Genomic DNA, 52,216 nt, shown 5'->3' on the forward strand with positions numbered 1-52,216 from the left:
TCACCGTTTCCAGTGGCTATTCCGCAGATCTGGGCACGTTCCCACGCGTTACTAACCCGTCCGCCGCTCACCCGAAGGTGCGCTCGACTTGCATGTGTTAGGCCTGCCGCCAGCGTTCGTTCTGAGCCAGGATCAAACTCTCAAGTTGAAATGCTCTTACAAGCATATCCTTGACGTTCGAACCTCTGCACATTTTTGAATGTCCTACCGCTTTCGCCACTTGAGGACGGGCCTCGCATAGCACGGCTTCGAACCCGGCTAGGAACTCGAAACGAACATTCATATTTCTCTGTCTGTTTGTGCTTGGTTTCAAAAGAAACCGAAGCCGAACAAGACAGTGAAGCTGACACTCTATCATCGAAACCCTAAGGCCTCTAAGAGCGCGATATGTACAGACGTTGATCCATCGAAATGAACCAAACCGCCCACATATCTCTTCAGTCATCCAACAATGTCAAAGAGCAACACCTTCAACGCCGACCTCCAGAGGTCAAAAACAGGACCGTAACGCCAATCTCTCAGCGCACCGCCTGCCATACATCAAAGATGCCCCAGTCTCTCCTGAGCGTCTGCAGTCTTTCCTGCCGTCACGATCGTCTTTCCGACCCGTCATCACCGTCTCTCCGATGTGTCCGCCTTGCGGCCAGTGCAGCGTCGCCGCCGCGCCCCGTAGCGCCTCAGCGCCGCCGGTGAAGGGGGTTCTAAGGTTATACCCCAATAGCCGCAAGCGGTTTTTGCACAAAAACGCAAACTTTCTTCCAAAAACCTAGAAAAACAAAGATCTACAGCCCAACCCCGTTCGTCAAACGCGCTAAAAAACTACCATCCCTCCCATCGCAAACAGCGCCAATGCAGACAGACCCCCACTTACCCACAGGGAGACCCAACTTACCCACAGGCGGACAGTGGAATCATTGAAAAGAATCCCGGCAAAACCTCCATGTGCCGCCTTATCAAATAGGGCAGCGCGTCCTGCGCTGCCCTAAAGACCAAGACAACCGGCCCAGCCCGGAAGGAGGCAAGGCCAAGTTTGAAACACTATCCCTTGCTAATCGGGGGCAAAGGATGCTTTTCCGCAGTAACGTTCACATCAAAAGGATCGATCGATACAGATTTGATGACCGCATAGCAGGCTGTTCCCTGTACCAGGGCAAGTGCTTGTGCAGACCGCTTTGTGACCCGTGCCAAAAGATCCCCGGCCGGCGTCTTCAGCTTCAGAAGGACAGCAGGCCCATCGCCTGCCCGGACGGACTGGATCTGGGCGGGCACAATATTCAGAGTCGATAGACCCTCCGGTCGCGACAGTGCAATCACCACATCATGGGCCGCCACACGCAGCCTCAGCTGTGCGCCAATGCGCCCGCTCACCTTTGGAACAAAAAGCGTTTGGCCACCTGCCACCAATTCGGTCAAACCATCCTCGTGATGAGACACCACCGCAGCACGGATCAACGCGCCCGCACCGCGGATGCCCACTGGCGTCACATCTGCATCCGCCAGCACATCGTCTGCAGGACCCGTTCGCAGAATTTTGCCGCGTTCGAGCACAACAATGGTTGTTGCCAGCCTGGCCACTTCGTCCGGCGAGTGACTGACATAGAGTATCGGAATTTGCAGCTCATCACGCATTCGTTCGAAATAGGGCAGGATCTCCGCTTTGCGCGGGTCATCCAGCGCCGACAGCGGCTCGTCCGCCAGAAGAACCTCGGGTCCGGAGAGCAACGCCCGGCCAATCGCAACGCGTTGCTTTTCACCGCCCGACAATTGGCCCGGAAAGCGGTCCAACAACGCATCAAGGCCGAGCATGTGTACGATCTTGTCGAAACCTTCAAATCGCGTGTGCCGTGGCGCAAACCGCTGACCGTATTTCAAGTTCTGACGCACATTCAAATGCGGAAACAAAAGCCCGTCCTGAAACACATAGCCCACGCGCCGCTTGTGTGGCGGTATGTTGACGCCCCGCTGACGATCAAAGACCACGCGCCCACCCAGAGCAATTCGACCCTGATCCGGCGGAAGCAGCCCTGCAACACTTTTGATAACGGTCGACTTGCCGGACCCCGATCGGCCAAACAACACCGTCACCCCAGCTGGCGCCGCAAAGGAAGCATCCAGATCAAAGGCCCCTTGGCGATGACGAAGCTCGACCTCAAACACCACGGTTAAATCCCTCGCCCCCGATCTTGCGCGCGACCCGGCGCGCCAGAAACTCCGAACAGAAGAGCGCGAACAATGCAACGCTGGTGGACATCACAACAAGACGCATCGCGGGCGCTTCGCCTCCGGGGACCTGCAAAGCCGCATAAATCGCTGAAGGCAAGGTTTGGGTTTCGCCCGGAATATTGGCCACAAACGTGATGGTCGCACCGAATTCCCCCATGGCTTTTGCAAAACACAGGAGCACTCCCGTGATTATGCCCGGCAGAATGAGAGGCAGCGTGACAGTCAGGAAAACCCACATCCGCGATGCGCCCAGTGTCGCTGCAGCCTGTTCCAACCGCTGATCTACCGACTCGATCGACAGACGAAGGGCCCGCACAAGCAGCGGAAAGCCCATGATCCCGGCCGCAAGAGCAGCCCCCTGCCATCTAAAGGCCACCCCCAATCCAACCGCCTCAAGCAGGCGACCGGCAAAACCCAAGGGGCCAAACACAACCAGCAAAATATACCCTGTGACAACGGGCGGCAAAATGAGTGGAAGATGGACCAGACCATTGAGGAGCTGTTTGCCCGGAAAACTGCGGCGCGCCAGAACGAATGCAACAAGCAAACCAATTGGAAACGCACAAAGCGTGGCCCAGAAAGCCACCTTCAGCGACAGGCTCACCGCCAGCATCTCTGTCTCACTGAGCCAGCTCACTGGACATCCTCGAGGACAGTAAAACCGTGGGCAACAAAGACACTGGCTGCGATGGGGCCCTTCAAAAAGGCCAGGAAGTCTTCGGCCTGAGCATTGTTGCGACCTGAAATCATCGCCGCAGGGTATCGTATAGGCGAATGGGATCCCTCCGGAAAGCGACCAACCACATGCACCCGTTGTTCTGCTAGTGCATCGGTTTCGTAGACGACCGCATATTTCACCGCGCCCGTCGCAGCAAACGACAAGGCACTGCGCACATTGTCCGATTGCACGATGTTTTGCGCAACGGCGTCCCACACACCAACGGCCTGCAGGGCTTCTTTGGCGTAGATACCAGCCGGAACAGCGTTGACCTGCGCCAGCACCAATTTGTTTCCAAGGAGTCGGTCTGGCAAGCTGGCCCATTCTTCAATTGGCACCTGATCGCGTCCAGAGACCAACACAAGGCCATTGCCCAGAAGCGGCGTCTGACTGTCTGAAACAAGTTTGCCCTTGCGGTCCAGATCGTCCATCCAAAGCTGATTTGCAGAAATGAACAAATCTGCAGGTGCACCCAGACCGATCTGGCGCGCCATTGTGGCCGAGCTTCCGTAAGAAATACGAATGTCGGTCGCTGTAGCGTAGACATCCACGACCTCTTCAAGGACACCCTTCAAACTCGCGGCCGCAAAAACCTTTACCTCCGCCATCAATCGGGTCGGCACAAAGGCGCAAACACTTAGGGCCATCAATAGTGTTTTCAGGTAGGGCGGCACGCGATCATCCAATCTTCGTCAAGACTAGAACTATTTAAGCGCCGAACGGGCTTTGTACCAGCAAGCGGTGTACGGTCCGTGAGAAAAATGGAAAAGCGCCGACCAATTGGCCGACGCTTTGTGTGCTACATTTCGAACATTTCGCCACGTTCCCGCAGGCGATCACGTAGTTTTTGCAATGTGACCGAAGACGTTGCTCGGTCGATATCCGTGATATCTGTCGTCGTCACTTGCTCTCGCAGATTATCGAAAAAGATCGACAACCCGCCAAGCGTTTGCCAGATCAGATCGAAATCCTGTAATTTCTTGATCTCTTCACTGGTCGGCCGGGACTGGCGCTCGATGATATCAAGCACAGAGTCCTCAAGGACACGCACTTGCGCCTGCAACTGGCGCATTTCGCGGGCCGAATTGGCATATACAGTATCAAGCGGTTTTGTGTGTCCCTCTGCCATGTTTTACAGACGCCCCACCACTTGCTCGATGGCTTGCTGCATGGACGCTACTGTAAACGGCTTGCGAATGATGTTGTTCAGACCAAGTTTGCGACCAGTATCGATCATTTCCTGTGTCGGTTTTCCGGTCACAAGAATAAAGCCCACGCGCTGTGTCGATTGGTTCGAACGCAGCGCCTGCAACAGGCCCAGGCCATCCATGCCCGGCATGTTATAGTCCGACAGCACCAGGTGAACTGGCGTCTGCATCAGTTTTTGGTATGCGCCCTGGCCACTGCTGTCGACCATGTAGTTTTTGATGCCAAGCTCATCAAGACATTGCGTCAGGATGCCTCGGCTAGTCGACATGTCGTCAACAACCATCACACGCAGAGAATCTTTCAAGCCCATTTTTTAGTTCCTTGTTTGGCTACCCACATCTGCAGGACTGCTTCAGTTGGGAGAATTGACATAAGTGGTGATACCGGCCGGTGTCAGGAATTGAGAAGCAGGTCCTGACATTCGCTCTGAATGGCCGATGAAGAGGTAACCACCTGGGTTAAGCACACGCTGGAAGGCCTGCCACACTTTCTGCTGGGTCGGATTATCGAAATAGATCGCGACATTTCGGCAAAAGATGGCATCAAATTTCCCATTGAAAGGAAACGGCTGGATCAGGTTCAAAACACCGAAAGTACACTTCGCACGCAGATGCTGTGGAACACGGGCCATATCAGGACGCGACCCGGGCTCCAGATTGAAGCGACTTTGTTTCGGAACCCCGTCGAAATCTTCGCGCGGGTATTCAGCGGCTTGCGCCTTTTGAACCACCACCGGATCGATATCAGTCCCAAGAATTTTGATATCCATCTTTTCCGCATCAGGGCACAGATCGTGCAGCACCGATGCAATGGTGTAAGGCTCCTGCCCAATGGAACATCCTGCAGACCAGATCCGCACCCGCCCCCCGCGTTTTGCCTGAGCAATCAGCGGCGGCAAAACATCATTGCGCAGGGTTTCAAAGTGATGCGGTTCCCGGAAGAACTGCGTCACATTGGTGGTCAGAAGAGACAGCAGTTCGCTGCGCTCAGCTTCCGCGTTGGGTCCGTCCAAGCTCTTGAGGTAGTCCTTGAACACCGTGATGTTCTGCTTGCGCAATTTTCTGGACAGGCGGGACGACACCAGAGGCTTCTTACTGGAGGACATCGCCAAACCAAAGTGCTTGTAGGCGAAAGACGCAATGGCCTCAAAATCCTGATCAGACAGGGTAAAGCCATCGCCCCTTGGGTCTATGTTAGGCGATATTGTCACTTAGATAACCTGTTCCGGTGCGGAAATAACTGCATCAAGGTTGATGATACGAACCATGGTGTCATCGTGACTGATGATCCCTTGGATGTACTCCATGGTGCTGCGACTATCGACCTGCGGTGTTTCCTGGATCTCTTCCGGGTTAATGGAAATGATCTCGGATACGGATTCGGCCAGAAGGCCAACCGGCTTGCCATGCACGGCTACGACGATCACGACATTCCGTTCACTTGCTTCGGTCTGCTGCAGGCCGAAACGCGCGGACAGGTCATAAATCGGGATAACTGCGCCCCGCAGGTTCATCACACCCAGCACATCGGCAGGCGCATGCGGCAGGATCGTGACCGGCGACCATCGACGGATTTCCCGGATTTGCGTGATCTTCAGACAGAACGCTTGACCTGCGACCGTGAAGCTCACGAATTCGCTCTGCAGCGCGTGTTTGACCTCCTGGTCAGGCATGTTGACTTCAGCTTGCGATTGCATTGCTCATTCTCCGCTCTGTGTCAAAGCCGGCAGTTCCGCCAGCCGAGATAATGCTTTCAGGATCAAGGATCATGGCGATCTTACCGTCCCCCAAGATTGTCGCAGCTGCGACACCGGGGATGTTTCCGCAAACGCCATCAAGGCTCTTGATCACCACTTGGCGTTGGTCGTGGATATCATCCACTGCCAGCGCGCTGCGCTGACCTGTCTCGGTTTCCACGAGAAGATAGACACCCGGCGGTTGGTCATCCGGCTTCATCAGCCCCAAAGCCCCTGCGACATCGCAGATTGGGACAAAATTGCCGCGAATGGACAACAGGGTTCCATCGGCACCCAAGCTGTTAATCATGTCATCGCTGCCCCGCATTGTCTCCACAATGGAGGTAATGGGCACAACCATGGTCTGACCGCCAACCGACACAACCATTCCATCCATGACAGCCAGTGTCAGAGGCAGAATAATTGTAAACGTGGAGCCTTTGCCCGGTGTGGAGGTAATGCTGATACGACCACCCAGTCCGGTCACCGCATTCTTCACCACATCCATACCCACGCCACGACCAGAGAGGTTGGAAACCTCCTTCGCAGTGGAGAAACCAGGCAAGAACAGAAGGTTGTCGATTTCGCTGTCTGTGAGCTCAGCGTTTTCAGGAATAAGCCCCTTCTCGATCGCGATCTGTTTGACTTTGGGTCGGTTGATACCGGCGCCATCATCCTTGATCTCGATACAAACGCTGCCAGAGCGATGCGATGCAGACAGTCGGATTTCGCCCACGCGCGATTTCCCGGCTGCCTCGCGATCTTCTGGCTTTTCAAGACCATGGTCGACCGCATTTCGCAGAATGTGGGTCAACGGATCCGACAGCCGTTCGATCACTGTTTTATCAACTTCGGTGTTTTCACCTTCGTTGATCAGCTTTGCTTGCTTTTCGGTCGCCGAAGAGGCTTCGCGAACAATCCGAGCCATGCGCTGGAACAGCGGCTTTACCGGCTGCGCACGAATGGCCATAACACCTTCTTGGATGTCACGCGCGAGGTTTTTGAACCCTTCGAGTTCCGTTTCCACGTCCCGCATATCACCCGCATTCAGGTTCGCGATTTGCTGCGCCAACATCGAATGGTTGATGATCAGCTCGCCGACCGCGTTGATCAACCGGTCCACCCGCTCAAGCTCAACACGCAGGGTCGGCTTTGGTCCGCGTTGCTCCTTTTTGGCGGCTTCGGGACTTGCTGCTTCGGCCTGTTCAACCGGTTCTGCTTCTGCCACCTTCACCTCCTCTGCGGGGGCCGGCGCCTCAAAAGGGCCGGATGTATCCGTTTCTGGTGCCTCCGCCGGAGCCGCCGCAGGAGGGGTGACCTCCGGAAGACCGGAACCAAGCGGACCTGCGTCTGCTCCGAAAGCGGCATTAAGCGCTTCCAGGGCCGCAGCCTCTTCCTCATCATCTTTGTCCGACGCGATGGACAGCTCGCACAGCCCTTCGACGAATTCGAACACAGCCTCGACACGCGACTGGGGCTCACTGGACGTCAGCTCCAGATCCCAGGCCAAATAGCTTTCGGCCATGTCCATCGAGTCAAAACCAGGCAGCTCGCTTTCATCGAGCACAACTTTCAAATCACCCAGTTCACTCAGTGCCTGGAAAAGAAAGAAAGGTTCGTTGCCGGTGCCAAACATCTCTTTCAGCGGCTGAAACCGGATCGTGTAGTTCTTCTCCGATTCAATCGCCAAAGGAGGCGGAGCAGCAGGACCACCAAGGCCCATCGGCTCGAATGTGAGTTCTTCTTCTTCCTCGTCGAGGTATTCCTCCAGACCCGCGATCAGCGTGTCGTGGTGTTCCTCGTCCGTGCTGCCACCGTCGCGGGCGACAGCAACCAGATCGGCAAGGTGGTCAGAGCAGCGCAGCAGCAGCTGGATCAGTTTTGTATCCAGCTGAACTTTGTTGGAACGCACTTCATCAAAGACTGTTTCAAACTTGTGGGCAAAGCCCACCAGTTCGTCCAATCCAAATGCTCCCGCGCCACCCTTAATGGAGTGAACTGCGCGGAAAACCGCGTTCACAATTTCAGGATCGTGATCGCCTCCTTCGACAGCGGTCAGACCCTCGTCCATTGCTTCAAGGAGCTCTTCGCACTCCTCAAAGAATGTATCTTGGATAGACCCAGACATCTTAGGCGACGGCCCCCGTTACACGTTTCAGAGCAAAGATCAGAGACTGATCGTCAAACGGCTTGGTGATCCAGCCGGTCGCACCTGCATCACGGGCACGTGCTTTCATCTCGGGTGCGCTTTCGGTGGTCAGAACCAGGATCGGAACCTTGGAATTGATGTCCGTGCCACGCAGCTCTTCAATGACGCCAAACCCATCGAGGTTCGGCATATTGATGTCGGTGATTACGACATCCGGGGCAACGCCCGCATACATATCAACACCTTCGCGGCCATCAACGGCGCAGTGGTATTCAAATCCGGCTTCTTCAAGAGTAGCCGCCAGCAGATTCCGGATGGTGCGGGAATCGTCGATTGCCAGAACTTTGGTTTTCATGCTGTTTCCTCGTCTTCAAATCGGGAGGGTTCCAAGCCCAGGAGAGTGAGGGACTTGCGGCAGCCCTCATTGATATTGGTGACCGAGAAACCCAAACCCTCGGAACGCCATTGTTGTTCAGCGCCCAGCAGGAGCTGCAGGCAGCGGGACGGCAAGACCGTCACATTGCCGCAATCAATTTCGACCGCCTTCTCACGGGAAGAGGTCAAGAAAGCGATCAGTGGGTCTAGATCCGCGAAGGCATTGGGTAGGTCGAGATTATGCTTCAGCGTTTCAGTGGACATTTTCGCGATTCGCACCCCCGTATTCGGCGATTGGATTGGACTTCGATGGGAAAAGTCTTAGGCGCCGGGACTTAACATTTGATTTCCGCACGCAACTCGAATGGAAAAGTCGTGCCGATAAACGCGCTCACAGGGAAGCTTTTCAAAAGGAGGCTGCGGGGTGGCATTCGCATATATGCCTGTCGGGCGTTCTCAACTGACGGTCGCCACCCGTGATGGCCCTGTGCACTCCTGCTGATTCAGGTCCCATTTTGCAGAAGGCAGCTGCCCCAAAGCGTCGCCGCAAGCGCCCCGAAAAATCTGTTATATCATTGAACTATTTATGTGTTTTTCGAAAACATCGAACCGACGAGACAAAGCCCTGCGACAGGGCTCCACGCCCAGTCCGAAAATTCAGTTTCCAAGCAACCAACTGTTTGTCGCAGCGAAAGGTGTAACGCGCCCAAGGTCACGACTGAGGTCGGCTCAGGGTCCACAAAGACAGCGCTCGCGATTGTCACCCTAACGGCCACAAACATTGGCTGGAATTTTTTTTCGCCGCTCAAGCTGCCGCGAGGGAGGACAGCAATAGCCGAATCCGTCCATTGCGGCGCCAACCGATTCCGAAAATCTTGGACTCGCGCAGCACGTCACACCTATTGCCGCTTTGGCCAGCATTTGCGGCTCGAATCCTCCGCCTAGAACTCTGGACCGCAAGGGGGCCAGAGTCTTGGCGGCCGGTTTGGTCCCGCGCGCCCAAGCCACGTTAGGAAAGGGACGCTGAGGTTTCTGCTTGGAGGCCCAGTTTTTCAAACAGAATGGCATCACTGTCTTCTTCCGGATTTTCAGCCGTAAGAAGCGTGTCGCCAACAAACACAGAGTTTGCGCCGGCAAAAAAGCACATGGCCTGTAGTTCAGTGCTCATCTCGCTTCGGCCCGCAGACAGACGCACATATGACTTTGGCATCAAGATGCGCGCTGTGGCGATTGCGCGGACAAACTCGATGGGATCAATGGGGCGCGCGTCTGCCAATGGCGTGCCCTCTTGCGGCATCAGCATATTAATTGGCACCGACTCTGGCGCAGGGCGCATATTGGCCAGCGTGACCAGCATGTCGACTCGATCCTGCGCAGCCTCCCCCATGCCAAGAATCCCGCCAGAACAGACTTTGATCCCTGCGTCCTGCACCCGGTTCATGGTATTTATGCGATCGGCAAAGGTCCGGGTTGTAATGACTTCGGAATAGTAGCGTTCAGAGGTATCGATGTTGTGGTTGTAGTAGTCCAACCCCGCATCCCGCAGACGCAGCACCTGAGAGTCGTCCAACATGCCCAGCGTCATGCAGGTTTCCATCCCCAGTGCACGCACACCTTCCACCATTGCTACAAGGGCATCCATGTCGCGGTCTTTGGGTTCCCGCCAGGCGGCTCCCATACAAAACCGCGTTGCACCGCCCTGTTTTGCCTTACGGGCCTCTGTAATGACGCGCTCCACTTCGATCAGTTTTGACGCTGACAATTGTGACCCATTGCGCGCCGACTGAGAGCAATAGGCGCAATCTTCCGCGCAGCCCCCCGTTTTGATCGACAGGAGTTTGGAGGTTTGCACCGTGTTGGGATCGAAGTTTCTGCGGTGCACGGTCTGCGCGCGAAACAACAGATCCATCAAGGGCGTTTCATATATCGCCTGTGCAGCGTCACGGGACCAGGAAGAAGCGGGATCTGACATGAATTTACGTACCTATCCGGTTTGAAATAAAAGGCACGTTCATAGATTATCTATGATTCCACAACTCGAAACTCTAAAAGTCCAAGAGCAAGTCCTGCTGAGGTCAAAAAGAGTCACAGCAAAATGGGGATGGTGCAGAATGCGCAGTGACCCACGCACTCTCTTGCTCCTACGAGCGCAGACGCTACAATCACCCATCCATGACATGAACTGATTGCCCGGACATCCTGTGACCAATTATGTGAATCTCGTCAAACTCTCTGTCGGATCGGAAAGCGTCGAAAGCTTGCAAGACTGGCAGAATGAATTCCGCATGCGGTTTGCCGATGGGCTGCCGCGCCACATAACCCGCATGTGGCCCAAGCGCGAAGCAGAGCTTCTGGCCGGTGGGTCGATCTATTGGGTGATCAAGGGCGAAATCCAGTGCCGCCAGAAAATCCTGGCCCTGCAGCCCGTCACCGATGACGCGGGCATTCGCCGCTGCGCCATTGCGCTGGATCGCAAAATCTATCGCACGCAAATTGCGCCCAGACGCCCGTTTCAAGGCTGGCGCTACCTCAAGCCCGAAGAAAGCCCGGCAGATCTGAGTGAAAATCGCGCATCAGAAACCCCGCTGCCAGAGGCCCTGGCCAAAGCGCTGTCTGACATAGGGATTTTGTAGTCCCCTACAATGTAAAAGCCCCGCAACACAAGTACGGGGCTTTCCGAGTTTCCTCTCAAATCGCTCAGGACACAATCTTGTCCCGCAGTTCTTTCAGTGTCGCCTTCTCCGCATCGGAATAAGGGGCAACACGGCTGCGCCACAACGTGGCTTGTGACTTCAGCACCAGACCATCGCCAAGGATTTTCAAGTGATTGGCCCGCAAGGTTTCGCCTGTGGAGGTGATGTCCGCCACCATTTCCGCGGTCTCGTTCTTGACCGTACCTTCGGTCGCGCCCTGGCTGTCCACCAGTTGATAATCCGCAACGCCCGCATCGGTCAGGAATTCGCGCACCAGACGGTGGTATTTGGTTGCCACCCGCAGGCGGTGCCCGTGTTCGGCACGGAATGCGGCGGCCACGGCATCCAGATCTTCCAGTGTTTCCACATCGACCCAGCAGGTCGGAACCGCCAGAATCAGATCCGCAAAGCCAAAGCCCATCTCGGCGACTTCTTCGACTTCCTGCTCCCAACGCGCCAGTTTTTCATGCACCAAATCAGTGCCCGTGACGCCAAGGTGAATGTTCCCAGCCGCCAGCTCGCGCGGGATTTCGCCTGCCGACAGCAGCACCAGCTCCACCCCATCGATGCCCTCAACCGCGCCTGCATATTCGCGTTCCGAACCGGTACGGCTCAGCTGCAGTCCCCGTTTAGCAAACCAGTCGAACGTCTTTTCCATCAGCCGCCCTTTGGACGGCACACCAAGCTTCAGGGTCATGCGTTTTCCTCCGCTTCGAGGGTGAGGATCAGGTCGGGACGGATCACACCACCCACGGCCGGGATCTCTCCCCCCTGCCCCAATTGGCGCGTCAGCGCGTCATAGCGACCACCAGTTGCCACGGGCGGCAGATCCGGGCGACGTTCGGCGTAAAAGCCAAAGACAAAACCGTCGTAATACTCCATCGAGGTGCGGCCGTATGAGGCCTCAAAATCAAGAGAGTCCACATCAATACCACGGGCGCGCAGCGCAGCGACGCGCGCTTGCAACCGGTCCAGTGCCGGCAGGATCGACGGCAGGTCCACCGCGATATCGCGCATCTGCTCAAGGGCAAACGGCAGCGTTTCGCGCACCGCCATCAGGGTTTCCAATGCGTTCAGCTCATTGTCCGCGATCGGCGCAGCTTCTGCATCCGCCTTCAGCGCGGCAATGCGCGCCTCGACTTCGGCGATCCGGCGTTTGCCGATCGCAGGCGCAGAGGTGTCAACCTCACCGGCGAGAAGGGCTTTGCGGCTTTCGGGCATCTCAACCCGGCCCGCAAAGCGATCCAGCAGCGCGCGGAACCGGCGCGGACGCCAGATATGACGTCGCAGCGCTGATTTGCGCATATCGGTCGTGGACAGACCATCCACCGCAGCCATCAGAATGCCAATGTCCCCAGTTGCCGCGCGCAGCGGCAGGCCACGCAGTTGCAGTTGGAACAGCGCAAAAACCTCGGCATCTGCCTCGGCGGCATCGGCGCGGTCAAAAACTTCGTAGCCGACCTGCACATATTCATTGGCGCGATCCGGGTCATGTTCCTGACGACGGAACACTTCGCCCGCATAGGTATAACGTGCGGGCTCTGCCCCGCCCGCCATGTGCTGCTGCACCACTGGCACGGTGAAGTCTGGGCGCAGCATCTGCTCACCACGCAGAGCGTCCGAGGTCACATAGGCGCGGGCACGGATGTCCTCGCCATAAAGATCCAGCAAGGTGCCAGCAGGCTGCAGCATCGGTGTTTCCACCACCTGCCCGCCGGCGATTTCGAACCGCTGGCGCAGCAGGGCCGCGCGTTCAATGGATTTGAAACTACTAGACATAATAGGCTTACACCTCACAGAAGGTATTCTTTTGGAAGCAAGAGCGAGCCCGACGCGTCAACAATATTTCCCTCTGCATCGAGCCTTGGGCTGCCGCGCTTCAACATTTCAGAAACACTCGAAACGAGAGAAGAACGATCAACAGTCTTTTGCTGCAAGTTCTCTGCCCATTTCTGATTGTCGGAGGAACTTTGCGATACCAGAGTTCCAACGCGAAGATCCTTGATCTGCACCACGCCACGCTCTTTTTCTTCGCCGCCTTCAATGACCGCGATGGGAGAGTTGCGCTTGTCTGCATATTTCAGCTGGTTGCCAAAGTTCTTGGGGTTGCCAAGATAGACTTCAGCGCGAATGCCTGCATTGCGCAGTTCTGCGACCATCGCCTGATAATCTGCCATACGCGCACGGTCCATGACGGTAACAACCACAGGACCGGTCGGGGTCGCGGCAAGGCGGCCCTTTTCACGCAGCGCGGCCAGCAGGCGGTCGACACCGATCGACACACCAACAGCTGGCACTTCCTGACCGGTGAAGCGTTTGACCAGACCGTCGTAACGACCACCGCCGGATACAGATCCAAACTGACGCTTGCGACCCTTTTCATCGAGGATCTCAAAGGTCAGCTCTGCCTCGAACACCGGACCGGTGTAATAGCCAAGGCCGCGCACAATGGACGGGTCGATCAGCACCTGATCGTCACCGTAACCGCCAGCGGCCAGCAGTTCGCCGATCTGCTCCAGCTCATTGATGCCTTCGACACCCACTTTGCTGTCGCCAACCGCATTGTGCAGGTTCGCCATGGTGCCCGCGACATCCGCCGCTTTGGATGTCAGGAAAGCAATCACCGGATCGGCCTGAGCATCGCCCAGACCCACACCGTCAATAAAGGCACCCGACGCATCCAGACGCCCCTTGGTCAGCAGCTCGCGCACGCCCGCTTCGCCCACCTTGTCAAACTTGTCGATGGTGCGCAGCACGTCGTCGCGCTTGGGGTCGTCCTCGGCAAGACCCATCGCTTCGAGCACGCCATTGAGAACCTTGCGGTTGTTCACACGCACCAGATAGTCGCCGCGCGGAATGCCCACACGCTCCAGCGTGTCAGACAGCATCATGCAGATCTCTGCATCGGCTGCCATCGACGCGGTGCCAACAGTATCTGCGTCACACTGATAAAACTGGCGGTACCGACCGGGGCCGGGTTTTTCATTGCGCCAGACCGGACCCATCGCATAGCGGCGATAGGGGCTGGGCAGGTCATTGCGGTGCTGCGCATAAACACGTGCCAAGGGCGCGGTCAGATCATAGCGCAGGGCCATCCAATCGCCCTTGTCATTCTCGTCGGCTTCCTGCCACGCAAACACGCCCTCATTCGGACGGTCCACGTCCGGAAGGAATTTGCCAAGCGCCTCAACCGTCTCAACAGCCGAGGACTCGAGCGCGTCAAAGCCGTAATGATGATACACATCCGCGATCTGACCCAGCATATGGCTGCGTTGGGTCACCTCTTCACCAAAATAGTCACGGAAGCCCTTGGGCGTCACTGCCTTGGGGCGGGGCTGTTTCTTGGCTTTGGCCATTGTGGCCTCCTCGCGGGTGGTTGGTATCGCCCGAGCGTCTAGCCCAAGGCGCGCTCAACAGCAAGCCGCGCGCCCGATTCGCGTGAGATATAGGGTACAAAGGCGACTTTAACGATGAGTTTGCGAAACGCACGGCTGAAAGCACTGCGTTTGGGAGAATTCCGATCCGCCACCCTGCCCCATCCACCGAATGTGACCGCAACCGATCGCACAATAAGCAGCCTGTGCCACGTCCCCTGCAGAAAATTGCACTCCTGTCGTACGACCAAACGTGAATGTCGCTTACGTGCTTTTTGCGCCGCAACGAGGCGTAGAGATCGCGCGCGAAACTAACGAAGTAGGAGGCCTGAGTTGGAACCGGGGCCGATTCCCCGCCCACTCAATCAAATTTGCAGTTCTGGGCTGTGCGCGTTCTCCCTCTCGCACAGCACACCCTTCAGGAGGCCTCGATGCCTGAGATTGTTAGAGAAGAAAGCACCGTCGGCAAGCAGCTGCCGTCCCACGCCAAGGTTGTCATTGTGGGCGGTGGCGTTGTCGGGTGTTCGATCCTGTTCCACCTCGCCAAATTCGGTTGGAAAGACGTCGTTCTGCTGGAACGTGACGAGCTGACCTCGGGCTCCAGCTGGCACGCAGCAGGTGGCATTCACACCATTTCCTCGGACCCGAACATCTCGCGTCTGCAGTCCTATACCATCAACCTCTATAAAGAGATCGAGGAGCTGTCCGGTCAGTCCGTTGGCCTGCATGTCACGGGCGGCTTTTACGCAGCCTCCACCAAAGAATGGTACGACTACCTGAAGCGCGAGCGCTCCAAAGCGCGTTATATGGGCCTGCATCAGGAATTCATCTCGCCCAAAGAACTGGCCGAGCGTCACCCGCTGATCGACCCGGACCACTACCACGCGGTTCTGTGGGACGAACAGGATGGGCACCTTGATCCGTCCGGCGCGACCTATGCCTTTGCCAAGGCGGCAAAGGTGCATGGTGCGAAATATTTCACCCACTGCGGTGCCACCTCCATGGTGCAGCGCCCCGATGGCAGCTGGGACATCACCACCCCCAAAGGTGTGATCAACGCCGAGCAGGTGGTGAACTGCGGTGGCCTCTGGGCGCGTGAGGTTGGCCATATGGCCGGCGTGCAGCTGCCGGTTCAGCCGATGGAGCACCACTATCTGATCACGGAAAAGATGGATGCGGTTGCCAACTTTGGCAAACAGCTGCCGCACGGGATCGACTTTGAGGCCAACGTCTACTGCCGCCAAGAAGGTCAGGGCATGCTGCTTGGCACCTATGAGGCACAGGCAACCCCCTGGAAGGTCGAAGGCACGCCTTGGGACTTTGGCCACGAACTGCTGCCGCCCGACCTGGACCGTGTGGCCGACCGTCTGGAAACCGCCTTTGAACGCCTGCCCCTGATGGCAGAAGCAGGCATCAAAGACGTAATCAACGGCCCCTTCACCTTTGGCCCCGACGGCAACCCGATGATCGGTCCGGTTCCGGGCATGAAGAACTACTGGGTCGCCGTTGGCGTCATGGCAGGCTTCTGCCAGGGTGGCGGCGTCGGCCTGACCATGGCAGAATGGATGATGGATGGTGAGACCTCCATCGACGTCTGGGCCATGGATGTGGCGCGTTACGGCGAATACGCAACCCCCGACTGGGGCACCATCAAATCGTCCGAAAACTACGAACGTCGTTTCGTGATGACCTTCCCGAACGAGACCCTGCCCGCAGGCCGTATGCAGAAAACCACTGCTTTGTACGACCGCCTGATGGCCAAAGGCGCCGTGATGGAGCAGGGCTTTGGCTTGGAGAACGCACAGTGGTTCGCCGAGACCGCCGACAACGCACATGAAGAACCCACGTTCGAACGCAACCGGTCGCATGACTATGTGGCGCGCGAAGTCAAAGCCGTTCGTGAAGCCGTCGGCGGGATTGAGATCGCCAACTTCGCCAAGCATGAATTCAAAGGTGAAGGCACCCGCGCCTATCTGAACGATCTGCTGGCGGGTTACGTGCCAAAACCGGGCCGCCTGACCCTGACCCCGATGCTGTCGGAAAAAGGCCGCCTGATCGGTGACCTGACCGTCGCTTGCCTGGCAGAGGATCACTTCATCCTGTTCGGCTCTGGGGCCGTTCAGGAAGGCCACCGCCGGTATTTCGAAAGCAAACTGCCGGAAAGCGGCGTGTCTTACGAAAACGTCTCTGACGACTGGCACGGCATGGCGCTGTCGGGTCCGAAATCCCGCGAGCTGCTGCAGCGCATCACCCGTGATGATGTCTCGGCCGAGGCGTTTAAATTCCGCGACCTGCGCCAGACCTATGTGGGCGGCGTGCCGGTGATCTTGAACCGGATCTCCTTCTCGGGCGAACTGGGCTACGAGATCTACTGTAAGCCGCAGTACCTGCTGCAACTGGCCACCTCGATCGAGAAGGCTGGCGCAGATCTGGGCTACAAATGGTACGGCGCGCGCGCGCTTCTGTCCCTGCGTCTGGAAAAAGGCTGGGGTGTCTGGTCCACCGATTACCGTCCTGACTTCAACGTGTTTGAAGCAGGCATGGATGTCTTTGTGAACTGGAAGAAGGACTTCGTCGGCAAAGAAGCCTCGCTCAAGATCAAAGAAGAAGGCATCTCGCGCAAGCTGGTGACCCTGGTGATCGACAGCGACACCATCGACGTAACCGGGGATGAAGCGGTGATGAAAGACGGCGAAGCGATTGGCTATATCTCTTCGGGTGGCTTTGCACATCACACGCAGAAATCCGTAGCCATGGCCTATGTGGACATCGCGCATGTAGAGCCGGGCACCAAGATGGAAGTGGAACTTCTGGGTCAGTTCTACGACGCTGAAGTGCAAGGTGCGCCGCTTTATGACGCCAATGGCGCAAATATGCGCGCCTAAGCCATTGGCCATCTAAAAAGAAAAAGCCTCCGGAGGTCTCCGGAGGCTTTTTTGTTAAACAAACAGAGGTCACGCCCTAGGCACCGAACCCCCGTTCTTGGCTTGGTGTGAGGCCGAACTGTTTTTTGTAAAGCTTCGAAAAATGGCTCGCCCCATTGAACCCACAGGCCAAGGCGACCTCGATGGTTTTCATATCGGTCTGCAGCAACAGCAGACGCGCGTTTTCCAGACGTAACCGGATATAATGCCCTTTGGGGGTTACGTTCAGATATTTCGCAAACAGCCGCTCAAGCTGACGGGTCGAAATGTTGATCTGCTGCGCGATCGCATTGGGGCTGATCGGCGCTTCGAGCGTGGCTTCCATGATCTGGATTGCGCGGGCAAGCTTGGTGTTGCGTTCCCCGGTCCGCGTCGTCTGAGAAAAGGTTTGCTCATGGTCTCCTGTGCGGGGCATCGAACAAACCAGATTGTCGGCAACCCAGGTCGCCACATCATCATCATAATCCCGGCGGATCAGTTGAAGCATCAGATCCAAGGTGGCAAGCCCCCCCGCGCAGGTGAACTGATTGGGGCCAAGCTGATAGATCGTGCGTTGAACGTCGAGGTCATTGAACGTTTCGCGCAGCATATTGCGGTAGGTCCAATGGGTTGAAACCTCACTGCCATGCAGCACACCCGCCTTGGCAAGCGCAAAGACAGCGCCGCTGATTGCTCCAAGATGGAGCCCGTTGCGGGCTTGCCGCCGCAGCCAAGCCATAACGCGTAGGGTTGCGGTGCTTTGGAAATTGTCGCCGCCCAAAACAATAAGCGTGTCGCGCTTCTGCAAAGCGTCCAGACCACCTTCGACCTGAACCTCCATGCCGTTGGATGCGCGACAAGCTGCGCCGTCTTCGCTTAGCACGTGCCAAGTGTAGCGCTGGGTTCGGTCCATCCGATTGGCATCTTTGAGAGGTTCGATCACCGAAACCAGATCGAATGCCGAAAAGGAGTCCAACAGCAGGATCACATATCTCTTGGGATCAGCCGAGGCGGTGCTCGGCTGATCCTGTTCGAGGGGCATGCGGAAGGAAATGTTCATGGTAACCCCCGAACCTTTCATCTTAGGCGCGCATATTGGCGCCTTCGGGGTCATAAATCGGACCACCGAGAACTTCTGCGTCGTAGAACTCACCCAGGATTTCCACTTGCAGCTTGGTACCTGCGTCCGCGCTTTCTGTGGCGACATATGCCATTGCCATGGATTGCTTGGAGCGGTGCGAATAGCCACCCGAGGTGACATAGCCAACCGCGTCGCCGTCTTTCAAAACAGCTTCGTCCAGCGTCACATCAATGTCAGTGTCAATGGTGAGCATCACCAGCTTGCGGGCGACCCCTTCTTCTTTGAACTTGAGGGTCGCGTCTTTGCCAACGAAGTCTTTCTTCCAGTTGATGAAGACATCCATTCCGGATTCAACCGCGTTGAAGTCAGGGCGGAATTCGGTGGTCCACACGCCCCAGCCTTTGTCCAGACGCAGGCTCATCAGGGCACGGTTGCCGTACCATTGGAAGCCCAGATCCGCACCCGCCTCTTCAATCGCTTCGGCCAGACGCAGCTGGTATTGTGGCTTACAATAGATTTCATAGCCCAACTCACCCGAGAAGGAGATCCGGTTCAGGATCACCGGCACACCACCAACAAACGTCTTGCAGCTGTCGCGGAATTTGAATGCCTCGGCCGAAACGTCCAGACGGGTGATTTTCTGCAAGAGATCACGCGACTTCGGACCAGAGATTGCCATGCCATGCCAGTCTTCGGTCTGGTTGGTGTGGGTGACACCTTCGGGCAGGGTTTTGGCAAAGAAACGGCTGTGCGCGTCCTGCATGGTGCCAGAGCCGAACAGCATGAAGTGTTCGTCGTCCAGACAGGCAATGGTCAGATCACCATAAAGGCGCCCCTTCTCGGTCAGCATCGGCGTCAGCGAGATCCGGCCGGGTTTCGGGACGAAACCCGCCATGGTTTTGTTCAGCCATTCCCGCGCGCCAGGGCCTTTGATTTCGTGCTTGGCAAAGTTTGCCAGCTCGATCCCGCCGACCGCATTCTGTACGGCCTCGCATTCGCGCGCGACATAGTCGAAGGACCGGTTGCGTTCAAACGTCGGCTCTTCATGCGCGTCCTCGGGGTTGTCTGCAAACCACAGAACATGTTCCAGACCAAAGGCTTGGCCCATAACCGCACCTTTTTCGACGAACCGGTCATAGAGTGCGGTGGTCTGCTGTTTGCGGCCCTTGGGCAGGGTCTCGTTCGGGAAGGTCATGACGAAACGACGTTCGTAGTTTTCGCAGGACTTCACGGTACCCCAATCAGGCGTCGCCCAATTGCCAAAACGGGCAATGTCCATCGCCCAGACATCAATCGAGGGTTCACCGTCGATCATCCATTCGGCCATGGTCAGACCCACGCCGCCGCCTTGACAGAAGCCGGCCATGACGCCGACGGCACACCAGTAGTTATGCATGCCCGGAACCGGGCCAATCATCGGGTTGCCATCGGGACCAAAGGTGAAGGGGCCGTTGATAATGTCTTTGATGCCAGTTTCACCAATCGCAGGGATCCGCTCGAACGACATTTCCAGACGGTCAGCGATGCGCTCCAGATCCGCTTGCAGCAGTTCGTGGCCAAAGTTCCATGGCGTGCCGCCGACTTTCCAGGGGGTCCCTTTGGGCTCGTACGTGCCCAAGAGCATCCCTTCCCGTTCCTGACGGAAGTAGATGTTTGCCTCGTAATCGATACCGGCAGGCAGGCGCGAGCCGTGGTTGGCCACTGCGTCGATACGGTCGGTGATCAGATAGTGGTGCTCCATCGGCTGAACCGGCAGATCCAGACCCGCCATATGACCCACTTCGCGCGCCCAGAGGCCGCCGCAGTTCACAACATGTTCGGCAATCACGGTGCCACGGGCAGTGGTGACTTCCCACAGGCCATCGGGGCGCATTTTGGTGCCGGTAACCGGCGTGTGGGTGAAATATTGGCCGCCATAATGACGCGCCGCTTTTGCAAAAGCGTAAGTCGTGCCCGACGGATCAAGGTCGCCGTCCTGATCATCCCACAGCGCTGCATAATAGTGCTTGGGGTCGATCAGCGGGTGACGCTCTGCCACTTCTTCGGGGCTGATGAATTCCTGATCAAGACCCATGTAACGCGCTTTGGAGCGTTCACGCTTCAGGTAGTCGTACCAGGTTTTGTTCGACGCCAGATAAAAACCACCGGTCATGTGCAGACCAACAGACTGACCGGACAGTTCTTCAATCTCTTTATAGAGGTTGATGGTGTAAGACTGCAGACGCGAAATGTTCGGATCGGAAGAGATCGTATGGATTTGACCGGCCGCGTGCCAGGAAGAGCCCGAGGTCAGCTCGTCCCGTTCCAGCAGGATGGTGTCTTTCCAGCCAAACTTTGCCAGATGGAACAGGATCGAACAACCAACGACGCCGCCGCCGATGATTGCGCATTTGACGTGGCTGGGCAGAGGCTTGCCCTTGGCGCTGTCGTCCTTTTGGATATTCAGGGCCGTGCCGGCCGTGTTTTCAGACATTGTCTCTTCCTTCTCAAAACATCTCGGATCTGGTAAAATCAGTACCAGGCGTCCGGAATTTCCTCTTTGCGCCGTGCCACATAGGCGGCGAGTTCTTCTTTCTTGGCGATATCGATGGGCGGGGGCTCATAGGCCTCCAGCATCTTGTTCCACCGCGCGTAAGCCCGCTGGCGCATGTCCAATGCGCCGCCCTCTTCCCAGCTTTCGACATTTTCACTGTCAGTCAGTTTGGGCTCATAAAAGGCTGTCTGATAATTGCGCATCGTGTGCGCAGTACCAAGGAAATGACCACCCGGCTCCACCTCCTCATAGGCGTCGCGGGCAAAGGCGTTTTCGTCGGTCTCGAGACCCAGCCCAGACAGTTTCTGATATGACCCCAGACGATCTGCATCCATGATCAGCTTTTCAAAGCCGGTCACCAGACCACCTTCCAGCCAACCCGCGGAATGCAGCGTGAAATTCGACCCCGCCAGCATGGTGGAATGCATGCTGTCCGCGCTTTCGTAGGCGGCTTGAGAATCTTCGATTTTGGACGCTGTCAACGAGCCCCCGCAGCGCAGCGGCAGCCCGATCCGACGGGCCAGCTGACCAATCACATAATTGGACAGAACCGGCTCTGGCATCCCGAAGGTCGGCGCTCCGGATTTCAGCGACATCGAAGACAGGAAGTTCCCCATCACAAATGGCGCGCCGGGACGGACCAATTGGGCAAAGGCACAGCAGATCATGGTTTCCGCCATGGCCTGCGCCACCGAAGCGGCCGTCGACACCGGTCCCATCGCACCCGTCAGAATAAACGGCGTCACCACCATCGCCTGGCCACGGGCAGAGTAAACCTGGATGGCTTCTGAGGCGACCTTGTCGACAAGCAAAGGAGAGTTGGTGTTGACGTTCGCCATAATGCAAACGTTCTTGGCCATGGTCTCTGCACCAAAGAGGATCTCGACCATATCGACCGTATCCTGCGCACGTTCTTTTTCGGTGATCGCGCCGAGGTGCGGTTTGTCCGACAGGGTCATATGGGCATAGACCATATCGAGGTGACGCTTGCTGACCGCAATGTCTGTGGGCTCGGCCACGACAAAACCTCCATGATGCAGATGCGGGTGCATATAGGTCAGCTTCACCAGCTTCTGAAAATCATCAAAGGTCGCATAGCGGCGCCCGCCTTCAAGGTCGCGCACAAAAGGTGACCCATAGACGGGGGCAAAGACTTGATGCCGACCGCCAATAATGACGTCCCGATCCCGGTTGCGCGCAATTTGGGTGAACTGCGACGGCGCCTTTGCGCAAAGTTCGCGGATCCATTTGGCGTCCGCCTTGATCAGATCACCGTATTCTCCGCCGGGCTCGACCCCGGCCTGCCGCCAAATTGCCAATGCGGCGGGGTCATCCCGAAAGGCAATGCCCACGTTTTCCAGCAGCCAGTCCACCTGCGCTTCGAGCTTCTCCAGTTGTTCGTCATCCAGAACGTCGAAATAGGGCAGCGCGCGACGGATAAACGGCGAAGCGTGGACGGCTGTTTCGACTGAGCTTGTTCTTCGCGACGATCTGCTGCGACGGGCCATGTGTGGGTTCCTCTCCTGATGGGCAGATATTACCCAGCGTGAAGTCAGGCGTGATCCTTGAAAAACCCTATGATTTGGATAGAAACAGACTATGCGAAAGTTTTGGAAATCCGTTCACTCTCCGCGAAACCTGATTGTCTTTGATGCGGCTGCGCGCTTGGGATCTTTCACCCGTGCGGCGGAAGAACTGAACATGCAGCAACCTTCGGTCAGCGCTGCCATCAAGCAGCTGGAAGACGCGCTTGGCGTGCCGCTCTTTGTGCGCGGCCACCGAAAGGTAGAGCTAACAACACCCGGAAAACGTTTATTTTCAGATGTTTCCCGCGCCCTGGACGAAATTGACACCTCTGTAAGGGCGGTCCGGCAGATGGGCACTGCAGACCATGTGACATTCAATATGTCGTCGGCATTTTCATATTATTGGATGATGCCAAAAATGCGTGCCTTCCACGACCGCCATCCCGACATTGACCTGCGCCTGCAAATCAGTGACCGCGATCCGGATATTGATTTGGAAAACATCAGCCTTGCCATAAGATTAGGGGATGGAAACTGGCCTGGGGTTCATACCGCTCGAATCGCAGATGAGGTGATCATGCCCGTGGCCAGTCCACAGGTGATGCAGGCGGCGCGCAATCTGCGGTCAATCCCGAACCTGATGAACGAGCGGCTGATCCATCTGGAAGAACCCATTCGCGAACGCCCGAATTGGGAGCAGTGGTTTGCCCACCACGGCATTCGCGACCGGGAGTTCCGCGCAGGGCTTCGTCTGAACGATTATGCTTTGGTGCTTCAGGCCGCTGTTGCCGGCGAAGGGTTTGCTTTTGGCTGGGACCACATTGTCCAGAACCTGATCAGGCGCAACCTGCTGGTGGCCCGCCGGGAATGGGCGTGGAAAACCGGGAACGGCGTTTTTCTGACCTGGTCGAAAAACAAACCATTGGTGCCACAGGCGGAACTGGTAAGGGACTGGATTATCTCTGTGGCCAATGAACCGCAAAAGCGCGCCTAGGCGCTGTTGTTCAAAAAGAAACCCCGTCCAACAGGTGAACGGGGTTGCAACAGATGGTTTTTCGGGGACCTGTCTGTCCAGGGGAGAGTTGTCCCTTATTTAGTCAAACAAGCCGCCATGCGCTGCCCGAGATCCGTCAACAGCGCCGTGTAAAACGACGGCCCCTGCGGAATTTCGGTGCCAAGCGGGTCAATCACTGCAGTTTTGGCATTGGTGCCGTCCAGAACAGTTGCCACCAGACCCGGGTTGTACTGCGGCTCTGAGAAGACGCAGGTGACCTCGAGATCCTTCACGACGTCTTGGATCTCTGCGATCCGCGCAGCACTTGGTGCAGCGGCGTCGCCAAGAGAGATCGAACCGGCTGCGGCAAGGTCAAAGGCCTGTTCGAAGTACTGATAGGCGTCGTGGAACACCACGAAGTGATTGTCGCGAACGGGGCCCAGGTCCGCTTGCAGCGCATCAACCATGGCGTCGATCTCAGCCTGGCCTTCGATCGCGTTGCTGGTGTAGATTTCAGCATTGGCCGGGTCGATTTCGGACAGTTCTTCCGCAATTGCAGACAGCCATGCTTTGCCGTTTTCCGGCGCCAACCACGCATGCGGATCTACGCCATCATGATCGTGCCCTTCGTGGTCATCATGTGCGTGCTCATCATGATCGTCGTGGCCATGGTCATCATGCGCGTGCTCATCATGATCGTCGTGGCCATGGTCATCATGTGCGTGCTCGTCATGATCGTCGTGGCCGTGGTCATCATGCGCGTGTTCGTCATGATCGTCGTGGCCGTGGTCATCATGCGCGTGTTCGTCATGATCGTCGTGGCCGTGGTCATCATGCGCGTGTTCGTCATGATCGTCGTGGCCGTGGTCACCATGCGCGTGTTCGTCATGATCATCGTGACCATGGTCGTCGTGATGGTCATGGCCTTCAAATGTTGCGCCTTCGCGGAATTCAAAGGTTTTGGTGCCCGGTGCATCCAGCAGTTCGGTCACATGCGCGTCGACCGCAAGCGTCTCAAGGCTGCCTTCAAGCCACGGCACCAGTTCATGCCCCACCCAGAAAACAGCATCTGCCTGTGAAAGAGCGCCCGCTTGGCTTGGTTTCAAGGCGTAAGAATGCGGCGAGGCGCCAGCAGGAACCAGCAGCTCGGGTTCCCCAACGCCCTGCATCACCCGAGCGACGAGGCCATGAACAGGTGCGATGTCAGTAACAACGCGAGGTGCATCAGCCTGTGCGGCGGATGCCAGTGCAATTGCTGCTGCACCAGACAAAAGAGAAGCACGGATCATCAGGAAACTCCGTAATGTTATAACCCATGGAGCTTGATAGTGAGGATGTCATAACATATCAAGAAATGATCCCTCTCAGATAGGCGTTCTCATGGCAACCAACAGCTTTGAAGACCACGACCATTCCAAATGCGTCAACGATGTGATGACCGCGGTTGAAGCCCATTGCGCCATCCACAAACTGCAGTTCACGCCGATCAGGCGCCGCGTGCTGGAGATCCTTCTGCAGGATCACCGGGCGCTTGGGGCTTATGACATTCTGGATATCCTTCGCTCTGAAGGGCATTCTGCCCAGCCCCCTGTGGCCTATCGCGCGCTCGATTTTCTGGTGAAAAATGGATTTGCGCACAAGATCGAACGGCTGAATGCCTTTGTGGCCTGTTCTCATCCCGGCGAAGAACACACCCCCGCCTTTATGATCTGCCGCAGCTGTGAATCCATTACCGAAGCGCACCGCGAACCCGAACAGGGCCAGCTGGGCGAGGCCGCGCGCAACGCTGGGTTCCGTATTGAACGTACGGTTGTTGAGGCAGAAGGCCTGTGCCCGAAATGCCAAGACTAAAGGCGAGACGGATCTGATGACTGCACCGGAACGGCTTGTTACGCTCTCTAACGCAACCATAACGCATTCTGGCACCCCTGCCCTGCGTGACGTGAATTTCCGCATCGACCGCGGAGAGATCGTGACAATCCTCGGTCCCAATGGATCCGGGAAATCCACCTTGTTGCGCGCCATAATCGGTGCCCTTCCCGCGACAACAGGCACTGTCAAACGCGCCGCGGGTCTGAGCATTGGTTATGTGCCACAAAAGCTGCATATCGACCCCACTCTGCCCCTGACCGTTCGCAGGTTTCTGTCACTGCCGCATCGCATCAGCGATGCAATGGCCGAAGCAGCGCTGACACGGGCCAACGTGTCTGGGCTTGCCGGGCGGCAAATGACCGAATTGTCCGGCGGCCAGTTTCAGCGGGTGCTCCTGGCCCGCGCGCTTCTGAGCAAACCCGACCTTCTGATCCTGGACGAAGCCACACAGGGGCTGGACCAACCGGGCGCGGCCGCGTTCTACCGGCAGATCGAAGACGTCCGGCGCGAAATGGGATGTGCGATTCTGATGGTCAGCCATGACTTGCATGTGGTGATGGCCGCCTCTGACAGGGTGATTTGCCTCAATGGGCATATCTGTTGCGAGGGCGCGCCCGCCCATGTGGCCACGGCCCCAGAATATCGCGCCCTTTTTGGCGCCGGCACCAATGGAGCGCTGGCCCTGTATCGCCATGAACACGACCATCACCACGATGATCTACCAGACACCACTCAACCGGCCTACGATCAAGCAGGCTGTGCACCTGATTGCGCGCAATCCGACTGCGCGCCCACTAAGACCGAAACACATCCATGACCCTTCTAGATGATTTCTTGATCCGCGCCGCTTTGGCTGGATTCGGTGTGGCCATTGCTGCGGCCCCGCTCGGGTGTTTTGTCGTATGGCGCCGTATGGCTTATTTCGGCGACGCGACCGCACATGCGTCCATCCTTGGGGTCGCTTTGGCGCTGGCGTTTGACACATCTATCTTCGGCGGCGTTCTGTGCTGTGCGCTCATTATGGCGACAACCGTTTCGACGCTGTCAGGACGAGGCTATGCGATGGACACCCTGCTGGGTGTTCTGGCGCACTCTGCTTTGGCGTTTGGTTTGGTGGCCGTGTCTTTTCTGCGCGGCGTTCGCATCGACCTCATGGCCTATTTGTTCGGCGATATTCTCGCCGTGGGGCGGGCTGATCTTGTGGTCATCTGGTTGGGCGCAGCTTTGGTTCTGGGCCTGCTGATCTGGCGTTGGTCTTCGCTTCTGACCGCAACCCTAAATCAGGAGCTGGCGCAGGCCGCAGGGATCAATCCCCGCCGCGAGCAGTTGATTTTGACCCTGGCTTTGGCCGTCGTGGTTGCCGTGGCAATCAAAGTTGTGGGCGTTCTTCTGATCGCTGCGATGCTTCTAATTCCGGCCGCAACGGCGCGATCTTTGTCGCGCACCCCGGAACAAATGGCCGTTGTCGCCGCACTGATTGGCGGGGTCGCAGTGATCGGTGGGCTGCAATTGTCGTTCCAGTTCGACACGCCCACCGGTCCCAGCATTGTGTGCCTCAGCACGGTGTTCTTTGCCATTTCGTCTTTTGCACGGCTGCTGCAACGCAGCCGTTAAGCGTCATTGACGCGATCGCGCGGCTTCGGTTTTAAGCCGTTTCGGTCGTCTCTTTCTGCGGAGACCGTGCCGGAGCCTCAGACGCATCCGGCGACCACCGCTTCAGCGCCTTAAGCAATTCAGCTTTGCGGATCGGTTTGCTGAGGAAGTCGTCCATGCCCGCAGACCGGCAGGCATCTTCGTGGCTGGGCATCGCATTTGCGGTCAAAGCCACAATCGGAACCCGACGTCGGCCCTGATCCAATTCGAATTTCCGGATCTCGCGCGTGGCGTCCAACCCGTCCATCACCGGCATCATCATGTCCATCAGGATCACGTCAGGCGCTGTGTCTTTGACGGTTTGAACGGCTTCTTCGCCATTGACCACAACTGTAATATCCACCGCTTCGGTAGCGAGCATACGCGACACCACCAACTGATTGGTGCGGTTGTCTTCGGCCATCAACACGCGCAGTTTCTGGTCGTGAGACGGCACCGGAGGGATCTGCGCCAACGGCGGCTTTTTTGCGCTTGGGTGCGTTGCTTCCAACGCTTGACCGACCAAACGCAACAGCTGCTCCGCCCGGATTGGCAGCAGGCCAAAGTGGCAATTGCCCAAATCTTCCACCTTCTGCCGATCCAGTTTGGGATCTTTCAGCGCCAGAAGGATAAATGGCAGTTTCGCCCGATCTGGCAAGGCCCGGATTTTGGCAGCAACCACATCGCCCGGCGCATCGGGCAAGTCGCAGTCCAGGATCACAAGATCCACAGCTTCGCCGACATCACGCGCCTCGTCCAAGGCGGCAATAATACCCGAGCCCGCGCCAAATTCACGCACCCGCATGCCCCAGCTGGCCATAAGCTCTGCAAGGATACCGCGGTTTTTTCCTTCGGGTGCCGCCAAGAGCACGTTCAGGCCGCCCACCGGTTGCTGTTCGACAAAATGCACCGGGGCGTCCTCGCTCTCGGAAAGCAGCAAGTCGACAATAAAGACCGATCCGTGACCCTCTTGCGAGGTCACATGAATGCTGCCCCGCATCAGATGCAGCAGCCGTGTTGAAATGGCGAGCCCAAGACCCGTGCCTTCATAAGTGCGTGTGGCAGCTCCGTCGACTTGTTCAAACGCGTTGAAGATCTTGTCGAGCTTCTCAGAGGGTATCCCAATGCCGGTGTCCGCAACCGCAATGTGCAGCGCCCAGTCCTCCCCCTGTTTTTTGCCGGTGACATCAATATGCACCGACCCACGACTGGTGAACTTGACCGCATTGCCGACAATATTGGTAACGATCTGACGGATCCGACCGGAATCGCCCTCGAAACTCACCGGCAGGCAGGGGTCATAGCGCAGGGTCACAACGACATCCTTGTCGCGCGCCTTGGGCACCAGCAGCGCCACCACATCTTCCATCAGCGCGCGCAGGTCGAAGGTTGCGCGCGTGAGCTCGAGCTTACCGGCCTCGATCTTGGAGAAGTTCAGAATGTCATTGATGATCGTCAGCAGCGCATTACCCGATTTCACAATGGTGTCGACCGAAAGCTCCTGATCGGGCGTGAGCTGTGTTTCTTTCAGCACCTCAGCCATGCCAATAACCCCGTTCATCGGGGTTCGGATTTCATGGGACATATTGGCCAGAAACTCTGATTTCGCGCGGTTTGCGATCTCGGCTTCTTCGCGCGCGCGTTCTAGCGCAAATTCACGCTCGTCGCGTTCAAAAAAGGTTTCTTCGAGAACACCCACCGAAAAATCCAAGGCCCGATATTCGCGGCTGGCATACCAAGGCAGTGGCGCTTGGGCGCTCGACACTCCGGCAATCGCATTTGACATTCGCCGGTGCACCTGTTGCAGCGGTGACAGAGCGAGGCGATACACCAGATAGAGCATCAAAAGCCCCATCGCGATCACGGCCAGAACGGTCCAGGTGATTGTCTGCCGGACCTTGTCCTGAACAACAGCGTGCCCCTCTTGGGTCGACCATTGAACAACCATCGTACCAAACACAAACCCTTCAAACTCCACCGGGCGCCGGTACATGACATATTCGTCTGACTGCGTGGACAACGGGTTTGCGGCCTCGGCGATGATGACCCCTTCGCCGTTTTCAATATGGATCGACAGGATTTTAGGATAGCGCGTGATGGCTTCGACCAATCCCGTTTCAAGGACGGGAACATCTTCGACAATAATCGCTTCGAGCAGCAGACCACTGAGCAGAGACACCGTAAGCGACGCCTGCTCGCTCAGCTGTTCGCTGACACGCTGCACCTCATAGCGTCGCGCAACCCCGCCGACCGCCAGCACCACCAACAACGCGGCCAGCGACATTGAAAACACGATCTGGAATAGGATGCCGGTGCGCCTGGGAATCTTCCCGGCAGTTAACTGCGGCACTCTCATCGTTCGTCTCAGGAACCCAAATTTCGGGAGCTTCAAAATGCCTTACTCCGCTGCATGGCTCTACGAATAATGTCATAATCGCTATCGCTTCCAAGAAGGAAACCATTTTTAGACACCCGTTTCACGATCTCTTCGTTTTCAGACGCCAGCATAATCCGGCGCATCGCTTCCATGATCTGCGGATCCATGTCAGAGGCCGCCAGCCAGGGTTTGGTCACATTGTCAAAAGACGCGAGCACGCGAAGCGGCACCCCTTTGGAAATAAGAGATTTGAACGTGCTTTCCTTCAGCGCCCCGGCATCAAAGCGCCCGCTGCCAACCGACTCGCCCACAAGGTCATGACGCCCGAGATAGGAAAACCCCCGCAGGTTTTGACTGCTGATACCATGGTCCAAGAGATAGCTTTGCGACAGGTAGCGCCCAATGGTCGAAAGCTCATCACCGAAAGCAAACGTGCGCCCGGCGAGCTCCTCGACTTGCGTGATGTCGCTGTCTTTGTGAACCGCAATTACACCTTTAAAACGTTTTTTGCCCTTTTTGGATTCCATCGCGATGATGCCAATGCCCGGATTTTGATCCATAGCGTGAACATATGACGCAGGCCCAAAACGCGCGAAATCGACGCGCCCTTCGGCCAGATCGCGAATGCTTTCATCATAGCCTTTGGCGATATCCAGTCGAATGCTCACAGGTTGGTTGATTTCCTGTTCCAGTCGGCTTTCCAAAAACCCCAGAAAAGGCAGGTACTGCCGCACGGTTTCAGAGGGCTTGTCATCCGCATAGGCCCCAAAGGTCAGCTCTACCTGCGCGGAGGCTGGCATTGCATGCCCCCCCCAAAAAGCGGCACACAGCAAGGCCATACTACAAACGCAGTGCTGCACAGCTGTCCTAATACCCGCAAAACGCTGCCAAATTAGAAAAGACGAACTCACGACAACGCCCATCAGGCTCACTTCGCTGCGGGGGATGTGCATGATTCTTAACCTCTCCATTAATGTTGCGAGCAAAAGACACCTTTGTGCCAACCCGAAGCCTGTTCTTCCAACCCAGATAACAGCTACAGTGCCAAATCTTTCTGTACATCAGCACTTTACTTGCTCAACTCACACAAATTAACCGTTCGGTAAGTATAAGCAAATTATTTACAAACATTAACCTTCCGTTCCAAGCATCAACTCAATCCTAAAGGACGAATAGTGGCCAAGTATCATTTCCAGAAGTCCCGCGACATTCCTAGCCAACGCATAAATTTCTATTCAAATACCGCCTGGGCGGCTGCGGTGGTGTTTCTGCTTCTTCCCACCACGGTCTATGCGATCCCATCGCCTGAACTCGTCATCGGGTCCGTCTCTTCCTTGGGGCAAATTCTGGCCGTTGTCTTTGCTTCGGTCTCAGGGCTTGGCGCGATGTTGGCAACCCGGCTGGGATTCAAACCCGGTAAGGCGGGAACACGGTATCCCACCAAATTGATCGCGGGATTGATCTTGATAGCGGTTGCTTTGGCTTTTGCAAATCACTGGCAATGGACAAATTACAAATCAGAACAACAGGCTAGATTGCAAGCGACCCTGCTTCGCCCGGCGCAGGCCATCAAAGACGCGACTTTGGTCGAAACCGCCTTCCAATCGCAAACGTCCCATCCCCAGGCCATCACCACCACAGACGCGGCAACATTGCTGGCAGAGGGCACGGCCCAGTTCTATGACATTCGTGAAAGCGCCGAAAATGCCATGGGCACCCTGCCCGGCGCGGTGCACATCCGCTTTCCGGACTTCCGCCAATCCGTGCCCGTCGCGCCGGGAGAAAAAGTCGTTCTATTTTGCCATAATGGCAACAGATCCTCGGAAACCTGCGCAGAGCTTGCCAAAATGGGCATTGATTGCAGCTTTATCGCCGGCGGCATCGAAAAATGGATCGTAGAAGGTCGCGATTTTTCGGACACGACGGTCAAGACGCTCTCTGATCTACGGGCCATTCCGGAATATGCCGGAAAGAACACGCTTCTGGACACCAACGCCTTCCGCGCGATGATCAACGCAGGTGACATGCAAATTGTCGACACTCGCTATCCCGGCGACTTTGCCTCTGGCCATCTTCCCGGAGCGGTCAATATCCCGATCCGGGCCATGACAACACAGGCCCTGCAGGACCAAATCAAAACCCTTGCCAAAAAGCCGACGGTTGCCGCCTGTTATGACCGCCGCAGCTGCTTTATGGGGCAGGTTCTGGGTCTGGAATTGACCCAAGCAGGCATTCCCTTTGCCGGTCGCTACACACTGCCCTGGGAGTTTTTCGAGCCCCCTGCCCCCAAACCACATGTATCCGAATGGCTGGCCGATCAGGAACGCACGCTTTGGCAAGACGCCATCGACGGTCTTGGCGACGCCTTGATCTGGGTCCATAACCGCAGCCATTTTCTTGTGGGCGTCCTTGCTTTGGCTTTGATTTCGCGCCTGCTGGTGCTGCCGATTGCGCTGAAGTCGGAACGCGACCAGCTGACAATGCGCGCAGCGCAAGCGGATCTGGATGCACTCAAAAAGAAACTGTCCAACGACCCAGCCCGCAAGGCCCGCGCAGTTCAGGCCTTTTATCGCGACCACGGTCTGACGCCGATGCGCAATATGCTGGCGCTGGCGTTTCTGCCTGTGATGATGCTGGGCGTGTCTTCGGTGAACCAAGCCGCAGGATCCATTGTTGAACCCTTCCTCTGGAGCAAAGATCTGGGCGCAACTGACCCGTTCTTTGTTGCTCCGGTTGCGTTTACGCTGCTGGCAGCGGTTTACCTGCTGTGGGCGGTGGCAAAGACCCGACGCCAAGCGGTTCTGTGGACAGTCTTGGGCCTGCCTGTCCTGTTCTATATGGTGCTGCCATTGTCCCTGGCTGCCAACCTCTACCTCTGTGTCAGCCTGAGCCTTCTGCTGGTACAGCGTGCCTATGTCACCGGCGTCTTTGCCCGCATCAAACGTCCCCGTTTTGCACGCGGTCCCAAAGGCCTTGTTCCTCTGGGCCAAAGCGATGAACTGCCACAGGCCGGCAACAAGGCCCTGCGCCTGAGCCAGCTCAAAGAAGCGGGACTGCCGGTTCCCATGGGGGTGGTTCTGCGCGACGACTTTATTGCCGAATACGCGAAACTGTCTGATGCCCAAAAAACGGCAACGGCTGTCAAAGTCTGGGAAAAATCAGGTTCTAAACCAGTCGCGGTGCGGTCGTCTGCCAGCCATGAAGATGGCGCGGAACAAAGCTTCGCTGGCGTGTTTGATTCCGTGCTGGATGTAACGGCGGACACCATGCGTTCCGCGCTGGACGAGGTTATCGCCTCTTTCCATTCTGATCGTGCCGCAGCGTATCAAAGCGAAACCGAAGGTCACGGCAACGTCTTGGTTCAGCAGATGGTCGACGCCGAATATGCGGGCGTTCTGTTCACGCAAGATCCCATGGCACCGGGCATGAGCCTGATCGAATGGGTCGCAGGCAATGGCGAAACTCTGGTTTCCGGCCGCGTGACTCCTTCGTCGATCCGCTTTGGTCGGTTCACCGGCCGACCTGCCGAAGACGTTGCTACCCCCATGGTTTTGGATGAACTTCTTGCACTTGGTCAGCGGATCGAAGCGCTGTTTGGCACACCGCAGGATATCGAATGGGCCTATGCAAACGGCCAGTTCCAGATCCTCCAATCGCGGGATATTACCACCCTTCAGATCGGCAGCCCGGCGGAACAAGTGCGGACAGCCGAATGGGGCCGCGTGTTGGAGCGTTTCAAAGAGGCTGAGGCGGATGAAGTCATCCTTGAGCAAGACGAAATGAGCGAGGTTCTGCCCCGCCCGACCCCTATGTCGTTTTCGTTGATGACCCAACTCTGGGCACCTGGCGGGTCTCTGGATCAGGCCTGTCGTGAACTGGGTCTGCCGTATCAGCTGCCGGAAGGTCCAGACGCGCATCTTGTGCGCTTGTTCGGGAAAACCTATGTGGACAGGACACTTAAGGCCAAACTTGCGCTCAACCTGACCGGTGCGAAATCCCGCCGCCTTCGCAACGCACTGCGGCCAACGAAGCATAGGTTCCAAACCGAAACCATGGTCGAACTGCGCCGGAAAGTGGCCACGTGGCAGGCCTTGAACTACAGCGCACTGCCCTTGGACACATTGGTTGAAACGATCAAAACGCTTCAGCAGGAGTTTGTTCACAACGTTTACGTTGAGGCGGAAAAGATCAATTTGTTGGCAGCGTTCTCGAATGGTGAAGCCACCAAAGAGGCCGCAGGCGACCCCGCGTTGCGCAGCTATTTGATGCAGGCAGAGCTGCCAAATGCGCCTTCAACATTGATCGCGTCTTGTCGTGGAACGGCTGATGAAGCCGAAGCGAAAGCACTGGCCTTGATGGGGCATCGCGCCATCTTTGATTACGAGCTTTCGACACCGCGTTACAGTGAGGCCCCAGACCTGCTGTTTTCCATGTTGGAACCCGAGGCGCCGATCCTGGAACCCAGTGCCGCACCCGCTGATCTTCCTGATCACCTGGAAGACTGCATATCCATGGCTGTGGCGTTCCAAGACTTGAAGGAACAAGCGAAACACGAAAGCCTGCGCCTTGTTTCTGAACTGCGTCGCGCGCTGCGTGCTTGGGGCGAAATCTCTGGACTTGGTGATTTGGTTTTCTCACTGACGTTGGATGAGGTTTTAGAAGCGGACAGCACTTCTTTTGAAAAATTGCGCCGCATTGCAGAAGACCGGTTCCAATCGGATCGTATGTGCCGTGACCTGTCGCCAAAGGGCACGCAGCTGACATTGCGCGATTGCGAATTGCTTTCTATGGGCGCGAAATCCGACCGCGCGGACGGCGCGCTGGGTGGGCAATGTGTGTCCGGCTCTGGCACGCGATCGGGACGGGTTTTCCGTGTCGAAGATGACACCACAACGGGGGATCAGGCGTTCGAAGGTTTCGAGCCGGGCGATATCATTGTCTGCCAGATGGTAAACCCCGCATGGCTGCCACAGCTGCAAATGTCAGGCGCGGTTCTGTCTGAGGTCGGCGGTTGGTTGTCACACATGGCCATTGTTGCGCGCGAAAAGCAGATCATGATGCTTGTAGGTTGCAGCGGGCTTGATGCCTTGCAAACCGGTGACCTGATCGAGGTCCGCGATGACGGCGCGATCGAAGCCTCGCACAGAGACGCACCAGAAACAGCACTCAGTGCCTAAGACAAGAAAGCAAGGCGGCCCAGTGCAGGGCCGCCTTTTTTACAGACGCAGATCTGCGTCTTCGGCGTCCAGTACATATTTCAGGTCGTAGATCAGCGCCCCTTCTCGTCCGTAGGAACGGATCTCAGAACCGCCCAAGGACCGAAATTCATTGTGGGCCACAGCCAGTACAATCGCGTCGTAAACGCCTTTGTCGGGCGCTGACACAAGGCTAAGGCCGTATTCGGTTTGCGCCTCCAAAGGGTCGGCATGCGGATCGTGCACATCCACGGTCAAGCCATAGTCGGCAAGGTTTTCCACCACATCAATGACTCGCGTGTTACGCAGATCCGGGCAGTTCTCTTTGAAGGTCAGGCCAAGCAAAAGCACCCTGCCCCCCGCAACATCCATGCCCGACTTGAGCATTGCTTTGACCAGTTCGCTGGCCACGTAAGCGCCCATTCCGTCATTCAGGCGACGCCCGGCAAGCAGTATTTCAGGATGATAGCCGGCCTCTTGCGCCTTATGCGTGAGGTAATAGGGATCCACACCGATGCAGTGCCCTCCGACCAGACCGGGGCGAAACGGCAGAAAATTCCATTTGGTCCCAGCCGCTTTCAGCACCGCTTCGGTATCAATACCGAGATGATTGAAGATCTTCGCCAATTCATTGATCAACGCAATATTGATGTCGCGCTGGCTGTTCTCAATCACTTTGGCGGCTTCAGCCACGCGAATGCTTTCGGCCTGATAAGTGCCAGCGGTCACGATCTCAGCGTAAAGCGCATCGACCTTTGCCGCGACCTCTGGTGTCGACCCTGAGGTGACCTTCACAATATTTGGAAGACGGCGCGTCTTGTCGCCGGGGTTGATCCTTTCCGGGCTGTAGCCAACGAAGAAGTCTTCATTAAAGGTCAATCCGCTGGTGGCTTCCAAAACCGGCACACAGTCTTCTTCAGTGGCTCCAGGATAGACCGTGCTTTCATAGATGACGATGTCGCCGGGTTTCAGCACCTGTCCCACCGTTTTGCTGGCCGCAATCAAGGGCCGGAGATCCGGCCGCCTGCTGGCATCAATCGGCGTGGGAACCGTCACAATGAAAATCTGCGCGGACGTCAGGTCTGACACCTCGGACGCAAACGTCAGCTGTGTCGCCTCAGAGAGCTCTTTTTGATCGACCTCGAGGGTTCGATCAATGCCATCCTTGAGTTCGCCGATGCGGCCCTCATTGATGTCAAAGCCGATTACAGGTCGGACCTTCCCGAATTCCACAGCGAGCGGAAGACCAACATAGCCCAACCCAATGACGGCAATTTTCTCTTGGTTCATTGTGAAGCGCCCTTCGCGTGTTCGTTTTTCCGGTTTTGCGATTTCTGTCCCCGTGGGGACAAGGGGTTTCTACGCAGTGATCATCACATTTGTGATTGTGTCGTCGACATCCCGGCAGGCTGAAAGGATCCGCGCCTTGAGATGGGTCACAACGTAAGTCGCATGGAACCGGCTTGGCGCAATGAGGGTCAGGTGCTCTCCGACCCTGTCCTCGCGTTGAAGCGCTGCGATCCACGAACTGTACGTCGCGGCGTCTTCTTCGTGCAGCAACGCTTTGGCCAGGCTCCACTCCAACCCATCCGAAGTATCGGGTTTCGGAGCGGCCTCTCCCGCGCGCAGAGGAACCACATTGGATGTCGGTTCGTCCTCTTGGCTCAGACGGTAGACAAAATCCGGGCCGACGGCCTCCCAGCTGGGTTCTGTATCTTCAAGGATGCGCTCAATGCTCAAACCGTATTCGCTGACCCGTCCTCGAGCGCCTTGGCGTTTCAGAGTCAACCAGCCCATGCCCCGAAGCTTTGCCATCTCGCGTTTGACAGTGCGTTCATCAACATCCCAGAGCCTGGCGATTTCCCGTTGCCCAACCGCCAGATGGTCACGTTGCCAATTGTATCGTGCCGTAACCAGGGTCAGCAGTCGGAACACCAACAGCTGAGATCCCCTTCGTTGCGAAAGAGCAAACGACCCCATTGCGGTAAGCAGGTCGTACTTAATAGCGGACGCACCACGCCCTGTTGGTTTGCGTGCTAGCATTTCTGCCCTCATCGTCTGGGGCTTTGTGCCCCGCTGCGCTTTCAGCGCTATGCCTCATGCAAGGAACGTTTAGCGTCCCATTTGTTATAGCGTCTCAGCCTCAAGAACTCAGCGCTATTTGTTTTCGTGTCTAGATTTGCGTCCAGAGACCCGATTCTGTCAACCCCGTGTTTGATTGCGGTCTTTTACCCATACCTTTTTCGAAAGAAAAATAGGTATTTATTGGTATAGGGGGACATCCAGTGTGACCCCTATTAGCTGTTTTTTGTCCCCTAATAGAGTGGAAAGACAACGCAACTGTCCCTCTAAGTGTTCGACTGGTCTTCATCACGCCGAAGCAGTGAGGCAGTTGAAAACTGAAAAACCGGTCCTTTTTCGCTCGAAGCCTCTGATTTCGCGCGGGAAAGGTTGTTTGGCACGACTCACCTTCGGCCTTAAAAACAGACCTCGGCTGCAACGGTGTCCCCGTGGGGACAGGACGCTCTTTCCCGGAGGAATACCTTTTGCGTTTTTTTGGAAAAGCGCGTAAATGAGGTTTTAGGAAGAATAAGCGTCCCAATCCCCTCGGGGACGCACATATATAATAGGAGCAGTCAATGTATACACATGAAGACCTAGCCCGCCTGCAGACGCAGTCATTGAAGATGCAGAGCTGGATCCGACAGCAGACCTTCTCTCCCGAGATGGAAAAAACCCTGCGCCGCTTTTCAAGCTGGGAGGTCGCCGAGCTGATCTTTAAGGTCAATCAATCCACCTTGCGGGGGCGGCTCGCAGCTGATCCCGCGTTGCCTCAGGGTCACGTGGAAGAGGAAGGCCGCCAGCGTTGGTATTCGCTGGAAGAGATCAATGAGCTGCGTCGCCGCATCAAAGTGAACCGCAAGTCACTGATGCCGGAACGTCCGGCGGGCAAGCGTGCAATCCGCGTTGCGATCTCCAACTTCAAGGGGGGCGCAGGCAAGTCAACGACCGCCTTGCATTTCGCACATGCGGCGGCCTTGGATGGTTACCGCGTGCTGTGTGTGGATTTTGACCCGCAGGCAACGTTGTCTCATTCCATGGGGCTTGCGGATATTGCCGAGGACTACACCGTCTGGGGCATTATGGCGCGTGACTTGGTTCGCGAGACAGAGCGGATGAATGCGTCCTTCCAGGGCGCGGAAAGTGGGACCGCCCTGCCCCAACGCCGTCTTCCGGAAAGCATCGTCGGAATGGGGCTTCAGGATCTGCGGGTGACGGACTTTGTAAAGCCAACCAGCTGGCCGACAATAGACTTGATCCCGTCCTGTGCCAATGCGGCCTTTGTTGAATTCGCTTCTGCGCAGTACCGCCATCTGAATCCGGAATGGAGCTTCTTTGCGGCGGTGTCGCGGTATCTGGATCAGATCCCGGACGAAGACTATGACATTATGATTTTCGACTGTCCCCCGGCGATTGGTTATCAGTCGATGAATGCGGTCTTTGCGGCAGACATGCTGTATATCCCGTCAGGTCCGGGCTATTGGGAATACGACTCCACCACCTCTTTTATCGGTCAGTTGTCCGAAGCGCTGGAAGATCTGTCGGCTTTCAATGGTGTTGTCCCCGCGGGGACATTTGCCCTGCCAAAAGCGTTTCAGGACGTTCGCTTCCTGCTCACGCGGTACGAGGCCGGCAACGACCTGCACCGCGCAATGCGGGATGCCTTCATGAAAGTTTTCGGTGAGCGCATGACCGAAAACCCAATCGAGATGACCCGCGCGGTGGAGCAATCTGGGCGTTTTCTGTCTTCGATCTATGAGATCGACTACCGGGACATGACACGAGAGACATGGCGTCGGGCACGTGACTCCTTTGATAAGGCTTATGGCGAATTCAGAGACAACGTCCTTGAGGCGTGGCGAACATTGGACGAGGAGCCCGAGGTCAAGAGCAAAGAGGAGCTTGAAGCATGAGCAAACGTCGTATGTTTGACATCGAGTTCCCAAGCGAGGTGACCGTCCCCGCAGGGACAGAAACAGAAAGTGACACGCCAACTGGTACGAAAAAGGATCAGCGGCGCGGTCCCATGGCAACGGCAATCACCGAAAACGCCGAGGCCTTGCGTATAAGAGCAGAGGCCGAACAGCATATCCGTGCTGAAAATGATCGTCTGGCCCACGAGTTCGTGCGGCTGAAAAAGCTGGGTTTGGTTGTGGATCACATCCCGCTTGATGCGATCCAGATGACTAAGCTCACCCGCGATCGTTCGGGCAATTCGGATCCGGACCTTCAAGAGCTGAAAACCTCTATCCAGACGATCGGCCTATCAAACCCTATCCGGGTGGAAGAGGTTGATGGAGGCTATGAACTGGTTCAGGGCTTCCGTCGCTGGTCTGCCTACAAAGAATTGTTCGAAGAAACCGGCGATGAGGCCTTTGCACGGATCCCCGCGGGGTTGCTGGCCAAAGGAGAGACCCTGTCTGGCCTCTACCGGCGTATGGTTGATGAAAACCTGGTTCGTCGCGACATCTCCTTTGCCGAGATGGCGCAGCTTGCGATGTCTTTTACAGAAGATCCCCAGACAGAGTGTGAGGGGCTTGACGAAGCCGTCGCGACCCTCTTTGCGTCTGCTGGGCGCCAGAAGAGGGTCTATATCCGTAATTTTGCAGAGCTGTTGAGCCTGACCTCTGGCCAGTTGAAGTTTCCTGAGGCCCTTCCCAGAGCTTTGGGCTTGGACCTCCGTAAGATCCTATTGGAGGACGAGGCGGCTCAGGAAGAACTTTTGCAGCGGTTGTCCACTGTCCCCGCGGGGACGAGCGACGCGGAACTGAAAGCGCTTCGTGATTTCATCCAGCAATATCGCGCGCGAAAAACACTGGAGCAGAAATCGGATCAGGAGCAGGGCGCTCGGAGTGAAGCCAATCCTTCTTCCGTCATCGCCGGCGCAAAGACCTCTTTGCGGTGTGCCGTCCCCGCGGGGACAGTGCGGTGTCTGGCCCGTGACGGGAAGATTGAAATGATGATTGAACAGGATTTCTCTGCGGTGGAGAAACACAGGCTGGAGACAGCCATTCAGGCCTTTTTCGCTGCTCTGGATGACTAAGCACAGGTCACCAAAAACCTGCCAAAACCCGCATTCGAAAGAGTGCGGGTTTTCTATTTCTCTGGAATTCTAAAAGTCAGCAATCCGAATCAATGACGGACTGGTCAGTAGTGACGGGAGTCAAGCACCGTGACTGGGGTATTATGAAACCTCGGCGCGCGTTCGGGAGAGGCCGTTTCTGGGCATTGATTCTGCCAGAGTATTCGGACGGACGGAGCTGACCTCACGGCTTGGTGTTGCCTTTCAAGGTGGCGAATGCCTCACGGAAAGCCGTCATCCGTCTATTGATGCCCGGTGGCCAAATCTACTTTGAATGACCATGAACCAAAGGGTGCCAAAGCCAAGAGCGGAGGCGGGACGTCACGCTTGAGCGGCCCGAAATCAAAAGCGCTTGGCTCTGCTCGCGCGGACTGCATCGCTGGTCGACAAGGCACACGTCCCAAGGTCAAAAGCAAATCTGGGTGTCTTTCAAATAAAAAGGCCCTCTTGGATATCGTCCAAGAAGGCCTTCGAAAATGATTGGAACCCAGTTGTTTAGAACAAGGTGAAGTTGTCCGGCGCGGCTGCTTTTGGCTTGGGCGGCGCTGCCGAAACGGCACGAGCAGCTGCGGCCTGTTCCTCTTGGCCAAGCTTGCGATCATCTGCGACATGGGTTTGCTGGGCCGCTCCGGTTGTTGCGTGGAACCGTACACGACGTGCCGAGGTCCCACCGACCGAGGATGAAATCACAGGGATGCCTTCGTCCTGGAGGAACTTCTGCACAAAGGTGGCATTATTGGCGCCAATGTCGGACAGGTTCGCGGACATTTTAGCGCCACCAAAAACCTTGGCCTTAAGGTTTGCGCGTCGCGCACCCTGTTTCATAATGCCGTTGATGAGAAGTTCCATGGCATGAATGCCGTAGCGCGCGTTTGCGCCGCCCTGGCCGTTAGAAGACGCCAGAAGAAAGTGGTTCATTCCCCCGACGCCGTTTTCCGCATCGTAAATGCAAGCCGCAATACACGACCCAAGAACGGTGGAGAACATCACCTGAGGATCGGTGGTCACCTTGTAGTCACCTTGCAGAACGGTGACTGTTTTTGAGTTAGCGAAGACAGACAATTCCTAATCCTTCCAGACCGAGTGGTGTTCAGGCTTTAGCGGCCTGAAGGAGTGTGCTGGCCATGCGGGCCAGAGGCACTTGTTTTTGAGCAGCTCCGATTTCCCAGGCAACCCTGGGCATGCCGTATACAACGGAGCTTTGCTGATCCTGGGCAAACGTGGTGGCGCCGCCTTTGCGCAGCTCCAGCATACCCTTTGCGCCATCTTGCCCCATGCCGGTTAAAATTGCGGCAACAACATCAGGTGCTGCGCCTGCGGCCGAGGAGAAAAGAGCGTCAACCGAAGGTTGGTGACCCGAGATTGGCCCGCCTTCTTGCATGCGGGTGCGATAGGGCTTGCGCCCATTCAAGGCCAGATGGCGGGTTTGGCCCGCCGCAACATAGACATGGCCTGTTTCCAGTGTCTGATTTTCATTGGCAGGCAGGACTTTAGCAGCGCAGATCCGGTCCAGCAGAGAAACCAGCCCGGTGCCGAAATTCTTGCCGGTGTGCTGGACAATCAAGGTCGGCGGACAGTCAGCCGGGAAGGATGAAAGCAGCGTGCGAAGCGCTTCGACGCCGCCTGTGGAGGAGCCAATGAGAATCATCTTTTTGAAGCTGGAGCGGGACACGGGGGCAGGGCGTCCCGCTGCCGGCTGCGGCGCGGCGGTCTTGGCCGTTGCACGGGGGGCCGCACGGGCCGCATCGCGCCGGGGCGCGTTGACCATCATGTCAAAATACTGAACGAACTGGCGCGGGCTGTCAGATTTGGTGAGTTCGAAGATGCCTGCGCCCACGTTCAGCAGTGGATTCGAGCGGCGACCCGGCGTCGAAGCCATATCGTCCATCACCGAGACCCACCGCACATCCAAAGCCGTAAAGAGGGCCAGCATCATCTCGAATTCAGGCAGTTTGGTAAAGCCATCTTCGACGAAGGCAAATGTCGGTTGAGCCGCCTCGGCCTGATTGTAGGCCATCATCAAGTTGTTCGCCAAAAGCACCTGCATGCCAGGGTAGGATGACTGCATCTGGGATTGCAAAGACCGCGCAAAATTCCGGTCCGTCGTGATGATCAAAAGGCTCAAGTTGGACAAAGTTCTACTCGCTTGTTCTGCCCGCAAATCGGGACGTGTGGACAGCCGCGGAAAGCTGTTGGTACATTTGTAGCTGCAGGTTCTTTAAAAAACCTTGCCGGGCCGCGTTGGAATTCCGATCCATCTGGCTTCGCGGGCGCCATTTGGGGCGATGCGAAACGCGGCTGTAGATTGGGCGTTTCAGTGGATTTTGCCCAAGCTGCACCAGCGGCGGAATAAGCGAATCGCTGCTTGGGTAAGCAGGTCTCGCGATGATCTGATTCTCCTCCATCCTGAATTGAATAAAACCGGCGTCTGAACCAAATCCTAATATGATCTTGGGATGCATGTTTTTCAGTGCTGACGACGAGCGTTCCCCGGGCAATTCTAATCTTGCCAATGGTGGATGAAATATGTTCATTCGATACAGATGGTCCCAAACGCCTAAGGCCGCTGGGAGAAATAGGGAACACGGTGCGGTGTAGCCAAAAGGCGCCAACCCCGTGACTGCCCCCGCAACTGTGAGCGGAGAGCGCCCCCGAAAGATCCACTGGGCTGTGCCTGGGAAGGACGGGGAGGGCTGTGACCCGCAAGTCAGGAGACCTGCCATCGCTATACGAACTGACTCGGGCGGGGTGTCTGGGCAGATGGATAACCCGGGCTGACGTGACTGTCGCCAGGGATGTCTTTTCTGCTGACATCGCTGCCTAAAAGGGAGGTGGCGATGCGCCAGAGCGAAACACAACAGGACCCATCCGTCCGCTGCATTACAGAACTGAGCACTGCTGCCGTGCTCGCAAGCGTCGCAGCCGTCTGCGGCATGGTTTGGTTCGCCATTTATGCGGTGCTGTAGTGGGGACCGTTCTGCAACTTCGCAATGTGGCCTTGGGGTTCTCCGGGCTTTCGCTGTTCCGACAGTTGTCCTTGGATATTGACGCAGGCACAACGCTTGCGGTTCTTGGCGCGAATGGGTCGGGCAAAAGCACTTTTGTCAAAATGATGCTCGGGTTGCAGCCACTTTTGGCGGGACGTATGACCTGGCCCAAGGGGCGCCCGCGCGAAATTGGCTATTTGGCGCAGATGACCGAGTTTGACCGGCGGTTTCCCATTCGTGTGCGCGATCTGGCGGCAATGGGGGCGTGGCGCGGTTTGGGCCTGTTGCGGGGGCTCGATAGGGCAGGGCGGTTGCGTGTGGACGCTGCCCTGGAGGAAGCCGGCGTTCTCGATATTGCAGACAGGCCCTTGCACACGCTGTCCGGCGGACAATTGCAACGCACGCTATTTGCACGGGTCATCCTGCAAGACGCCCCTCTGATCCTCTTGGATGAACCTTTTGCGGCGGTGGATCAAACCACGGAAGCGCATCTGCTTGGGATTATCGCGCGGTGGCGCTCTGAAGGGCGGTCTGTGGTGCTGGTGATCCATGATCTTTCTTCAGTTCTGGATCACTGCAGCCATGCGCTGCTGTTGGGCAATGGGGTCGCTGCACATGGAGCGGTTGACGAGGTGCTGACACCCGAACGGTTGGTGGCACAATCTTATATGTCCCAAAGTCAGGCGGCCTGGATGTTCCGGCGGCCAGAGACCGCCCCGACACAGGCACTGGAGATGGGCGATGTTTGAGCTGTTGTCAGACATGTGGGGGTTTGCCTTCATGCGGCGTGCGTTTGTGGTGACGTCGGTGCTTTCGGCCTCAGTTGCACCGGTTGGTGCTTTTTTGGTGCTGCGCCGCCTGTCGCTGGCCGGTGAAGCCATGGCGCATGCCATTACACCGGGCATCGTGATCGGCTTTGTCACCGCTGGATTGTCGGTGATGTCCCTGCTGATCGGCGGCCTGATCGCCGGGGTCGGGGTGGCGGCCATTACTGCCCTTCTGGCCCGGCGCACTATCCTAAGAAGTGATGCAAGCCTTGCGTCCCTGTATCTGATCGCGCTGGCGGCCGGTATTTTCATCCTGTCAGCGGCGGGGTCAGCGGTGCCGCTCAAGAGTTTCCTCTTTGGATCGATCCTCGGCATTGATGATGCCTCTCTCCTGCTTGTTGGGGGCGTTGCATCTGTGACCCTTGTGGCCTTTGCATTTTTACTGCGCCCGTTGATCGTCAGTACTTGTGACCCAGTGTTTTTTGAGTCGCAGGTGCGACGGCCTTGGCTGGTCGAGCAGGGGTTTATGCTCTTGCTGGTGTTGAACCTGCTGGCGGCGTTCAAAACTTTGGGCACGCTTATGGCTGTTGGCTTGATGATCCTGCCGGCAACTGCAGCGCGGTATTGGGCCAATACAATCACAATGCAGCTGGCGCTGACGTTTGCTTTTGCCCTGCTGAGCTGCTGGATTGGCCTGACCCTGTCCTATGTCTTTCCCGAAACGCCCTCCGGGCCTGCGATTGTGCTGGTTGCGGGTGGGTTTTTCGTGGTGTCGGCCTTGATCGGGCCGCTTGGTTTCGGGGGGCGACTGCGCAAATCGCCCAAGCCCGAACAGAAAAAAACTGCGCAAACTCCTATAGAAGAAAGTTACCAATGACCTTTTTGAAACCTGTTTTTACCGGGCTGGCCTCGGCGTCCTTTGCTGTGGCGGCCCTTCCGGGCGCGGCCTTTGCCCATGATTTGAAGATCGTGGCCAGCTTCTCGATCCTTGGCGATATGGTCGAAGAAGTGGTCGGCGATATGGCCGAAGTGACCACGATCGTGGGCCCGGATGCAGATGCGCATGTCTACCAGCCGTCTGTCGCAGACGCGCGCGCGGTGGCTGAGGCTGACATTATCTTTGTCAACGGGCTTGGCTTTGAAACCTGGTCGGACACGCTGATTGCAGAATCCGGCACCAAAGCTCCGGTCCATATTGCGACCGAAGGCATCACCCCGGTTGAAGTCGAAGGCGAAGTGGATCCGCACGCTTGGAACTCGCTTTTGAACGGTGTCACTTACGTTCAGAACATCGCGGTTGTTCTGTCCGAAGCCATGCCGGATCACGCAGATGAGATTACGGCCAACGCGGATGCCTATATTGCAGAGCTGAAAGCGCTGGACGCTGAAACCCGGACCAAGCTGGCCGGTCTTCCTGCCGACAAACGCACTGTTGTTACCGCCCATGATGCCTTTGGCTACCTGGCGGATTCTTACAACATGACCTTCCTTGCGCCGATCGGGATCGACACTGAGGCAGAACCCTCTGCCAAGGACATGGCAACCCTGATCGACCAGCTGAAAGCGCAGGGCGCGGGCGCGCTGTTTGTTGAAAACATCACCAGCCCGGCGCTGGTTCAGCAGATCTCGGACGAGACCGGTATTAAAATCGGTGGGCGTCTGTTCTCGGATGCGCTGTCCGAACGGGGCGGTCCGGCGACCAGCTACCTCGCAATGTTCAAGCACAACCTTGGTTCGTTGCTGTCGGCACTTGGCGCAAAAGCCGACAGCTAATCGCTGACCTTAGGAAAGGCGGGTTTTGTCCCGCCTTTTCTTTTGCCGGGACAACACCCCGATTGCGCAGCGCCATTCGTTTAGCGGATGAAGAGAGCCTACTCCCCTGAAAATGACTGAAATTTGTGCAGGTTTCCTGCGTTGAAATATGTAGCACTGGATGCCGCCCAGAGGCTGAATTCTGTCGGTTCTGGTCTGCTAGGTGGCGGATCCGAGCCCAAACGGCCTGTGTGATAAGTTTGTCTGATCGCGGGTTCAGGAATGGCGATCTGAAATGTGACAATTCGCCACTTCGATGCGTTGACACCCTGCTAAAATCGCCGCAATCAGGCGCTGAATGGCCGTTCTGTCGCACGTGAGTCTTTTGCGTCATAAGAATTGCTTCTTGAAGAAAATATGAACTCCCTCCTGCGTGGCCTCTGGTCCGGACCGCTTTGCCGTGTCTGGTGCTGGGATCTGTGCGCTTTGAAAATGGTGCCCGACCGTGACGAAAGACAATTTCATTGGTAAATCCTCTGCTGCAGCCGGTGGCTGGGGCGCATTGAAAAGCGTTGGCCGCCAGCTGATGGGCAGCGGCGCCCCCGTAACGGGCGCGCGGACCATGCTGAAGGCCAACCAGCCCGACGGTTTTGACTGCCCCGGTTGCGCCTGGGGCGACCCGGAGCATGGCTCTTCGTTTGAGTTCTGCGAAAACGGCGTGAAGGCCGTTGCCTGGGAAGCGACCAAATCGCGCGTGACCAATGACTTCTTTGCCAAACACACGGTGAGCGAGCTGCGCACCTGGTCTGACTACGATCTGGAACACGAAGGTCGTCTGACCCATCCGATGCGCTATGACGCGGAAACCGACCACTATGTCCCGGTCAGCTGGGACGACGCCTTCACAGGCATCGCGGCGCAGCTGAACGCGCTGGATGATCCGAACCGGGCAGAGTTCTATACCTCTGGCCGTGCGTCCAACGAGGCGGCGTTTCTGTACCAGACTTTTGTGCGCCTCTATGGCACCAACAACTTCCCAGACTGTTCCAACATGTGCCACGAGGCCAGCGGCGTTGCGCTGACCGAATCCATCGGCATCGGCAAAGGCACAGTTCAGCTCGAGGATTTCGAGAAAGCGGATGCGATTTTTGTTGTTGGGCAAAATCCCGGCACCAACCACCCGCGCATGCTCGCCGACCTGCGCAAAGCCACCGAGCGCGGCGCCCGCGTTGTGGTTTTGAACACGCTGAAGGAAAAAGGCCTGCACCGTTTCTCGGACCCACAAAACAAGATGGAAATGATGCGCGGTGGCTCCGAGAAGACATCGACCGACTACTATCGTCCGCGTCTGGGTGGTGACATGGCGATCTTCCGCGGCATGGCCAAGGTTGTCTTTGCAGCCGAAGACGCGGCGCAAGCGGCCGGCAAGCCGGCGGTTCTGGATCACGACTTCTTGGCGGAACACTGCCATGGCTTTGAAACCTACCGCGATCTTGTGAACGCGACCTCTTGGGCGCAGATCGAAGAACAGTCTGGTCTGTCCCAAGCTGAAATCGAAGAAGCCGCCGAGATCTATCTGGCATCGGACAGCGTGATTACCACCTGGGCGATGGGCGTGACGCAGCACCGGCACTCCGTCCATACCATCCGTGAAATCGCGAGCTTCATGTTCCTGCGCGGTAACATTGGCCGCCCGGGCGCGGGCCTATGCCCTGTGCGCGGTCACTCTAACGTGCAGGGCGATCGTACCGTTGGCATCAACGAGAAAGCGCCGAAGCCTCTGATCGACGCGATGGAGAAAGAACTGGGCGTGCCCATGCCGCGCACGCCGGGTCACAATGTTCTGCACGCGATTGGCGCTATGTTGAGCGGTGAGGCACGTGCGTTTATCGGCCTTGGCGGCAACTTTGCCCGCGCAACGCCTGACAGCCCGCTGATTGCCCAAGCGCTTGGCAATCTGGACCTGACGGTCAATGTCGCAACCAAGCTCAACCACGGCCACCTGCTGCCGGGCAAGCATTCCTACATTCTGCCCTGCTTGGGTCGGACCGAAATCGACCGGAACTCCAAAGGTGAACGTCAGATCGTGACCGTTGAGGACTCCATGTCCATGGTGCACGGCTCTGGCGGTATCAACCTTCCGGCCTCCAAAGAGCTGCGCAGCGAAGTGCAGATTGTTGCGGGCATCGCCAAAGCAACCGTTGGCAGCACTGTGGTGAACTGGGACGAGCTGTCTGACGACAACGACAAGATCCGTGACATGATCGCGCGGGTTCTGCCGGCCTTCGGCAACTTCAATGAGCAGGTGCGCAAACCCCGTGGGTTCCACCTGCGCAATTCTGCCGCCTGCCGGGAATGGAACACGCCGACACAGCGCGCGAACTTCACCACCTCGGACCTGCCTGAACTGACCGAATGGCAGCAGGCACAACAGGTCGAGGCCGGCGCAGAACCCGTGTTCGTGATGCAGACCTTCCGCAGCCACGATCAGTACAACACCACCGTCTATGGCATGGATGACCGCTATCGCGGGGTTTATGGCGAACGTCAGGTCGTGTTCATGCACCCCGAGGACATGAAACAGATTGGCGCCGAAGCGGGCGCGCGTGTGGATGTGCGGGGCTGCCATGATGACGGCACCGACCGTGTGGCCGAAGATTTCCGCCTGGTGCCCTATGACATTCCACGTGGCTGTGTGGCTGGCTATTATCCCGAACTCAACATTCTGGTGCCGCACCAGCAGTTCGGCGAGAAAAGCTTCACGCCGGCGTCCAAGTCGGTGAAAGTCACCTTCCGCCTGCGGGACGCAGTATGAGCCTCGCCGCGCAAAACCAAGAGGACCGGCTTCTGAGCCTGGCCTCTGATCTTGTGGATCGCACGCCGGAACCCCCGTCCTTTCTGGGCGCGGGGATCATGGCTGCGGCCGCTTTGGATCTGGCCCATGACAGCCGCAGTTTTGCGCGGAAGCTTGAAATCGCCCATGCATTGGTCCTGCGCGAATGTGTGACCTTGGCGGAAGATCTAGGTCTCATTGAAATTGATGACCGCCAAGACCGTAGTCAGAGACTGTTCTTCAGACTGTCTGATCTGGGGAGGTCACGCGTGTCGGCCTGTGTGACCGGATGACTGCGGCAATGCGACCTCAAGGCAAACCCGGCCACACGCCGTCGCAGATTGTCCCGCGCAAGGTGATCGCAGGCCGCGACCCACGCCTGAAAGGGCAGGGGCCTTTGCGCGAGCTGGCCGAAGAAGTTCCTGTTGCGATGGTGTTCAATGGGTCGAGCCTTGCGGTGATGATGGCGACACCTGACGACATTCAAGATTTTGCCACAGGGTTCGCGTTCAGCGAAGGTGTGGTGCAGTCCTTGGATGAGCTCGAGGATTACGAGCAGGTGGCGCATGAAAATGGCATAGAAGCGCGCTTTTGGTTGCCAGAAGATCGCGCAACCCAATTGGCCGATCGTCGCCGCGCTTTGGCGGGGCCGATTGGCTGCGGCCTTTGCGGCATCGACAGCCTGTCGCAGGCCTTGCGCAAAATCCCGGCATTGCCGTCCAATGATCTGACCCTGTCTGCAAACGATGTGAATGACGCGGCCCGTGGATTGCGCGCGTCTCAGCCGTTGCACGATCGTTGCCGCGCTCTGCACGCCGCTGGTTTCTTTTTGCCGGGTACAGGCCTTGTTCTGGCCCGTGAAGACGTCGGCCGCCACAATGCGCTTGATAAACTCATCGGTGCTATGCGCCGTCAGGGGATGGATCCTGCGACGGGTGCCATTGTCATGACATCGCGCATTTCCGTTGATCTGGTGCAGAAGACCGCGCTGACTGGGTGCCCGGTTCTGATCTCGGCCTCCGCGCCGACGGCGCATGGCGTGCGTCTTGCTGAAGAGGCAGGTTTGGCAGTTGCGGCCTTTGCGAAAGGTGACGGGTTCGAGATTTACAGCCGCCCGGAGCGTTTCGCCTAAGGGCGGCTGCACAGTTGCGTTTACCGTCCGGACTTATAAGAAGCCGTCGAAATCGACCTCGAAGTAGTCAAAACGTGCCGGTTCACCGCCGTCTCGGGTGATTTCAAAGGTAACGGTGTCGCCCATTGCCAATGCGATGTTGTCGACAGAGCCCACACGGAAGCTGTCCGACGACGCCCCGCTGCCGCCCGCATCGGCGTCCAGAATGAGCGAGCCCGCGCTGACGCCGTTGACCAATACCTCGAACTCGGATTGGCCATCATTTTCATCGAAGACCCCGAAATGGAACTCGTAGATCCCATCGATTTCGTTGAAATCATAGGTCGCGACCTGCGTGGCATCGGATGTTGCGCGCACAATCTGACCGCCTGAAGCCAGCGAGTTGGCCTCCACTGCCAGATCTGCGGTCACCAAAGTGAGCGATTCCGCCTGGACGCGGAACAGCTCTGGCGGATCATCATTGGGGCCCGTGACATTGAACAGGAACATGTCTGTGGCCGTGTTCATGTCATCATCGGTTGCGGTGACGGTGATTTCAAAATCGCTGACCAAAGGTGCGCTATTTGAAACATCAAACTCACCATTGTTAAAGCTCACCCCTGTCGGCAGTGCATCCGCGGTAAAGGTTAGGGTGTCGCCATCCACATCGCCAAAATTATCGGCGACATCATAGGAATCCCCCTGTTCAATCCAAGCATCCCGGATTTCATTGGCAAGGGTCGGGGAGGTGGGCGCATCTGACACAAACACCGAATTGCTTGAGCCGCCGCCCGGATTGCTGCCATCGCGGTAGATTTCGAAATAGTCGATATGCAAACCCACACTGCGTCCAGCGACAATCACGTCGTAAAAGCCGGATTCAGAAAAGATGATCTGCTCGTCCGTGTTTGTTTCTGCAATGCCACTCATATTGTTGCCGAAACTGCCGGATTGATTGGCGTTGACCAACCGCGCAAAGCCATTGGTAAAATCCCCGTCTTCGCCCGCGCCGTTCGGACGCAAATCACCCAGCGTGATTGTTGGATCCGCAACAGAAACAACGTTGAAACGCAGGTCGTTTTGTTGGTCATTTCGAATGCCCTCAGGCCCCTCAAACAGCAGCTCGTCGCGTGTCACACGGAAACGCCAGTTGAACGCCTCACCTACCTGATCTTCGGGCACAAAGATCCGGTAGGTCAGCTGATTGTCACCATTTCGCGCGGTGGGATTGTTGACTATGTCAGTGTTGCTGGTCAGACCAAAGTCGCGCACATCAGCCGTGGCCTCTGGATCATCATTGGTGAAGACGAAATAGCCATCGCCCTGTTCGTTGGTATTGTTATCATTCCAGTCGCCACTTTCGACGTAGACAAAGGCATCGTTTGCACCACTGCGGATTGCGGCAACCCCTTGGCCCCCCAGATCTTCGATCTGGATTTTATAGCGGAAACTCGACCCAGAGCTTTGCCCCAGATAATGGCCGGTGCTGGTGGAGGGCGGCTGCCCGTCATCGGGAAGGTTCGCTTCAAAAGTGGCGAGTGTTGTATTCCCCGGCACCGAATTGCCGCTGGTATCCTTGACCTTCCCTGCAACCAGTTCAACCGTATAGGTGCCGTTGTCTGCCGAATCCCAACTGCCGCCGGGTGCGTTCAGCGTATAGGTCGCGCTGCGCGGGCTGCCGTCAGTATTGGTGTCGACTGATATACCACTCAGAACCAGCGGGCCGCCGGGGCCTGTGACGACAATGTCATTGAAGTCGATTGTTTCAACATCCAGGGCCACATCATCTGAGTAGGTGATTGTGATCTGTGTTGTCGGGTCGCCATCTTCCGCAGCACCCAGATCCGGAGCTACAACCGAATCCACCTGCGGTGCAATGGTGTCCGTGGGTTCGCTGAAGTCAGCGGTAAATGCGGCCAGCGCGGGATCGGCGACAACTGCATTGCCGTTTGTGTCCAAAACCGCATCAGCGGCGAGCGCGACAGTATAGGCTCCGGCATCTGGTTCGTCCCAGGTGCCGCCGGGCGCATCGACCGTATAGGTGGCGGTGCGCGGGCTGCCATCTGTGTTTGTGTCAACGGAAACCGCGCTGACGGTCAGCGGTCCGCCGGGGCCAGTGACGGTAAGGTCGGTGATATCAATGCTGGTCACATCAATGGCGGCATTGTCCGAGAAGGTGACCGTGACCGCAGTGGAGGTATTGCCGAGGTCCACCAATGCGATGTCTGGCGCGCTGGCGGCGCTGACAATAGGCAGCAAGGTGTCGATACCGCCTGCACTCACAAAGGCAAAATCCAGATAATCGGTGCGCAGAGGCTCACCACCGTCTTTGGTGCCAACCAGTTCAACCAGATCTCCGGCCGCCAGTGGCACGCCCGAGATGGTGTAAGTGGCAAAAGCCGTTCCATTGGCCACCGCATCCCCGGCATCCTGATCCCAGATGAACGTTCCGGCGAGCGAGCCATTGACCAAAAGGCTCATCGTGGACTGGCCGTCGTTTTCGTCGAAGTGACCGATGGTGATGTCATACGAACCGCTCTGATCGGCGAACAGGTATGAGGCGCGTTGTGCCTCGCTTCCTCCAGCCTGAAGGTATTGCCCAGCAGAGGCACTATTGTTGTCGCGGATGACAAAGCCGGCAACGATGGTCATCGCTTCCGCTTCAACCCGAAATGGTGGCGGCGGCGGAACGGGCAGGTCAGCTTCAAAGCTGGCAAGCGCGGCGTCCTCGGGGGCGGCATTGCCGCTGGTGTCGAGCACCTCATCTGCGGCCAGCGCCACGGAATAGGTGCCATCATCCGCGCCATCCCAGGTGCCGCCCGGGGCGTTCACCGTATAGGTCACGGCGCGTGGCGAGCCATCAGCTCCCACATCCACCGTGGCGCTGGCGACGGTCAGCACCGCGCCGCCGGGGCCGGTGACGGTGATGTCGCCGATGTCGATGGAGCTGACATCCAAGGCGGTGTCATCGGAGAAGGTGAGGGTGATGTCGGTTGTGGCGGTGGGCAGGGTTGAGGGGGGGGGAGGGGGGGGG

41 protein-coding genes, 1 rRNA gene and 1 riboswitch are annotated in these 52,216 nt (G+C 57.1%); of the genes, 15 read left to right on the forward strand and 27 right to left on the reverse strand.

Annotated features, from left to right (window positions below; translation table 11 throughout):
* From TRM7557_RS05810 to bioB, 12 genes are all read right to left on the reverse strand, one after another.
* Positions 1 to 148: ribosomal RNA gene (locus TRM7557_RS05810) — 16S ribosomal RNA — on the reverse strand; the annotation flags it as partial.
* A gap of 890 nt (positions 149 to 1,038) precedes the next feature.
* Entirely contained in the window at positions 1,039 to 2,157 is a 1,119-nt protein-coding gene (modC, locus tag TRM7557_RS05815; protein ID WP_058289315.1) for a molybdenum ABC transporter ATP-binding protein, read from the reverse strand.
* Entirely contained in the window at positions 2,150 to 2,860 is a 711-nt protein-coding gene (gene modB / locus TRM7557_RS05820) for a molybdate ABC transporter permease subunit (RefSeq protein ID WP_058289284.1), read from the reverse strand. Before modB ends, modC begins: the two co-directional genes overlap by 8 nt.
* On the reverse strand, positions 2,857 to 3,627 hold the full coding sequence (modA, locus tag TRM7557_RS05825) for a molybdate ABC transporter substrate-binding protein (protein WP_110590864.1): 771 nt from the start codon (positions 3,625 to 3,627) through the stop codon (positions 2,857 to 2,859). Before modA ends, modB begins: the two co-directional genes overlap by 4 nt.
* Positions 3,628 to 3,740: 113 nt before the next feature.
* Entirely contained in the window at positions 3,741 to 4,070 is a 330-nt protein-coding gene (locus tag TRM7557_RS05830; RefSeq protein WP_058289286.1) for a hypothetical protein, read from the reverse strand.
* Between the two features lie 3 nt (positions 4,071 to 4,073).
* Positions 4,074 to 4,460 (reverse strand): response regulator, encoded by a 387-nt coding sequence (locus TRM7557_RS05835; protein WP_058289287.1) that lies wholly within the window; start codon positions 4,458 to 4,460, stop codon positions 4,074 to 4,076.
* A 42-nt stretch (positions 4,461 to 4,502) separates the two neighbouring features.
* Positions 4,503 to 5,360 carry a CheR family methyltransferase gene (locus tag TRM7557_RS05840; protein WP_058289288.1) on the reverse strand — a complete coding sequence of 286 codons (858 nt, stop codon included), beginning with the start codon at positions 5,358 to 5,360 and terminating at the stop codon, positions 4,503 to 4,505.
* Positions 5,361 to 5,846: a chemotaxis protein CheW gene (locus TRM7557_RS05845; RefSeq protein WP_058289289.1), complete on the reverse strand. Its 486-nt coding sequence runs from the start codon at positions 5,844 to 5,846 to the stop codon at positions 5,361 to 5,363.
* On the reverse strand, positions 5,830 to 8,013 hold the full coding sequence (locus tag TRM7557_RS05850) for a chemotaxis protein CheA (RefSeq protein WP_058289290.1): 2,184 nt from the start codon (positions 8,011 to 8,013) through the stop codon (positions 5,830 to 5,832). The genes TRM7557_RS05845 and TRM7557_RS05850 overlap by 17 nt, the downstream gene beginning before the upstream one ends.
* A 1-nt stretch (position 8,014) precedes the next feature.
* Complete coding sequence (locus TRM7557_RS05855) at positions 8,015 to 8,389, reverse strand: response regulator (protein WP_058289291.1); 375 nt, start codon at positions 8,387 to 8,389, stop codon at positions 8,015 to 8,017.
* A complete protein-coding gene (locus tag TRM7557_RS05860; protein WP_058289292.1) occupies positions 8,386 to 8,673 on the reverse strand; it encodes an STAS domain-containing protein in 288 nt (95 codons plus the stop codon). Before TRM7557_RS05860 ends, TRM7557_RS05855 begins: the two co-directional genes overlap by 4 nt.
* Before the next feature lie 745 nt (positions 8,674 to 9,418).
* Positions 9,419 to 10,381, reverse strand: coding sequence for a biotin synthase BioB (gene bioB, locus TRM7557_RS05865; RefSeq protein WP_058289293.1), 963 nt, complete (start codon positions 10,379 to 10,381; stop codon positions 9,419 to 9,421).
* A 229-nt stretch (positions 10,382 to 10,610) separates the two neighbouring features.
* Between bioB and TRM7557_RS05870 the strand changes: the two genes are divergently transcribed.
* Complete coding sequence (locus TRM7557_RS05870) at positions 10,611 to 11,042, forward strand: DUF1489 family protein (protein WP_058289294.1); 432 nt, start codon at positions 10,611 to 10,613, stop codon at positions 11,040 to 11,042.
* Between the two features lie 64 nt (positions 11,043 to 11,106).
* On the opposite strand, the gene hisG is transcribed toward TRM7557_RS05870, so the two are convergent.
* The 3 genes from hisG to hisS are packed head-to-tail and all read right to left on the reverse strand — an operon-like array spanning position 11,107 to position 14,458.
* A complete protein-coding gene (gene hisG, locus TRM7557_RS05875; RefSeq protein WP_058289295.1) occupies positions 11,107 to 11,799 on the reverse strand; it encodes an ATP phosphoribosyltransferase in 693 nt (230 codons plus the stop codon).
* Positions 11,796 to 12,881 (reverse strand): ATP phosphoribosyltransferase regulatory subunit, encoded by a 1,086-nt coding sequence (locus tag TRM7557_RS05880; RefSeq protein WP_058289296.1) that lies wholly within the window; start codon positions 12,879 to 12,881, stop codon positions 11,796 to 11,798. Before TRM7557_RS05880 ends, hisG begins: the two co-directional genes overlap by 4 nt.
* A gap of 14 nt (positions 12,882 to 12,895) precedes the next feature.
* Positions 12,896 to 14,458, reverse strand: coding sequence for a histidine--tRNA ligase (gene hisS, locus TRM7557_RS05885; RefSeq protein WP_058289297.1), 1,563 nt, complete (start codon positions 14,456 to 14,458; stop codon positions 12,896 to 12,898).
* A 449-nt stretch (positions 14,459 to 14,907) separates the two neighbouring features.
* Here hisS and TRM7557_RS05890 point away from each other — a divergent pair, with 449 nt between their 5' ends.
* Positions 14,908 to 17,361 (forward strand): GcvT family protein, encoded by a 2,454-nt coding sequence (locus TRM7557_RS05890; protein WP_058289298.1) that lies wholly within the window; start codon positions 14,908 to 14,910, stop codon positions 17,359 to 17,361.
* A 76-nt stretch (positions 17,362 to 17,437) separates the two neighbouring features.
* Here TRM7557_RS05890 and TRM7557_RS05895 read toward each other — a convergent pair whose 3' ends face one another.
* The 3 genes from TRM7557_RS05895 to TRM7557_RS05905 are packed head-to-tail and all read right to left on the reverse strand — an operon-like array spanning position 17,438 to position 22,501.
* Complete coding sequence (locus tag TRM7557_RS05895; protein ID WP_165592415.1) at positions 17,438 to 18,439, reverse strand: GlxA family transcriptional regulator; 1,002 nt, start codon at positions 18,437 to 18,439, stop codon at positions 17,438 to 17,440.
* Between the two features lie 22 nt (positions 18,440 to 18,461).
* Positions 18,462 to 20,933 carry a GcvT family protein gene (locus tag TRM7557_RS05900; RefSeq protein ID WP_082626522.1) on the reverse strand — a complete coding sequence of 824 codons (2,472 nt, stop codon included), beginning with the start codon at positions 20,931 to 20,933 and terminating at the stop codon, positions 18,462 to 18,464.
* A 38-nt stretch (positions 20,934 to 20,971) separates the two neighbouring features.
* The gene (locus TRM7557_RS05905; protein ID WP_058289299.1) at positions 20,972 to 22,501 is read right to left on the reverse strand and encodes a trimethylamine methyltransferase family protein; all 1,530 of its coding nucleotides are present in this window, start codon (positions 22,499 to 22,501) and stop codon (positions 20,972 to 20,974) included.
* Positions 22,502 to 22,592: 91 nt separating this feature from the next.
* Here TRM7557_RS05905 and TRM7557_RS05910 point away from each other — a divergent pair, with 91 nt between their 5' ends.
* On the forward strand, positions 22,593 to 23,513 hold the full coding sequence (locus TRM7557_RS05910; RefSeq protein ID WP_058289300.1) for a LysR substrate-binding domain-containing protein: 921 nt from the start codon (positions 22,593 to 22,595) through the stop codon (positions 23,511 to 23,513).
* A 95-nt stretch (positions 23,514 to 23,608) separates the two neighbouring features.
* Here the strand turns inward: TRM7557_RS05910 and TRM7557_RS05915 are convergent, their stop codons facing one another.
* Positions 23,609 to 24,802 (reverse strand): zinc ABC transporter substrate-binding protein, encoded by a 1,194-nt coding sequence (locus TRM7557_RS05915; protein ID WP_058289301.1) that lies wholly within the window; start codon positions 24,800 to 24,802, stop codon positions 23,609 to 23,611.
* A 91-nt stretch (positions 24,803 to 24,893) separates the two neighbouring features.
* On the opposite strand from TRM7557_RS05915, the gene TRM7557_RS05920 reads away from it, so the two are divergent.
* Genes TRM7557_RS05920 through TRM7557_RS05930 form a run of 3 tightly spaced genes read left to right on the forward strand, consistent with a single transcriptional unit; the run spans position 24,894 to position 26,999 of the window.
* Positions 24,894 to 25,364, forward strand: a complete 471-nt coding sequence (locus tag TRM7557_RS05920) for a transcriptional repressor (protein WP_058289302.1) — start codon at positions 24,894 to 24,896, stop codon at positions 25,362 to 25,364.
* A 16-nt stretch (positions 25,365 to 25,380) separates the two neighbouring features.
* Positions 25,381 to 26,202: a metal ABC transporter ATP-binding protein gene (locus TRM7557_RS05925; protein WP_082626523.1), complete on the forward strand. Its 822-nt coding sequence runs from the start codon at positions 25,381 to 25,383 to the stop codon at positions 26,200 to 26,202.
* Complete coding sequence (locus TRM7557_RS05930; protein ID WP_058289303.1) at positions 26,199 to 26,999, forward strand: metal ABC transporter permease; 801 nt, start codon at positions 26,199 to 26,201, stop codon at positions 26,997 to 26,999. Before TRM7557_RS05925 ends, TRM7557_RS05930 begins: the two co-directional genes overlap by 4 nt.
* A gap of 31 nt (positions 27,000 to 27,030) precedes the next feature.
* On the opposite strand, the gene TRM7557_RS05935 is transcribed toward TRM7557_RS05930, so the two are convergent.
* Together TRM7557_RS05935 and TRM7557_RS05940 are read right to left on the reverse strand one after the other, a co-directional pair.
* Positions 27,031 to 29,301, reverse strand: a complete 2,271-nt coding sequence (locus tag TRM7557_RS05935) for a response regulator (protein ID WP_235811414.1) — start codon at positions 29,299 to 29,301, stop codon at positions 27,031 to 27,033.
* 104 nt (positions 29,302 to 29,405) lie between these two features.
* Positions 29,406 to 30,194: a PhnD/SsuA/transferrin family substrate-binding protein gene (locus tag TRM7557_RS05940; RefSeq protein WP_328586541.1), complete on the reverse strand. Its 789-nt coding sequence runs from the start codon at positions 30,192 to 30,194 to the stop codon at positions 29,406 to 29,408.
* Between the two features lie 375 nt (positions 30,195 to 30,569).
* Here TRM7557_RS05940 and TRM7557_RS05945 point away from each other — a divergent pair, with 375 nt between their 5' ends.
* Positions 30,570 to 34,571, forward strand: coding sequence for a PEP/pyruvate-binding domain-containing protein (locus TRM7557_RS05945; RefSeq protein ID WP_328586542.1), 4,002 nt, complete (start codon positions 30,570 to 30,572; stop codon positions 34,569 to 34,571).
* Between the two features lie 39 nt (positions 34,572 to 34,610).
* Here the strand turns inward: TRM7557_RS05945 and tviB are convergent, their stop codons facing one another.
* Complete coding sequence (tviB, locus tag TRM7557_RS05950) at positions 34,611 to 35,879, reverse strand: Vi polysaccharide biosynthesis UDP-N-acetylglucosamine C-6 dehydrogenase TviB (protein WP_058289306.1); 1,269 nt, start codon at positions 35,877 to 35,879, stop codon at positions 34,611 to 34,613.
* Positions 35,880 to 35,948: 69 nt separating this feature from the next.
* Positions 35,949 to 36,632 (reverse strand): DnaA N-terminal domain-containing protein, encoded by a 684-nt coding sequence (locus tag TRM7557_RS05955; protein ID WP_058289319.1) that lies wholly within the window; start codon positions 36,630 to 36,632, stop codon positions 35,949 to 35,951.
* A gap of 596 nt (positions 36,633 to 37,228) precedes the next feature.
* Here TRM7557_RS05955 and TRM7557_RS05960 point away from each other — a divergent pair.
* Both TRM7557_RS05960 and TRM7557_RS05965 read left to right on the forward strand, forming a co-directional pair.
* The gene (locus tag TRM7557_RS05960) at positions 37,229 to 38,563 is read left to right on the forward strand and encodes an AAA family ATPase (RefSeq protein WP_058289307.1); all 1,335 of its coding nucleotides are present in this window, start codon (positions 37,229 to 37,231) and stop codon (positions 38,561 to 38,563) included.
* Positions 38,560 to 39,693 carry a ParB/RepB/Spo0J family partition protein gene (locus TRM7557_RS05965; RefSeq protein WP_058289308.1) on the forward strand — a complete coding sequence of 378 codons (1,134 nt, stop codon included), beginning with the start codon at positions 38,560 to 38,562 and terminating at the stop codon, positions 39,691 to 39,693. Before TRM7557_RS05960 ends, TRM7557_RS05965 begins: the two co-directional genes overlap by 4 nt.
* Before the next feature lie 534 nt (positions 39,694 to 40,227).
* Here TRM7557_RS05965 and TRM7557_RS05970 read toward each other — a convergent pair.
* The 3 genes from TRM7557_RS05970 to TRM7557_RS19985 all read right to left on the reverse strand — a co-directional run bounded on the left by TRM7557_RS05970 (position 40,228) and on the right by TRM7557_RS19985 (position 42,194).
* A complete protein-coding gene (locus TRM7557_RS05970; RefSeq protein WP_058289309.1) occupies positions 40,228 to 40,794 on the reverse strand; it encodes a chemotaxis protein CheD in 567 nt (188 codons plus the stop codon).
* A gap of 28 nt (positions 40,795 to 40,822) precedes the next feature.
* Positions 40,823 to 41,800: a CheB methylesterase domain-containing protein gene (locus TRM7557_RS05975; RefSeq protein ID WP_058289320.1), complete on the reverse strand. Its 978-nt coding sequence runs from the start codon at positions 41,798 to 41,800 to the stop codon at positions 40,823 to 40,825.
* Between the two features lie 70 nt (positions 41,801 to 41,870).
* The gene (locus TRM7557_RS19985; RefSeq protein ID WP_058289310.1) at positions 41,871 to 42,194 is read right to left on the reverse strand and encodes a hypothetical protein; all 324 of its coding nucleotides are present in this window, start codon (positions 42,192 to 42,194) and stop codon (positions 41,871 to 41,873) included.
* Between the two features lie 65 nt (positions 42,195 to 42,259).
* Positions 42,260 to 42,470: riboswitch (cobalamin riboswitch) on the forward strand.
* A gap of 227 nt (positions 42,471 to 42,697) precedes the next feature.
* Here TRM7557_RS19985 and TRM7557_RS05985 point away from each other — a divergent pair.
* From TRM7557_RS05985 to fdhD, 6 genes are all read left to right on the forward strand, one after another.
* Entirely contained in the window at positions 42,698 to 43,468 is a 771-nt protein-coding gene (locus tag TRM7557_RS05985) for a metal ABC transporter ATP-binding protein (protein ID WP_058289311.1), read from the forward strand.
* The gene (locus TRM7557_RS05990) at positions 43,461 to 44,363 is read left to right on the forward strand and encodes a metal ABC transporter permease (RefSeq protein WP_074942152.1); all 903 of its coding nucleotides are present in this window, start codon (positions 43,461 to 43,463) and stop codon (positions 44,361 to 44,363) included. Before TRM7557_RS05985 ends, TRM7557_RS05990 begins: the two co-directional genes overlap by 8 nt.
* Positions 44,360 to 45,259 (forward strand): metal ABC transporter solute-binding protein, Zn/Mn family, encoded by a 900-nt coding sequence (locus TRM7557_RS05995; protein WP_058289312.1) that lies wholly within the window; start codon positions 44,360 to 44,362, stop codon positions 45,257 to 45,259. The genes TRM7557_RS05990 and TRM7557_RS05995 overlap by 4 nt, the downstream gene beginning before the upstream one ends.
* Positions 45,260 to 45,743: 484 nt before the next feature.
* Entirely contained in the window at positions 45,744 to 48,053 is a 2,310-nt protein-coding gene (locus TRM7557_RS06000; protein WP_058289313.1) for an FdhF/YdeP family oxidoreductase, read from the forward strand.
* The gene (locus TRM7557_RS06005) at positions 48,050 to 48,364 is read left to right on the forward strand and encodes a hypothetical protein (RefSeq protein WP_058289314.1); all 315 of its coding nucleotides are present in this window, start codon (positions 48,050 to 48,052) and stop codon (positions 48,362 to 48,364) included. Before TRM7557_RS06000 ends, TRM7557_RS06005 begins: the two co-directional genes overlap by 4 nt.
* Before the next feature lie 8 nt (positions 48,365 to 48,372).
* Complete coding sequence (gene fdhD / locus TRM7557_RS06010; protein ID WP_082626525.1) at positions 48,373 to 49,203, forward strand: formate dehydrogenase accessory sulfurtransferase FdhD; 831 nt, start codon at positions 48,373 to 48,375, stop codon at positions 49,201 to 49,203.
* Between the two features lie 33 nt (positions 49,204 to 49,236).
* On the opposite strand, the gene TRM7557_RS19990 is transcribed toward fdhD, so the two are convergent.
* Positions 49,237 to 52,216: hypothetical protein (locus TRM7557_RS19990; protein WP_207382627.1), on the reverse strand; the 2,980-nt coding region annotated here is incomplete at its 5' end.

The sequence above is a fragment of the Tritonibacter multivorans genome, assembly GCF_001458415.1.
GTDB classification, from domain to species: Bacteria; Pseudomonadota; Alphaproteobacteria; order Rhodobacterales; family Rhodobacteraceae; genus Epibacterium; species Epibacterium multivorans.

Bases quoted from the DNA above. Each gene is read 5' to 3' on its own strand.
- TRM7557_RS05830 (WP_058289286.1), bottom strand. From the start codon at position 4,070: ATGGCAGAGGGACACACAAAACCGCTTGATACTGTATATGCCAATTCG.
- TRM7557_RS05835 (WP_058289287.1), bottom strand. From the start codon at position 4,460: ATGGGCTTGAAAGATTCTCTGCGTGTGATGGTTGTTGACGACATGTCG.
- TRM7557_RS05845 (WP_058289289.1), bottom strand. From the start codon at position 5,846: ATGCAATCGCAAGCTGAAGTCAACATGCCTGACCAGGAGGTCAAACAC.
- TRM7557_RS05850 (WP_058289290.1), bottom strand. From the start codon at position 8,013: ATGTCTGGGTCTATCCAAGATACATTCTTTGAGGAGTGCGAAGAGCTC.
- TRM7557_RS05855 (WP_058289291.1), bottom strand. From the start codon at position 8,389: ATGAAAACCAAAGTTCTGGCAATCGACGATTCCCGCACCATCCGGAAT.
- TRM7557_RS05860 (WP_058289292.1), bottom strand. From the start codon at position 8,673: ATGTCCACTGAAACGCTGAAGCATAATCTCGACCTACCCAATGCCTTC.
- bioB (WP_058289293.1), bottom strand. From the start codon at position 10,381: ATGTCAGATCCCGCTTCTTCCTGGTCCCGTGACGCTGCACAGGCGATA.
- hisG (WP_058289295.1), bottom strand. From the start codon at position 11,799: ATGACCCTGAAGCTTGGTGTGCCGTCCAAAGGGCGGCTGATGGAAAAG.
- TRM7557_RS05880 (WP_058289296.1), bottom strand. From the start codon at position 12,881: ATGTCTAGTAGTTTCAAATCCATTGAACGCGCGGCCCTGCTGCGCCAG.
- hisS (WP_058289297.1), bottom strand. From the start codon at position 14,458: ATGGCCAAAGCCAAGAAACAGCCCCGCCCCAAGGCAGTGACGCCCAAG.
- TRM7557_RS05890 (WP_058289298.1), top strand. From the start codon at position 14,908: ATGCCTGAGATTGTTAGAGAAGAAAGCACCGTCGGCAAGCAGCTGCCG.
- TRM7557_RS05895 (WP_165592415.1), bottom strand. From the start codon at position 18,439: ATGAACATTTCCTTCCGCATGCCCCTCGAACAGGATCAGCCGAGCACC.
- TRM7557_RS05900 (WP_082626522.1), bottom strand. From the start codon at position 20,933: ATGTCTGAAAACACGGCCGGCACGGCCCTGAATATCCAAAAGGACGAC.
- TRM7557_RS05905 (WP_058289299.1), bottom strand. From the start codon at position 22,501: ATGGCCCGTCGCAGCAGATCGTCGCGAAGAACAAGCTCAGTCGAAACA.
- TRM7557_RS05910 (WP_058289300.1), top strand. From the start codon at position 22,593: ATGCGAAAGTTTTGGAAATCCGTTCACTCTCCGCGAAACCTGATTGTC.
- TRM7557_RS05915 (WP_058289301.1), bottom strand. From the start codon at position 24,802: ATGATCCGTGCTTCTCTTTTGTCTGGTGCAGCAGCAATTGCACTGGCA.
- TRM7557_RS05920 (WP_058289302.1), top strand. From the start codon at position 24,894: ATGGCAACCAACAGCTTTGAAGACCACGACCATTCCAAATGCGTCAAC.
- TRM7557_RS05925 (WP_082626523.1), top strand. From the start codon at position 25,381: ATGACTGCACCGGAACGGCTTGTTACGCTCTCTAACGCAACCATAACG.
- TRM7557_RS05930 (WP_058289303.1), top strand. From the start codon at position 26,199: ATGACCCTTCTAGATGATTTCTTGATCCGCGCCGCTTTGGCTGGATTC.
- TRM7557_RS05935 (WP_235811414.1), bottom strand. From the start codon at position 29,301: ATGTCGCTGGCCGCGTTGTTGGTGGTGCTGGCGGTCGGCGGGGTTGCG.
- TRM7557_RS05940 (WP_328586541.1), bottom strand. From the start codon at position 30,194: ATGCCAGCCTCCGCGCAGGTAGAGCTGACCTTTGGGGCCTATGCGGAT.
- tviB (WP_058289306.1), bottom strand. From the start codon at position 35,879: ATGAACCAAGAGAAAATTGCCGTCATTGGGTTGGGCTATGTTGGTCTT.
- TRM7557_RS05955 (WP_058289319.1), bottom strand. From the start codon at position 36,632: ATGCTAGCACGCAAACCAACAGGGCGTGGTGCGTCCGCTATTAAGTAC.
- TRM7557_RS05960 (WP_058289307.1), top strand. From the start codon at position 37,229: ATGTATACACATGAAGACCTAGCCCGCCTGCAGACGCAGTCATTGAAG.
- TRM7557_RS05965 (WP_058289308.1), top strand. From the start codon at position 38,560: ATGAGCAAACGTCGTATGTTTGACATCGAGTTCCCAAGCGAGGTGACC.
- TRM7557_RS05975 (WP_058289320.1), bottom strand. From the start codon at position 41,800: ATGCAGTCATCCTACCCTGGCATGCAGGTGCTTTTGGCGAACAACTTG.
- TRM7557_RS19985 (WP_058289310.1), bottom strand. From the start codon at position 42,194: ATGCATCCCAAGATCATATTAGGATTTGGTTCAGACGCCGGTTTTATT.
- TRM7557_RS05990 (WP_074942152.1), top strand. From the start codon at position 43,461: ATGTTTGAGCTGTTGTCAGACATGTGGGGGTTTGCCTTCATGCGGCGT.
- TRM7557_RS05995 (WP_058289312.1), top strand. From the start codon at position 44,360: ATGACCTTTTTGAAACCTGTTTTTACCGGGCTGGCCTCGGCGTCCTTT.
- TRM7557_RS06005 (WP_058289314.1), top strand. From the start codon at position 48,050: ATGAGCCTCGCCGCGCAAAACCAAGAGGACCGGCTTCTGAGCCTGGCC.
- fdhD (WP_082626525.1), top strand. From the start codon at position 48,373: ATGCGACCTCAAGGCAAACCCGGCCACACGCCGTCGCAGATTGTCCCG.